Genomic DNA, 57671 nt, shown 5'->3' on the forward strand with positions numbered 1-57671 from the left:
AGAATTTATAAATTGCGCTAACAACAATACTATAATGCCGCCAAAATCTACATGGTTCGCACCTAAATTTCCATCGTTTTTAATTTTTAAAAAATATTCATAATTTTTAAAATTTATAAAAGATGCTCCCGAATTTAAATTTTCAATATATTAAAGGAATTATAATTCCGATGCTTTTATCAGGTTGATTACTATAAAATGAATGCCTATATAATAAAAGAAATAAAGAAAAATCTAAAGGGCCTGATGAGTTAATATGAAAAAAACAGTTTTGATTGTTATGATTCTAACTATCATTTCACAAATTACAGGTTTTGGAAGAGATTTAACCTTAGCCTATTTTTATGGAACTTCTAATATCAGTGATGTTTATCTGATCACTTTAACTATAACGGGTACTATGTTCGTCTTTTTAGGAACTGGAATATCAACGGGGTATATACCCTTGTTAAGTAACTTAATACAGAATGTTAATTCTACAGAAGGTCTGAAGTTTACAAATAATCTCATTAACCTGTTGCTCATATTTAGCACTATCTTAATAACATTAGGGTTAATTTTTACAGAGAGTATCGTTATAGTATTTGCCTATGGTTTTGATAAGGACGCATTATCACTAGCTGTATTGTTTACAAGGATAAGTATTATAAGTATATATTTCACAACCATGATATATATATTCAAAGGTTATTTACAAGTTAAAGATAGCTTTTTTATATCTACTATAATAGGAATCCCCTTGAATGTATTAGTAATAATCTCAATTGCTGTAAGTTTTAGTTCAAGCGTATTCTTGCTAATTATTGGATATGTTTTTGCAACTTTTGTGCAATTTTTTATTTTAATTATACATGCTTATAGGAAAGGATATCGTTATAAAACTGTTTTAGATTTTAAAGACAAAAATATTAAAAAGCTAATTGTTATTGCCATTCCAGTTATTATTGGGACTTCAGTTGATCAAATCAATACTATTGTAGACAGAACTATAGCATCGCAAATATCGATTGGAGGCATTTCAGCCTTAAATTATGCATATACCTTAACTCGTTTTGCATTAGCGGTAGTTGTTGTATCAACAACCACTGTATTATTCCCTTTTTTATCTAAAAAAGCTGCAAATAGCGATTTATTAGGGTTAAAAGCTGTTTTATCAAATGTAATTGTAGGTGTGATATTACTAATAATACCAGCAACTCTGGGATTTATGATGTTATCTGAACAAATTGTCACGATGTTATTTGGAAGAGGGGCATTCGATAAGGAAGCAATAATTATGACTGCTAACGCATTGTTTTATTATTCGATTGGATTGATAGGTTACGCATTAAGAGATATTTTTTCATCTGTTTTTTATTCTCTACAAGATAGTAAAACTCCCATGATCAATGCTGCTATAGCCATGGCAATGAATATTATATTGAATGTAATATTATCAAAATATATGGGAATAAGTGGTTTAGCATTGGCTACCAGTATTTCTGCTATATTTTGTACGGCATTGTTGACAATAAGCCTTAAACGAAAGCTTGGATACCTTGGTTTAATGAGCATAACAACTTCTATAGTGAAGGTACTTGCTTCTTCAGCAGTAATGGGAATGATTATTGTAGTGCTATTCCAATTTTTAAAGCTTTATATCAATTTAAATTTATCCTTGCTGATTACTATTGTTGTGAGTTCTATATCGTATTTTGTATTAATTTATTTTATGAATATAAAAGAGGTTAACGTGATAGTTAATGGGTTCAAGGAAAAATTAATATCATCATAGGATAACCATAATTTATTTAATATGGCTTATTCAAAAAAAGTTTGTACGGATACACATAGTAGATCTAAAGAAGTTATTAATGCTGAGTTAATTTAATGAGTAAAGGCAATAAAAACAATATATTAAATAGTAATAAGTAGCAGTTTTAATAACTGGTATGTTAAAAAAGAATTTTACATACAAAAATCCTGAAAGAAAATATTAATCGTTACAATATTAACACAGACATGCACTCTAATTTTTATTAGCTTACTGTTAACCTTATAAATTTATAATGAATGGTTTGCTATCAGATAAATAAAAAAGAGTTTGGAAATTAAACCAATAAAAAAATGTAGAAAATGATTCGTGGAGGTGAGTCCTCATGCAAAAAAAAAGTGGGTTAAGCATGATTATACCTATTTACAATGTGGAGGAATACATTGAGGAATGTTTGCAATCAGTTATTGATAGCATGGAAATTTTACCCAATGTTCAAATAATACTAGTGGACGATGGATCTCAAGATAACTCCGGATATATCGCCAAAAAGTATGCAGGCGCTTATTCAAATTTCCTTTATTTATTAAAAGAAAATGGAGGAATATCAGAAGCGCGAAATTATGGACTTGAATATGTACAGTATAATTACGTAGCTTTTTTAGATAGTGACGATACCATACAAAAACCATTTTTTAATAAAATATTTAAAGTGCTTGAAGACGAACCAGATATGATTATTTACGATTATGTAAATGTTAAGGAAGGGAGCAAGCCTGAAGCGGTTAAAGGCATGGATTTTGCTGAAGTCCTTTGGACAGTTCAGGCCAGTGCTTGGAATAAAGTTTACAAGACCAGCTTGTTCGAACATGTAAAGTTTCCAAAAGATCGGATTTTCGAGGATGTAGAAACTATTTACAAGTTGCTGTATTATACGAATACTTATGTTTATATTAACGAACCATTATACACTTATAGAAAAAATAGAAAAGGTAGTATACTGTCTACGCTTTCTTCAAATATTAATGATATATACAGTGCAATGGAAGAAATTTATAAATTTTATTCAACAAAAGGTGCTTTAACAGGTGAGAATCAAACTGGTTTATGTTATCAATATGTCAAATTACTTTGTTGGTCAAATATGTATAGGCAGCTTCAATTTTTCAAGTACAACTTTTGGGGATTTCATCTGAAGATGAAAGAAACGCGATTGTTACTTTACGATCGGTTTCCAGAATGGAAGTATAATGAACACTTGAATCGGAATGTATTATTCTTTGGTGAAAGATTAGGAGTTGACTATATTAAAAAGCTTGATTCTATTGGTAAGTCGATATCTTCGACATTTTATACAACCCTTTATCTTGTATCGAAAAACCGAAAGAGACTTAGCTAGTAATTGGTATAGTGCAATCATCTCCTTGATACTATGCAGTTTATTTCATTAAAAAACTAATAAGTAAATGCTATTATAAGTAAAGCAGTGATTCTAATATAAATTTAAAGACCTCAACGCTATGCTCTTTTAAGAGAAAACGTTCAGGTCTTTAAATTTAATTTGTATTAAATGAAGTGAAATCGCCCTTGAAATTGAGCCATTATTAAGTTGACCAGAAAGTTCTCCGAGTGTAAGAGTATCTGACGGCATTAGGTTTTAGTTGATGTTATCTAAATATAATTTAAGCAATGTTTAAGAATTCAATAGCCAAAATTTTAAGTTTTTATAGTCTTAATATATAAAAATAGCTGTATTAAAAATAAATATATTAAAAAATCTGAATTTTCTATTTAATGTTTTAAAAATATGATAAGATTAGGGAAACAATTTTTAGAGTGCTAAAAGGCTCGGAAATTCACAAATTTTAATAATAATAATATTGAAAATAGTAAGAACCGGTTTACATTATTTTGTCATTAAAAATTTACTAAAGGAGGATTAATTATAAATATAGTAAACTCTCTTTCGTTGAAAATAATACATTTATCAAATATAAAAATTTCAACAAATAGTAATAGGAATTGTCTACTGTGTTACAACAGTTGAATAAAGCGAGTCAGAAGTCGATTGCTTTAAGTACATTAGCAGGAGGAGAAATATGGAAGAAAAACTTGGTTTAAGAGAAGTTTTTAAAGTGCTTAATAAATATAAAGTTTTAATAATTTCTATCACTTTTGCGTTGGGATTAATTGCAGGAATGGTTTCTCACTACTCAATAACTCCGCTTTATGAAAGTTCAACTCAAATTTTAGTAAATCGAAACGGAGCGCTAAATAGTCAGGAATCTAATCAGAATATAGAAGCAGACTTAAGGCTAATTGATACTTATAGCGATATTATCAAAACTCCTAATATATTAAACCAAGTAATTGAAAAGCTAAATTTGAATCTTACAGTTGAAGAACTGACTGAAAAAATAACCGTTGATTCTAATGATGGATCTCAAGTTATCTATATCTCTGTAAGAGATATAGATATTGAAAGGGCTGTCTTAATTGCTAATACGACAGTAGAAGTATTTAGTGAAGAAATTAAAGAAATACTTAATGTAAATAATGTAGCAGTAATATCTCCTGCAGCCATAGGAGAAAGCCCTTCACCAGTTACACCAAATATTTTTGTGAACACAGCAGTTATGTCCGTAATCGGCCTATTAGTAGGGTCAAGTCTAGCGTTCTTATTTAACTATATGAACACCACTATTAGAAATGAAAAAGATGTAGAGAACATACTGAATATACCAGTGCTTGCCATGATTCCTTCTTTAGCAGAAAAAGAAAAAATAAATAATTCTACTTTGAGAAATTTAGAAAGAAAAGAGGTTTAACTATGGTATTGAACAATGATCCAATTAACGCTGGTAGCAAGCTTATTGTCAATTCAATGCCTCAATCATACGAAGCAGAACAATTTCGAAATTTAAAAACAAGTATAAACTTCCAAATGAAAAAACAAAAAATAAGCACAATTGTTATCACATCACCTTCATATTCTGAAGGAAAAACGACTACAGCAACGAACTTGGCCGCAGTATTTGCAGAAGAAGGAAAAAAAGTATTGCTTGTTGATGGAGACATAAGAAAACCAACTATACATCAAATTTTCAATCAGCAAAATATACATGGTCTTTCGAGTGTACTAAATCAACAAGTTTCGTTAGAGAATGCAATTATTTCTTCCTCAATTCAAGGACTTAAACTTCTTACTGGAGGGCCAACACCTTCAAATCCGGTTAAGTTGTTGTCTTCTAGCACGATGGATGAACTTATAGTTAACTCAATAGCTAATTATGACCTAGTTATTTTTGATTCTCCGCCTATATTATACGTATCTGATGCTCAATTAATAGCAGATAGAAGTCAATGTTCTATTTTAGTACTCAATTCTCAGGAAACAGAAAAAAATCTAGCAATAAAAGCAAAGGAAATATTAGATAAAACAGATGCTAGATTACTAGGTGCAGTATTAAATAATCATAATGTTTCAATAAATGGACTACGCGTGTAACTGAGGATGCGAAAAAGAGGGAATAAGAAACACTTGTAATATTTAGTAATTGATTAAAAATCATAATACATTTACCTAGTTTTTCTAAAAGTAAAAGTTCGTGAAGGAGGTGGTGAATTTAGTGAGCATTATAGATTCTAGAGAAACTGCAGAAGCAAAGTATGTCAAAGCTTTCTCCAATGAAAATATAGGTAAGAAACAAAGTGGTATTTTAGAAGATGATTTGCTTCTATTTTATATACTTTGGCCAATTATCATAACTCCTAAAGAAGTTCAATTTGTTTTCTTATTTTTGGTTACAGTGCTTTTATTGAAAAGGCATAAATTATATTTTGATACATTAAGTTTTTTTTTATTTTCCTATATTTTGCTTTATGCTTTTTCGATTTTTTTAAATCTGTTGATTCGCTCATCTGAATTTGTCCGTGTATTAGCAGCATTTAATTCCTTAGGTACTTGGGTATTAGCTGTTTTACTTTATTTGATTTACAAAAACCTTGATATTGATATGAAAAGATTATATAAAATTTCATTTATAAACTATTCAATATTAATCATTGTCTGGATAATAACCATGGTTATTCATACCATTACATCCATAAGTGAATTAAATATCATGACTCGAAGATTATACTATACTGAATACTTTGATCAGCAAGTTGTGATAAGATTTATGGGATTAATGGATTATTCAAACCTAATTATAATGTTTGGTATTTTTTTCTATCCACTATACTTTATTTATATTCGCAACTTTAAGCATAGAACCATACAAGTTGTGTTATTAATCATAGGAATTTTCCCATTGATCAGTAGTTATTCAAGAAGTGGTTACATAATCATTGGAACAGCCATAATTATAGGTATTGTTTATTTCGTTCATTACACTATGAATAGAAATGTCTTTTTCTCCTTATTTTTATTGATTTCCTCTATATTAATAGCAGTATTTTTTTTTACAGATATATATCATTTAATGTCTTTGCAAATTGAAAAATTAATGGCTGCGCGAGAAGGAAGCAATAAGAGCAGGGGATTAATAGTAGAAGAGAGTATGAATATTGCTTTTAGGGAGTCTCCTTTTATTGGGATGGGAATAAAAGAGATATCTTCAAATGGTTATCCGTTAGGCTCACATTCAACGTTTCTAGGCTTTTTTTATAAAACAGGAATTGTTGGTCTTTTATTGGGGATTAGTTTATTTATTTTAATTAATTCGAAAATTCTTTTTTTGAAAAGCAGCTTCAATAGAAAAATTATAAGCATATTTATTTTATTAATGTCTGTCAGTTTTATAGTTGAAGATATAGACGGTGCCAATTGGTTGCTCTGTCTTTACTTTATATTTGTTGCACTGCTAGTAAATGAAAATAGTTGGATAACGAGAAAACACTAGAATATTGACAAGAACTTTTCTATTACTCTCATAAGGAATGAATAGCATGAAAAATTTTATTGATCGAGATTTATATTTGGGGACACAGAACGATTTAATCAATATAATTTTAGCTAATATTAGTTCCGGGACAAAGACTGTATACTATGCCCTTAACCCGGATTGTATGCTTAAGTATTGGAAAGATGAAGAGTACAGAAAAATCATTAATAAAAATGAAAATATAGTTTATGTGGATGGAATGGGCATTGTCTTTTCCCAAAAAATACTTGGACTACCAGTTGCAAAAGAGCGTATAGCCACTACAGATTTATTTCCTGCTTTAATGGGAGAAATCGATAAAAGGCAAGAAGAAGTAAAAGTTTTTTTATTAGGCAGTAAAGGAGAAACTGCTGACAAAGTGATGAAATCTTTTAGCAACAAGTATCCCAGGGTAAGATTTGTAGGATCACATCATGGATATTTTAATAAACAAACAGACAGTAATCAGGTTATTGAAAAAATAAATAAGTTAAAACCAGATATATTGTTTGTCGGTTTTGGGAATCCAGTACAGGAAAAATGGGTAAATGCTCATCAACAAGAAATAGAAACGCTATCTATAATTACTTGCGGAGGCCTATTTGATTACTACTCAAACAATGTAAAACGGGCTCCTCTATTAATGCAGAAAACAGGATTTGAATGGCTATATCGCTTTTCTCAAGAGCCATTTCGTCTTTTCAGAAGGTATATTTTTGGGAATATCAATTATATTCTAAAGGTTTTTTCCTTGAAGTTTGTCAAATGAAAGCATCAATATACCTTTTTATTTTACTGAAAGTGTTTGGATAATTGTTCAAAAAGAAGCTTATCTCCTAATAGAGATAAGCTTCTTTTGCTATACATATAAATTTTGTTGATTTACCGTACATTCATCTCATTCGGATGAGCGCCTTTGCGTCTGTTGCGGTCCAAGTTATGGATCTGCTCCATTTCATCATCCGACAATTCGAAACCGAACACGTCAAAGTTTTCTTCGATGCGTGAAGGCGTAACCGATTTCGGGATGACGATCGAGTTGTTCTGCAGGTGCCAGCGAAGGATGACTTGGGCCGTCGTTTTGCCGTGCGCGTCCGCAATTTTCTTAATTGTTTCATCCTGCAGCGCTTCGCCGCCTTGGTCAAGCGGGCTCCAAGCTTCAACAAAGATATTGTGTTCTGCGCAGAATGACTTTAGTTCTGTTTGGGCCAAGTACGGATGGCATTCAACTTGATTCAAGACAGGCGGCACGTCGCATTCCGCGAGCAGGCGTTCCAAATGCTCGATTTCAAAGTTGCAGACGCCGATCGCTTTGACGCGGCCATCGTTATACAACTTCTCTAACGCCTTATATGTATCGATATACTCGTCAAATTGCGGTGTCGGCCAGTGGATCAAATACAAATCGACATAGTCGAGACCCAAGCGCTCTAAGCTCTCATCAAATGCGCGCAATGTGTTTTCATAGCCTTGGTCGCTGTTCCAAACTTTTGTAGTTATGAACAGTTCTTCGCGGGGAATGCCGGATTCCTGCAGCGCTTTGCCGACGCCTTTTTCGTTCTTATAAATCATCGCTGTATCAATCGAGCGGTAACCGACTTCAAGCGCTTTCGCCACTGCTTCTGTTGCTCCTTCATCTGGAACTTGCCATACACCGAATCCTAGTTGTGGCATTTTCAAACCATTGTTTAACGTTACATATTCCATTTTACATTTCTCCTTTTCTAGTTGAATAAATTTACAGATTACTTCTATAGTCTAAACGATTTTTTCTTACATTTCCTTTATTGTGACTCCAAAAAAGATTATTCCTTCTTTATTGGCTTGAATTGCTGGAAAATTTGGACTAAAATTAAAGGAGTGGAATTTAGGGAATCGAAATATTTTTCGCTATACTAAACTATTCAAGGAGAGATGACTCAATGAACCATTACGAAACCACATGGGATTTGGATTCCATTTTCAAAGGCGGCAGCAAATCTGAGGAATTGAAAACATACATAGCAGCATTCAAAGAAAACATGGAAGAGTTAGCGATAGGAGTGGAAGGGTTCAGTGTTCCGGCTTCATCCGAACAAACCGGTGAGTTGGTGGCGATTTTATCGCTTTTGGAAACAACCACAAAACAGCTGCGGGAAATCGGAGCATTTGCCAGCTGTTTGACGGCCCAGGACATGAGCGACAACGAAGCGAAGATTCTAACTGGCAAGCGAAGTGAATTAGGGGCGGAGTACGTCTCGATTTTGGCGAAGCTGGACCAGAAGTTCCTGCAGACGGACGATTCGGTCTGGTCAGGGTTATTGGAACAGCCGGGCTTGGAGCCGGTTGCATTCGTACTCGATGAACGCCGCTCGAATGCAAAAGGAAGGCTGCCGCTTGAGCAGGAAATCCTGATCAACGACTTATCGGTCAATGGCTATTCAGCATGGAATGGGATGTACAGCAGCATCGTCGCCAAAATGAATATTAAACACACGGAAAACGGCGAGATTAAGAAATTGTCGATGGGACAGGCCGCTAACCGTTTGAGCACACCTGACCGAGAAACCAGGAAAGAAGTGTTTAGCAAAATCAGCAGGGCTTGGGAAGAGGAGTCGGAGCTTTTCGGTGAAACCTTGAACAATTTAGCCGGCTTCCGCCTGCAGACGTACAAGCACCGGAACTGGGAAAGTCCTTTGAAAGAACCGCTTGAGCTCAACCGCATGAGCGAAAAAACCCTGGATGTCATGTGGGGTGCGATAGCAGAAGCGAAAGCGCCGTTCATTTCGTATTTGCAGCGCAAAGCGCAGCTGCTGGGGCTTGAAAAACTCGAGTGGCAGGATTTGAACGCACCGATCACCAAGTCGACCCAAAAGGTCAGCTATGATGAAGCCGCGGCGTTCATCCTTGAGCAGTTCGGTAAATTCAGCCCGCAAATGGCTGAGTTTTCGAAAATGGCGTTCGAAAAGCGCTGGATTGAAGCGGAAGACCGCGCAGGCAAACGCCCAGGCGGCTTTTGCACAAGTTTTCCGGACAGTGAACAAACCCGCATCTTCATGACATTTTCCGGTTCAGCGACAAATATCTCGACGCTTGCCCATGAACTTGGGCACGCTTATCATCAGCACGTCATGAATGATACAGAGGCGCTGAACCAAAGATACGCCATGAACGTGGCGGAAACCGCTTCGACATTTGCAGAAATGGTTGTATCCGATGCTGCGGTGAAAAACGCTGCAACTAAAGAGGAGAAAATTGCGTTGCTTGAAGATAAGATCAAGCGGAGCATCGCATTCTTCATGAATATCCATTCCCGTTTCCTATTTGAAACCCGTTTCTATGAAGAGCGGAAAAATGGCACCGTTTCTGTGGAGCGTTTGAACCAAATGGCGGTGGAAGCGCAGCAGGAAGCATACGGCGGTGAACTTGCGAGCTACAATCCGACATTCTGGGCTTCAACGCTGCATTTTCATATTACGGGCGTTCCGTTCTACAATTTCCCTTACACGTTCGGCTACTTGTTCAGCCAAGGCATCTACGCCAAAGCGCTCCAAGCAGAAGGCGGTTTTGAAGAACCGTATAATGCTTTGCTTAGAGACACTGGATGCATGACCGTCGAGCAACTGGCCCAAAAGCACTTGGGTGTCGACCTTGAGCAAGCCGGCTTCTGGGAAGAGGCCATTGCACTATGCGTGAAGGATGTGGAAGAATTTTTGGCATTGACGGAAGTGGCTGTAGGGTAACAGCGTATAGCACCGTTTCTTCATATAAGGGAGCCTCCTTGAACTTTCAAGGAGGCTTTTTTCTATGGAAGGATGAAGGAGGGGGAAAATCATCTGAATCCAAATACACAAACCTCTATAAAACTGAATAATATGGGTTGGATGGATTAATCTTTTAGAACTAAAGGAAGGAAGTTCTAAGTTCTCATTTTTCTAAAATATGAAAATATTTACTTTTTTAATTCGGAAATGGAATATAATAAGCCTAGTAAAACTACCAAATAGAGGAGGTCTTTTTATGAAAAAGTTTTTGATGGGATTAACATTGACCGGATTATTGGCATTTGGCGGCGGAAATGTTTTAGCGGCAGACAAGACGGATTATATCGTCACATTCAGCGGAGAGGAAGTTCCGCAAAGTTTAGTGGCGGAAATGGAAAGCTTAGGTGCAGAAATAGTGCAGCAAGTGCCGCAAATTGGCGTAGTCAATGTCAGCACATCCAATCCAAATTTCAAGGCATGGGCAGACAGCCAACCGGGCATTGCCGCGATTTCTGAAGATGTGGAAATCCGCTCGCCTCAACTTGAAGTGGAAGCTGCGCCTGAAAGTGTGCGCGCAGATGCGGCCGGTGCCGATCTGTATGAGCAATACCAGTGGGACATCAAGCGTGTGACAAACAACGGCAAGTCATGGGAACTCAATCCCGGGAATCATGATGTTGTCGTTGCTGTCATAGACGGCGGGGTCGACTATACGCATCCCGATCTTCAAAAGAACTTGCTGTACAGCAAGTCGTTTGTTCCAGGAACTGCCCAAAATTCGTTCAACGGAGACCATGGAACACACGTTGCAGGAGCGATTGCCGCAAACGGCCGCGTCATGGGCGTTGGGCCGGAACTCGGAATTGCATCTTACCGCGTTTCCAACTGGACGAGCATTCTGGCGGGAGTGACAACAGCGGCTGACGACGGAGTGGACGTGGCAAATTTAAGTTTAGGGACATACACGTTCAAGAATAACGAACAGGAACGCACGCTTCATTTGGCTGCTTCCCGCGCTGTCCGTTATGCAAAAAGCAAAGGCATGATCATTGTCGGCGCGAATGGCAACGATGCTATCGACTTAGGAAAGAAAATGGCAACAGAACCAGGCGAGGGAGCACAGTGGGAAGGTCCGTTGTTTGATACGTTCACCGACATCCCATGGGTCATTAGTGTTTCTTCTTCTACTATCCATGATGGGCTTGCTTATTACTCGAACTATGGAAATGTTGATCTTGCTGCACCAGGCGGGGATTCAGAAGCCCGCTCGTATAATACAATACGTATGAGCCGGGGCGGCTACGGGACGATGAACGGAACAAGCATGGCCGCTCCAAAAGTGGCCGCAGCTGCAGCATTGGTGAAGGCGGAAAACCCTGAATTGGAACCTGCCCAAATCATCTCCCTTCTTCAACAGACGGCAGACGGCGGAACAGGCAAAAGCCGCCAGTATTTTGGCCACGGCATTGTGAACGTTTATAACGCGCTCCAATAAAACGAAGAGCGGCTGAGCCTGAAGCTCAGCCGCTTTTCGTTTATTTTACTTGTTGGATGAGGTAGAATAGGACTTATCAAAATTTTCTTTCTATTACACACAAGGTAAAGTGGACAGAAAAAAGGGGGAAGGCAATGAAGGTGTTAGAACTTGAAAACGTCTCAAGGAGACGAGGGGAGAAAAAGTTGCTGAAGAATGTGAACTGGCAGGTGGAACAGGGGGAGCATTGGGTGCTGTATGGGTTGAACGGCGCTGGAAAAACGTCGCTTCTCGATTTGATCAATGCGTATTTTTTTCCGACCGAAGGAAAAGTGAGCGTCCTTGGGATGGAGTTCGGCAAAACCTATTTGGCTGAAAAGCTTCGGAAGCAGATCGGTTTCGTTTCTTCATCGCTCCAGCAAAAAATTCTTCCGTCCGACAATGCCTACGAAGTGGTCTTGAGCGGCGCGTTCGCGTCAATCGGCCTGTATGAAGAGACGACAGCGGAAATGGACAAAAGAGGTGTTGAAATCCTGAAGGAATTGGGCTGCCTCGAATACGCGAACCGTTCTTACGCGACCTTATCGCAAGGCGAAAAACAGCGCGTATTGATTGGTCGGGCGCTGATGGCTGAGCCTTCGCTTTTGGTTCTTGATGAACCGACTAACGGGTTGGATTTTATCGCGCGGGAAGAACTGTTGGAAGCAATTGATACAATCGCAAAAAAACCGGACGGTCCAACAATCATTTATGTCACGCATCATATAGAAGAGATTTTGCCGATTTTCGGCAAGACGCTTTTGCTGAAAGGCGGCGAAGTGTTTGCTTCAGGCGATACGAAAGATTTGATCACGAGCGACGGACTTTCAGCGTTTTTCGGGATTCCGGTTAACGTCATGTGGCATCACAGCCGGCCGCTGCTTTCCAAAGCGGTGGCAAGCCAAAGCGAAATTTCTTTGTTGGGTGCGGACGGAGGCAGTTAGGCAACAAATGTCTGCACCACAGCCGGCGAAAAAGGCAAGGCCCCGAAGTGGAACTTTGAGGCTTTGCCCGTTTTATTTTTCTGCTTATTTCTCATGAATCATGGCCACTTCCGCCAACTTGACGCCATTTGCGATGAACAGTTCGGAGATCGAGTGGCGGATCCGGCTTTCCAGTTTTTCTTTCATATCGACATCAACGACATTCACTTCCACTTGGAAATCGAGCGCTGAATTCCGGAAATCGATAAATCGGACTTCCGGCAGCTCCCCGGGTACCCCTGGCATTTTCTGTTTTTCAATTTCCGCAGCCTGCAGAAGGAGCTGTTCCACTTGTTGTGTGTCACTGCCGTAAGCGACGCTTACTACGACGCGGGCAAATAGTTTAGCGCTGGAGCGGTTCTTGACGATTTGCTCGATAAAGTATTTGTTGGGCACAACAAGCGTTCCATTCTTTAAGGTTTCAACGACGGTGGAACGAAGGGTGATTTTTGAGATCCGTCCAATTTTCTTGTCAATTTCCACCAGTTCACCGACTTCCATCGGCCGTTCGAACAAGATGATGATGCCGGATACGAAATTTGCCGCAATGTTGCGAACCCCAAAACCGATACCGATGCCGAGCACGCTGAAGACGACTCCGAGCGCAGTAAGATCCAGGCCAACTGTCGTAAAGCTGAGAGCCAAAGCGATAAACATCACGATATAGTAGATGATCCGGTTGAATGTATAGCTCATGCCGACATCGACATCAAACTGTTCATAAAAGAATGGCATCACATAGCGGTTGAACGCTTTCACCAGCCGGCTCGCAAAATTGACGATGATGGCCACTGCAACAATCAGGAATACGGATACCTTGACGCCTTCCGTTTCATAAAACGGATAAAACAGCCAGTTTTCTTTTGAAAAGTAAAACAGGAAAAAGAGAATCGCCCCGTAAAACGCGAGCCAATTCAAGATGTCCGACAGAACCGGGAAGATGCGGTCCTTGAAGCGTTTGGACGGAACTAATTTTCCCAACAGAAATACAATGAGCGATTTTGCCGCGAAAATCAGCGCCACATATACGAAAAACATGAAAAACTCCACCAAGGAAAGGTTCTTTAAAAACTCTATACCCCGAAACAACTGGCTATTCATCGTCCCTCTCCTTTGCTGCCTATATTAGTAGTATGGTTTTTCCCGGTGGGGGCTTTTTCAAACAAACAAAAGAATTTCAGTGAAAAATGGCTGTTTCGTTAGAATGTTCTTATTATTTTATTAATTTGCTACTATAATAGAAGAAGAGGAGTTTCGCTCCCTCTGAAAAAGTACATACTTCCACGGTGAAGGTAAAGGGGCAAGAAAAATGGAGAAAACGGCATTTGAAATAGAAGAGGCAACAATCCATGATATCCAGGAAGCCTTCAAAAACAGACAGCTGACTTCTGTCGAGCTGGTACAGGCCTACTTGGACCGAATTGAAAAATACGACAAGAATGGCCCGAAGATCAATTCGGTTTTGAGCATCAATCCCGATGCGCTGGAAATCGCGACGGTGCTGGATGAAAAGCGCGGGCAAGAAGGGCAGGGCCCATTATACGGAATTCCTGTGCTGCTGAAAGACAATATTGATACGGTGGATAATATGCCGACTACCGCCGGAACCATCGCGCTCAAAGACAATTTCGCGGAAGAAGATGCATTTGTTGCTGAACAGCTGCGGCAAGCCGGCGCAATCATCCTTGGCAAAGTCAATATGAGCGAATGGGCTTATTTTATGACGCAAAATGTGCCAAGCGGCTATAGCGGGCTTGGCGGACAGGTTCTGAACCCATACGGCGTTGCTACGTTCGAAGCGGGAAGCGTCGGTGGATCGAGTTCAGGTACAGGTGCAAGCATTGCGTCAAACTTGGCGGTTGTTGGCATCGGTACAGAAACGTCCGGATCGATTTTGAGTCCATCAAGCGCCAATTCTATCGTCGGCATTAAGCCGACGGTCGGATTGATCAGCCGAACAGGCATCATTCCGATTGCCGAAAGCCAAGACACGGCAGGACCGATGGCGCGCACCGTGGCGGATGCGGCGATTACGCTTGGCGCTCTGACTGGCATGGATGACCGGGATTCGGCCACTCGTTTGAACAATGAGAAGGCGCTGTCTGATTATACACCTCACTTGAAAGCGGACGGGCTTGAAGGAGCCCGGATCGGCGTCGACCGCTCTTTCTTGAGCGAAGCCGGCAAGGAAGAGCGCGCCGTCATGGAACAAGCCATTGAGGAATTGGAATCGCTTGGGGCGATTGTCGAGGAAGTGATCATTCCAAGACAGGAGTTCGATTCAGAAGTGCTGTGGTATGAGTTCAAGCGCGGGGTTAATGGCTATTTGCGCAAAGTGTCCGATGGGGTGCCGGTGAAGTCGCTGGCGGATGTTATCGAGTTCAACAAAATGGATCCTGCTATCCGCATGAAATTCGGCCAAAGCGAACTCGAAAAGGCATTAAGTTTGAGTGACGATCCATTAGACCCGACTTATCTGGAGCACCGTGAAACCGACCTCCGGATTTCGGCGTCCGAGGGAATCGATGCAGTGATGGCCCGTAACAGTCTGGATGCTTTATTGTTTGAGAACAACCGCGGTGCGGCTATGCCGGCAAAAGCCGGCTACCCGTCGATTACCGTGCCAGCGGGCTATACAAGCAAAGGCGAACCGGTGGGAGTGACGTTCAGTGCGCTCGCTTACAGCGAACCGAAATTGATCGAGCTTGCTTATTCCTATGAGCAAGCGACGAAAAAGCGCACAGCCCCGCAATTCGAATAAAATAAGGAACAAAGAAAGACAGCCGCCCTTGCAACTTGCTGAGGGCGGCTGTTTTAGGGTCGATTAAAGGGTGCTGAATGCGGGCAAAATCCACTGTGCATTCTAAAGCCTTTCAATGTACATCCTACGCAATATCCTTAATTTCAAACTGTGATTGAAAAAATCGTTTAGCCTAAATAGAAACGGGAACACTATAGATGTGAATTGGAAAACGGAGGAGGGGATATCGGATGAAGCAAAACATCGGAACCATTGACTCTATGGTCCGCATTACATGCGGATTGACACTTCTTGCATGGTCGATTTCCAAAATGTCTCGGGAAAAGCCTTCTGGCGGACAGCTTTTTGTCTCAGTGATGGGAGCGCAAAAAGTGGCGGAAGGAATTACGCGTTATTGTCCGTTGACAGATGCACTGGGGATGGATCAAAAGAAAACCCGGATTGCTGCATAGAGTTGGTTTTCAAGTCTAGCGTTAGTTTCATGAAACGCACTACAATTAGTTTACCGAACTAAAAGGAGGCATCACTCATGAAAGTGACAGAAATTATGACGACAGATGTGGAAACTTGCACGACAGACACTGCCATTCAGGCAGTAGCGGTTCAAATGCTGAATTTGGATGTAGGCTCTATTCCGGTTGTGGATACCAACGGTGGAGGCTTGGTCGGCATCATCACAGACCGTGATATTGTCATACGCGGCATAGCTGCCCAATTTTCGCTCGACACGCCAGTCGGCCAGATTCTTTCTTCCGACCTTGTGACTGGAACGCCGGATATGGATGTGGAAGACGCGGCGACGCTGATGGCGGAACACCAAATCCGCCGCCTGCCGATTTGTGAAGATAACAAATTGCTGGGCATTGTAGCGTTAGGCGACATCGCCGTGAAAGACCAATCGGACGAGCATGCTGGCGAAGCCATCGAAGATATATCGAAGCCGGCATCACCGAACGACTAAATAGTGAAACAGCCATCCTGGAAGCGAATTCGCTTCCAGGATGGCTGTTTTTTGTTCATCTTATAAAATACAAAATCACAATTCCCACATAGCAAACAATCCACAGCAGCCCGGAAAAACCCGCATTGTTCTTCAAGCTGATTTCAAATGGGCTTTTTCTGCTGATGGCGGCAAGAAGCAAATTGACGCCGGAAAACGGGGAAATGAGTATCGCCGCCATCCAGCTGGAAAGAAGGCCAAGGCTTAAATAGAGATGGTCTTCCATGAAAAGTGGAGAGCCGCTCAATGTAATCGCCAAAATTGTTGCCGTGATTACCGGATGAAGGCCGACGATGGCCGGAACTGCCATGAGCAGGGCAATCACCGGAATTAGGAGCAGGACATTTGAAATATTCAAAGCATCAAGCAACGACAAAATCCACTCTTCTGCTCCGTTGTCCAAAAGTGCTGTGCCAAAAGCGCCTGCAATGATGAATAACGACAATTCATTGCCCATTCCGGGAATGCGCGAATTGAAAAATGACCGGTAATTGTCTGCAAGTTGCTGTTTTGTGCTGAAAAACAGCGACCAAAGGAAAGACATTAAAATAGCGACGAGCGGGATGACGGTGAGAACCGAAAGGCCAGTGATGTTTTCCACGACCATGATGATTGCAGTTATCAAAGCAACAATCAGCGCCAATTCCATTACTTTCCGCTTTGCCTTCTTCAGTTCCGCTTGGTTTGGCAAAGGCATTTCTATCGGTATCTCCTCACGGTTTCTCCCTTCCAGAAGCCATCCCATCAATAAGATAAGCAAGGCCAAGGAAATGCCGGGCACAAAAAGCTGCAGCCAAGAGATATCAAAATACGCGAGAACAAGACCCACGGAAATGAAGTAAGGGGACCATAAGAAAGCCAGAACAAATCCCCGGCTCATCGACTTGAGCCGCATCATTGTATAAGGCTGGAATGCCTTCGTATCCGTGAGCTGATACAAGATGGGCAGGGAACCGACGTTCATGACGGCTCCGATGCTTGCGGCGGATATGGTGGAAAACAAGTACAATTGGTGCGTCTTTTTAATATAGGAGGAAAAAATGACTTCAACATACGTTAAATAATTTCCTTGCTTGATCGGGATGGCAAGCAGTGGAACAAAGATGAAAATGGCCAAGACGTTCGCGTTCGTCTGGAGTCCCGTGAAAAAGTGCTGCAGCCCTTCCCGGCTCATTTCCATGCTGAGCGCTCCGATGGTCAGGGCCAAAATCAGCAGTTTCGGAACACGATTCAAATACGGAAAGAACGACAACAGCGCGACCAATGCAAACAGGCTGACAAGCCCGGTAGCGATAGGAAAAGGATAAAAGATCGACAGCAAATAAGTTCCGCCCATCAACAGTGTGCTAAGCGGCCTGATTATCGGTTTCATGATAAAACTCCTTCGGATTTCTAATTATCTTTAGTTTGCCAGAAAAATCGGTATCCGTCTTCAAGAACGTATAAAAGAACCATGCTAATCGAACAGAAAAGAACAGCTCAAATGTAACGATGCGGCTCTTGGCGTATAGAAGCAATTCAAGGAAATGAAAGGCCGATCGGGACCGGCCTTCCGTTTTTTTGTTTTAAGCATACTCTTCTTTGCCAATTTATTAATACTTCATGAAACAGGCAAAATGACGGAGAAAATATATGCTTGTCTTTGCATTGTTTCGTGGACGCTAACCCTGCTAATTTATAAAGTCTAAAACAAAAAAGAGCAAAGAAGAAAAATCTTCTTTGCTCTTATTCAAAGCTTATTCTTCTATTATAAATTTACAATCCTTTTGAAGATACTTTGCTTCGAAATCCTCCAGTTTCAAAGGTTTATCAAAAAAGTGGTCCTGGAAAACGTTGTATTCGTTGTTTTTTTAGAATGGACTTCCTCGATGCGTTCCATGCATTCTGCAACTAGTTCGCACTCGATCCTCTTCGTCAGATGAATAAACGATTTTAGTCTTCCGCCAAATTAAGTTAAGCACAAACCTTAGACCAAACTTGGTTCACTTGGATAATTTGCCCTTTGTCACCAATCAATACAAGCGGATTTTTAGCCACATGAAACTGTTCTTTTGATATATTGATTTGTTATTTCACTTTTTCCAGGTTGACATATGGGTTTAGCTATGTCCATACTTTTTAATTTTTTTATAAATATAATATCGGAAAGCATGAAGAGGTTTATATTTACCAATTGTGCACTAAAAATTACACATCAAAGATAAAATGAAAACGATTTATTAAGTTAAATACTTTATTTGTAAAAAAACACTGCATTTATTCCTCTTTAAAAACATGTTATCATGTGGGAGGAAAGTTTGGGAACGATTTTAATAAATAGCGATATTATCCTTTTAATATCGCCTTAAATAAAAGGAGCTTGATGCATGAAAAAGACACTAGCCGCACTTTCGGCGATATCGATATTCTTACATTTGGATTCACCTATATATGCAGAAAATCAACAAGCGGAAACCGACCAAGTGATTGTCACGATGGAAGAAAATGCAGTGCGCCCTGTTAAGAACGGTGAAGTAATTCCGGTTGAAGGGCAAGACAGCCAACTGGTATCTGTGGAAGTCCCGGAAGGTGAAACGGTAGAAAGCTTTATGGATGAGCTGGGGAAAAGAAGCGACGTCGAGAGTGTCGAGCCGGATCACCTGATTAAGCTTGCGTATATTGCGAACGACCCATACGTGAGCCTGGAGCAATATCATCACCGAACCATCGGAAGCGCCCGGGCATGGGATAAAACATTCGGTTCTCCGGATGTCGTGGTCGCTGTTATCGATGATGGCGCCGATTTGCGTCATCCGGATTTAGCCGGGAAGTTCGTTTCCCCTTACGATATTGTAAAAGAGACCGGAACCGTTATTCCCGCAGGCATTCACGGCACACATGTAGCCGGCATTATAGGCAGTTCGATTGACAATGAAAAAATGGGGGCAGGCGTAGCCCCAAAAACGGGCATCATGCCGATCAATGTCTTTAGCGGAGAATATGCTTATACTTCTGATGTCATTGAAGGGATCGACTATGCAATGAAAAACGGTGCGGATATCATCAACTTGAGCTTAGGAGGCGAAGAGCCAAGCGAAGCACTTGAAACAGCGGTTCAGAGGGCCAATGCGATCGGGGTTGTTTTGCTTGCGGCGGCTGGAAACGACGGTGAAAACACCCCTAATTACCCAGCAGCTTATCCGGAAGTTATTTCAGTCGGCTCTACCACTTCTGCAGACGCATTATCCGATTTTTCGAATTTTGGGTCGACAATCGATATTGTTGCTCCCGGAAGTTCGATTCAGTCGACACTGCCAGGGGATTCTTTTGGCAGCATGAGCGGAACATCGATGGCAACTCCAGTAGTAGCGGGAGTCGCAGCGCTGATTATGGCTGATAATCCTGAGTTAAGCAATGAACACGTTAAAAAGCGGCTGTATGAAACGGCGAAAGATTTGGGGGCTCCCGGAAGAGACGACCTTTTTGGGCATGGCCGGGTAGATGCAAAAGACGCCTTGTTGCTTGCGCCAGCAAAACCGGAAGTGGAGAGAGTGACCACCCAGTCACTTGTCGTCAAAGGGAAAGCGGAAGCAGGGACGCTTGTTGCTATTGAAAAGGACGGAACCATTTTAGGTACCGGAACAGCAACAGCAAACGAGACATTTTCCATCGCCATTCCGCAACAAAAAGCGGGGGCTATACTCACAGTTACCGCAACAGATCAACTTGGAAAAGTGAGCGAAAAGAAAAAAGTTACAGTGGCTGACGTTACAGCACCAAATGCGCCGGTTGTCATTTCACTTTACAATACGGAAACTTCCATCACTGGCCAAGCAGAAACCGGATCTACGGTCTATGCTTACGCCGGAAGCAAGGAAATCGGAAAAGCCACAGCAGCCGACGGCAATTTTACGATGAAAATCGCCAAGCAGCCAACTGGCTTAAGTGTTAGCCTAGTTGCGGTGGATGCAGTAGGGAACGAAAGCCAAGCAGCAAAAACAGTTGTAGCTGACGGCTCTGTAAAAGTTGTGGTAGCTGCTTATGATAAGCTGAAAATAAGCTGGTCCCGAGTTTCCGGAGCCGATGGCTATGAAATTTATCGAAGCTCACCGGGTTCAAAAACTTACAGTAAAATCAGCAGCCCTGCAAGCAGTACACTAAGCTATACAGACATGGGCTTGGCAACGGGCAAAACTTATTATTATAAAGTCCGTGCTTATCAGACGATAAAGGGCAAGAAGGTGTACGGTCCATATACTAGCAACGCGATCGGAAAACCAGCTGTCTCTGGAGTAGGTTCTGTGAAATCTGTGTCAGCCGGCTATAACAAAAACAAAATCAGTTGGTCTAAGGTTGCCGGCGCAAGCGGTTACGCCGTATACCAAGCGACCTCTAAGACGGGTACTTATAGCAATATCAAAACAATTGGAAGCGGCAGTACCCTCAACTATACCAGTACAGATTTAACGGCTGGAAAAACCTATTATTACAAAGTAAGAGCCTATTATACCGTCAATAAAAAGAAATACTTTGGTCCATATTCAAACATCGTTAGCGCTAAACCGACCGTTTCTTTAGTTTCTTCTTTCAAAGCAGCTGCGTCAGGCTATAGCAAAAACAAAATTAGCTGGGCAAGAGTGAGCGGAGCCAGTGGTTATGCTGTGTACCAGGCAACTTCGAAAACAGGTAAATACAGCAACGTCAAAACCATTGGAAGCGGCAGTAGGCTTAGCTACACCAAAACAGGTTTATCGACTGGTAAAACTTACTATTATAAAGTAAGGGCATATCGCACCGTCAATGGAAAAAAATATTTTGGTCCGTATTCAAAAATTGCCAGTGCTAAATCAGCCGTTTCTCAAGTTTCATCGGTGAAATCTGCATCGTCCGACTACCGCAAAAACAAAATCAGCTGGTCTAAAGTAACTGGAGCCAGTGGTTACACGGTGTACCAGGCAACTTCTAAGACAGGGACGTACCGCAATATCAAAACGACTGGAAGCGGCAAGTCACTGAGTTACACCAAAACAGGATTGACTTCAGGGAAAATCTATTATTATAAAGTAAGAGCTTATCGTACAGTTAATGGGAAAAAATATTTCGGCCCATATTCCCGTATTGATAGCGCAAGACCAATGTGATGAACAAAACCGGCCTGCATTATTTGCATTAGGGTGGAAGGCGAAACCCTGTATGATGTGCAAAAAGGAGCTTCCAGAAATCATAAAGTGACTTCCAAAGAATCATTGTGAGGCGGTCTTACTCAAGTAGAGTAAGGCCGCTTTTAAAGTCCAAGTAATTATAGAGAGCATTTTTTATTCCTGTAGCTTTAAAAAGGCAGGGTTATAAAGAAGGAAATAAAAGAAGTTTGAATTTGTTGGCGTTTTTTTAAAATTACATGAATATTAGAGAACGGCCATGGGAATCAAAGATAAAATAAAAGTGGAAACGGTAAACAATAGATGTAAATAAAATTGTATTTCTGCCGATATACAAAGAAGCAATAAAATTAAAACTGGAAGAAGGTCTAGTGTTGAAAAAAAACATTTGGATAAAAGTGTTATTTTTGCTTGTTCTGTTGTTGTCGTTTTTTGTAGGGAATTCAGTACAAGCCGAAGAAGCTATATCGTTAAGTGAAGGTACGTATACGGTAGGAAATGAAATCTCGGCAGGATTGAATAAGTTTAAAGTTGTAGACGGTCTAGTCAGAATAGAAGTTTATAGAGATCAAAAGGGTTTAATTACAGAAACTGTAAATAGTTATAAGTCAGATCAAATTAATTTGAGTTTGAAACTTGAAGATCGAGTAGATGTTTATTTCATAGAAGATACTACTCCTGCATTGGAAGTTGAGATGCTTGCAAAAGCAGATTTGAATGCATTAACGGTAGGTTATTATGAAATTGGATCAGATATTCCGGCTGGAACTTATTTGTTGGATATTGACAAACCGTTATACGAAGATGATGACGCTTATATTTTTGTGTTGGACAGCGAAGGAAATCAAAAACAGTCCATAGAAGTGTATGAAAACAGTGAACCTATCGAATTGAAATTGGTCACCAATGAGTACATCTATATTTCCAATTTAGCTGGTACAATGAGCTTCAAAGAAAAAAACATCGTTCCGGCCAGCATTAAATTCAGCAAATCAGGGTTATCAATTACTCCTGACCAGACATACAGAGTGACAGCAACTGTTTTTCCTTCAAATGCTATGGAAAAAACAATTGTTTGGAAAAGTTCAAACACCAAAGTAGCTACAGTTGACGCATCTGGGAATATTAAAGGGATTGCTAAAGGTACAGCCAAAATTACGGCTACAGCAACTGGCAATTCAGAAGTAACAAAAACGCTGAACGTAAATGTCTCATCAAAAAAAGTAAAGTTGAATAAAACCAGTTTATCGCTACGTACAGGCAAAGCGGGCACATTATCCGCGACTGTTTCACCGGTTGACAGCAAAGATAAAATGGTTGCCTGGAAGTCCTCAAATACCAAAATTGCTACTGTCGACAGCAAAGGAAAAGTGACAGGCAAAGCAAAAGGTACTGTGACCATCACAGCTTCTGTAAAAAACGGGAAATCTGCAACGATGAAAGTGACGGTAACACCACCGATTGCTGCAAAATCAGCGAAGATGAACAAAGCTTCTGCAACAGTCAAGAAAGGCAAAACCTTTACGCTTTCAGCAACTGTAAGCCCAAGCAACACAACAAACAAAACTTTGAAGTGGAAATCGTCAAACACAAAAGTGGCGAAAGTTGACAGTAAAGGTAAAGTGACGGCAGTCGGTGTGGGAACTGCTAAAATTACGGCTACAACAACTAACGGAAAAACGACAACTGCGACCATTACGGTTCCTTACAGTAAAACATTAAGTGCCGGTACATGGAAGGGCGGTCACGATTTGCCGGCAGGTCGTTATAAAATTACTACAACTTCAGATTTCGGAAATATCTACATAACATCAAACTCTTATGACCGGGATGTAATTGAAACTCTTGCAAGCGATAAAGAATATGGTGTAACTGCTATCACAACGGATATTAAAGCAGGGGACAAAATTGAAATTGAACAACTTAATAATGTGCAATTCACTAAGGTACCAAATGTAAAGTCCAATGTACTGCATGCCGGCTATTGGACTGTTGGTAAAGATATAAATGCAGGTAAGTATAAAATTACAACTACGGATTATGTAGGTAATTTATTTATATCCAGAGGCGAAGATATGTTTGTGATTAAAACCTTGATGAATGACCCAGAAGAGGGGGCGGTTGGAAGTGTAACTACCACTCTTAAAAATGGGGATCGTATTCATATAGAAAGTTTAAACAAAGTCATCTTTACTAAAAAATAAGAAGTTTAGGGAAAGATGGACAGATTTGTTTGTCTTTTTTCCTTTATTAGATCGGCTTCAACTCATAAAAAGGTAAAACGCAAATTATTAATGAATTGCCGATTTTACAGTTCTGAAAAGGGCATGAAAAAAGGAAGTGATCATTTTGATCACTTCCTCAGGCTGTCGAGAAACTCTCGGCAGCTTTTTTCATTTCACTCTAGGAGGACGCTTTCCGCGGGCACGGCCTCAGCCGCTTCCTTCGCTTCGCTCTGTCCAGGGTCTTCGGCTCGCGCTGGTCCCGCTGGAGTCGCCGCCTTGCGCTCCGGTTCCTAAGCTAGTAGGCACTGCAGGCGTCTCGCGCCGGCTTTGCTGCTAGCTGGAACTTAAATGGAAGCACACTTTGTCCAACAAAGAAGCTAAACCGGCCTGGGCACGGAGACTCCTGTGGAACCAGCTTGGGCGGAAGACCCCGCAGACACGGCAGTGGCGAGGAGGCTGAAGCCAAGCCCACGGAAAGCGGAGTGGCCGGGCCGGTTGGTTTGACGCATTATATATACATTAATCATAGACTTTGTCTACAGTCTGAAGGAAGTGATCATTTTGATCACTTCCTTTTGCTTTTAATTCAATAATGGATCGCCTTCAAGCTGCTGATATATCCGTTCGATATCTGTTGCCGGCAGCGGCTTGTTGAAGTAGTAGCCTTGCGCCTGGTCACAATGTCTGACTTTCAGGAATTCAAGCTGCTCGCTCGTTTCGACGCCTTCCGCGATCACATTGAGTTCCAAGTTATGCGCCATCCGGATGATGGTGTCCACCAAGGCCGCATCTTTTGCGTCCACTTGAATGTTGCGGGTGAAATATTGATCGATTTTCAATGTGTCGATCGGGAACAGTTTCAAGTAACTCAAAGAAGAATAGCCCGTCCCGAAATCGTCTATCGATAGATGGATGCCCATTTTCTTCAGTTCCTGCATCATGGTAATGGCGCTTTTCGACCCTTGGATGATGCTTTCGGTCAGCTCGAGCTCCAAATACTCCGGCGCCAAACCGGATTCCTCTAACGCTTCTTTTACAGTTTGGGCCAAATTCGTCTGCGAGAATTGGCGGGCAGAAATGTTGATCGCAACACGGAACGGGGACAGGCCGGCATCTTGCCACGACTTGTTTTGCTTGCACGCCTCGCGCAAGACGAATTCACCAATCTGAATGATCGCTCCGGTGTCTTCCGCGAGGGGAATGAATTCAGCGGGGGAAATAGCTCCCAGTTTTGAATGCGTCCAGCGGACAAGCGCTTCCACACCGATGATTGTGCCGGTCTTTAAATCGATTTGCGGTTGGTAGTGAATGCTGAATTCGCCGTATTCCAATCCTTTTCGCAAACTCATGGCAAGTTTTGATTTCCGAGCGACGATTTCGTTCATATCGCTCGTGTGGAATTGGAAGCCGTTGCGTCCTTCTTCTTTCACACGGTATAAAGCTAAATCCGCACTTTTGATCAGCGACTCCTGGTTGTCTCCGTCACTCGGAAACATGCCGATACCGATAGACAAGCTGATGAATACTTCTTCTCCGTTAAAAAGAAAAGGCTCGTTGAATGCCTGCTGCAGATCCTGCGCAAATGCGGCTGCTTCAGTATGGCTGGTATGCGGCAAAATCACGACAAATTCATCGCCGCCGAGCCGCGCAACAGTGTCCCGTTCGGACAATCGCTTTTGCAGCCGAGATGTCGCTTCGATCAACAATTGATCACCGATGGAATGGCCAAACGTATCGTTGATCAATTTGAAATGATCCAAGTCGAGAAACAGCAGCGAAAAAGTCTGGTCGTCTCCTTTTGACTGGTTCAGTGTAGAACTCAGACGGTCATAAAACAAGCGACGGTTCGGAAGTTCGGTTAGCGGGTCCAAGTAGACAAGATCATTGATTTTTTCTTCTGTTTGTTTGCGTTCTGAAATATCACGGATGATGCTGCTCAAGAATAAGCCTTCTTCCGTTTCCCATGAACCCAGCGATATTTCAAATGGAAACTCTGTTCCATCTTTTCGGCAACCGGTCAGCTCAAGCGTTTTCCCGATAAGGAGCGGCTTTCGCGTTTCGTAATAGCGCGCCATGCCTTTTCGGTGCGCTTCTTTAGATTGTTCAGGGACGATCAGGTCCAAGTTCAACCCGAGCACTTCTTTTTTTGAATAACCGAATATCTTTTCGGCCCCTTGGTTCCATTGCAGGATATGTCCCGAATGATCCGAGACGATAATGGCATCATTCGCCGATTCAATGACGGATTGGAATTTCAGTTCCGCTTCGGTCGATTGCTTTTTGAGTTTCGCATCTTTGCGGAAACTGCTGAAACTCAATAGTAAAAAGGAAAAGAGAAGCAGTACCAAAATAGCGGGCATGGCCGATGATGAGTGGGAGTATGTCAGAATGGTTTCCATAAGAAGAACAACGCTTCCTTTTCTATGTTGTAATAATGGACAGGAAAGATGGGATATCACATCTTCTTTCCTAGCAAGTTCCTGTTTATTACATACGATACCATAGTAATAGGCTATTATCACTACTAATTTGTGACAGTATTCAGTATTTCTGTGGAGTCTTTGCAAAATCAGGTGAAAGAGAAGGATGGATTGTTAGGGGAAATACGTTATGCTAGTAAAAGATAAAGAAAGTAGCACTTGATAATGAATCGCTTCAGGCGGACGCTTCCGCATTTAATTTTTTATAAAACTAGATAAGAATAAAAAAATATTGCAATTGAAGGGAGTTACTTATGAAACTACAAACAACCCAGTTTGGTGAATTGGAGATGCCGGAGAGCCGTGTCATCACTTTTGAAAAAGGGATTCCAGGATTTGAGGAATATAAGGAGTATGTATTACTGCCGGCAGATGAACAAGGGAAGAGTCCTTTCTTTTTCCTGCAGTCGGTTGAAATGGAGGAAGTAAGCTTCTTTTTGGTCGATCCATTTTCTTTCTTTAAGGAGTACGACGTGAAGCTGGAAGAGAAGATGGTAGAGCGATTGGCATTGGAAGATGCGGCGGATGCCATTGTCTTGACGACGGTTTCTGTTACAGGTGAAATGAAAGACGCGACGACGAATCTCAAAGGGCCGATCCTCATTAACAATGCGAAGAAACTTGGTATGCAAATCGTTTTGGACAATAAAACCTATCAGATTAAGCAGCCATTATTCCAAGCCGCTGAAGCAAGGCAGGTGTAAGCGATGTTAGTGCTAGGCAGAAAAAAAGGTGAATCGATCGTTATCGATGACGATATCGAAATCATTATCAACGCTGTCGAAGGGGAAACGGTAAAGCTGGGAATCAAAGCGCCAAAGCATATTACCATTCATAGAAAAGAAGTTTACTTGGAGATTCAAGAAGAGAACCGGCAAGCGACTTCGAATGTCATCAACTTAAGTGATTTTTTGAATATGAAGAAGCAATAAGAGGAGAAGTCTGCACATTAGCTGCAGGCTTTTTAATTTTTTTGAAAAAAGTTTTAAAAAATGCTAAACATTTTCTTAACCCCTCCGATATAAACAGTGTAAGGAAGTTCAAACGGATTTGAACCCTGACAAAAACAAAAAACACATTACACGGAGGTAATACAAAATGATTATCAATCACAACATCGCAGCACTTAACACTCACCGCCAAATGGGCAACGCTCAAAGCGCACAAATGAACAGCATGGAAAAATTGTCTTCAGGTCTTCGCATCAACAGCGCGAAAGACGATGCAGCAGGTCTTGCAATCTCTGAAAAAATGCGTGGACAAATCCGCGGATTAGAGCAAGCTACAACGAACGCTCAAGACGGTATTTCTTTAATGCAAACTGCTGAAGGCGCTTTAAACGAAACTCATGACATTCTTCAACGTATGCGCGAATTGGCTGTACAATCATCAAACGATACTAATACTGATACAGATCGCAAAGAGCTTCAAAAAGAAGTTACACAGTTGGCAGAAGAAATTACAAGAATTGCAGAAAACACTGAGTTTAATACTAAAAACCTCCTAGGTGGAGAGTTTAGCGGTAAGTTTCATATTGGTGCTAATGCCGACCAAAATATTGAACTTAAGATTAGTGATATGAGCTCAGATGCCTTGAAAGTTGGAACTCAGTATACTGTAGGAGAAGCTGGTGCTATTACAGGACTAGAATTTAAAGGGAAAGTTGAAGCTGCAACTTATACAGCAGCTACTACAGGTACTGATCCAAACGTCGAAAATGTACTTCAGGATTCAAATGGTGTTACTGTTGGTACATGGCAAGCTGCAGATACTGACGAAGGAACTGAAGCTGGTTATTTTAATGCTGACGGTGATTTAGTGTATGCTGCAGAAGTAGCCGAAACTAATGGCGAAACAGTGAAAATAGAAGCATCAGAAGCTGGTTACTATGATGGCACTGAATTGAAGATTGCTGCAGATGCTGTATTGACTGAAGGAACAAAAGTTACAGTAGGTATTGATATTTCTTCGCAACAAGATGCAGATTCAGCAATTACAACTATTAACACTGCTATTGAAAGTGTATCAGCTGAACGTTCTAAATTAGGCGCAGTACAAAACCGTCTAGATCACACAATCAATAACCTTGGAACATCAGCCGAAAACTTAACTGCTGCGGAATCTCGTATCCGCGACGTTGATTATGCCGAAGCCGCGTAAGTGAGCAGAGGTACAGTCGTCCTAACTGGTAACGGTTAGAGATTACAATCGGGTGAATTGCTGGAAACCCCTTATAGCTTTTATTGCCACAACGTAGTTGGAAATGACAGGCGTGACGGCTTGAAAAAATAAAAGATTGGGCAATCAGCAGCCAAGCTCCTGTCTCGAAAGAGTGGAGAAGGTTCAACGACTAGGATAGACCATCTAAGGCGAAAGCTATGGTGATGAAATCCATAGGTGACACAGTGTCCATCAGCACTGGCAGATCCGAAGTGCCCGGCCCCTACTAAATATAGAGGGTGAAGATATAGTCTAGTCATTTATGAAAGTAAATGTTCGCACGATGGCGAAAGAAATGATGGAACAAACAAGAAACTCGATTCTTGCTCAAGCATCACAAGCAATGTTGGCTCAAGCTAACCAGGCGCCTCAGCAAGTACTACAATTATTGCGTTAATCTTAAAAACAAAGGAGTCCAATTTATTTGGACTCCTTTTTTTATGAGAATGGAGGGTTTTCCATGGATATCGCAGCTTTATCAATCGCTTTAAGCCAAGCCAGCGTTCGGCAAGAAGCGAGTGTTTCCATTATGAAAAAGACGATGGACCAAGCTGAATCGACTGGCGAAGGTTTAGTAAAATTAATGCAATCTTCTAATGTGAAGGCTATGGAACAATCGGTTCATTCTCATATTGGCGGAACAATCGATTCAAAGGTGTAAATTACCTGAGATCATGAAATTCTGTGGTCTCTCTTTTTATTTAGAAAGTGAGGACATAAACATGAACCAAGAACAAAAGGAATATAAAGAACTTCTCGAACAGCAACTTCAGAACACAAAAGAGCAAATTCAAATTTTAGACGAAATGGATTTTAAACTGCGCGAAATGAAGGAAATTGCAGAATGTGCCGCTAGAGACAAGTTAAGCCCAAAAGAACGTTTCAACTCCAATAAACAGATGGAAAAATTGAAAAAAGACTTCGAGTCTTTAAAAGCTTTACGGCATGCTAATTATCATTAATAGACAATACTCGTCTTTATAACTTAAAGCACAGTGCAGTCAATTGGCTAAGGTTTAATCCGGTTTGAACTTTCAATTGGCCTAAAGTCTTTTGCGATTCTGCATTTATTTTTATTTGATAAGGTTTAGTAGGTTGTAATGTTTTCTGCAAAGAGAAATACAGTTTAAAGAATTCTATGGGTTCTTCTGCTAGAGGTACTAATTTTGGCAACTTTTTGTATTGCTCGTTGATTTCAACGGTTGGTTTGGTAAGTGAAATGTCAGAAGGAAGATATATGGTCGATCGTGTAGCGATCTTTTTCGGTTCGCTAAGAACTAATGTTTTTCTTGCCATTGACTTGTGGATATGGGGTTCGATTAGTTTAAGGAAATAAATAATTTGAAACTGATCGTATAAAAGGAGACGATTTTGAGTGTCTATAGAAAATCGTAAATCATACTTTTGTTGAAGAAAATCGATAAGAAAATGATTTTCTTTCAATGAAAAGCTATCAGTAGATAATATGATTTTTTTTGGTATGCCGTCTTTCTGCTTGAAATGTCCATCATCTTGATACCACCACGCCAATGACTTCTCGTTGAAATGCTCCTCAATATAGGTTATAGGCAATTCTTTTATGGATTGTGGATACCATAGTTCGTAAAGCTGGCATAGTTCTGGGGATGTCCGTGATTGAACCATATAGCATTCTGTGTAACCAGAGATTATACGGCTATCAGTTATTTTTTTGTATCTAGGAGGGTTTAAAAGAAAGAAAGACTTAAGTTGTTCGAAGCAATGCTCACACCATTCTTTATCTTTTGCCGTATGGCTAAATTGGAATCTCGGTTTTCTTCCTTCTTCCTTCTTGTTTCGTTAAACAACCATCTCCCAGTAATTTTCCGCATATTAAATCATGCATTTGAAAGCCCCCTCTTATTTGTACAGCCGTTTTAATTCCATACCCGTTTTTTTATTTGCTCTATTCATTCGGAGGCTAGTGGAATTAGATATTTTATTTCAATGTAAGTTTTTCCACTTTTTTATATTCTCTACCACAATTATCCTATTCTTTTTTTCTTCATTATCTTGTACTATAGATATAAATTCAGTTATTTATACAAAGGGTGGGGTAAATTTATCAATGACTAGTCCGATTTCTTCTAGCTGGTTAAATCAAATGGCAATGGCGTCTATGGCCCAAGCAATGCCTTCTGTAAGTCAACTGGGCACTTCCATGAACCAAGTGGGAGGGGGCATGAATGCCAACTCCATGTTCATGATGCTGTTGCAGGCAGCGATGCAAGGAGCCCAGACAGCAAACGCAAGCATTCCTCAAACCCAGCAGCCAATCATTAACAACCAATTTTTCATTCAAATGCCAAACTCATACAATCCCGCAATTCCATCTGGCGCTGCCCCGACAAGTGAAGTAAAGGGAGCAAACGGAAAGCCGATTGATACAAGCCAGGCTCCGGGCACAACAAACACCGGAAGTGCAAACGGTCTCGAATTTAAACCCGCTCAGTTTATGAAGATGGATAGCACGTTGGGTGGAAAGTTAAGTGGAACGGCTGTTCATTTTATCAATGCAGGAAAGAAGTATAACATCGATCCAAACTTACTAACGGCGATTGCCAAACACGAGACCGGCAACGGAACATCGAGAGCGGTCAACGAGAAAAACAACGTTGCCGGTATGATGGGCAAGAACGGCTTGAGAAGCTACGGTTCTGTTGAGGAAAGCATTTTCGACATGGCCCGAAACTTGCGCCAAAATTATTTAGACCAAGGAAAAGACACAATTGCTGAAATCGGGGCGAAGTATGCTCCTGTGGGTGCCGCAAACGATCCGACTGGACTCAATAACCACTGGACCAAAGGCGTCACCCGCAACTTTAACAACATAGGATGAAACGAACCGATTCGTAATTGAATCGGTTTTATTTTTTGAGAAATGCCGTTAAAAATTTTGCGCTTTCTGCCGATAACTAAAGTAGAGCTAACGGTTGAATTGTCTACCGAGTAAACATTTCATCTCAACCGATTAAAAAGAGAAACCTAAGGGAGTGTTACTGATGGAAGTGAGACAAACACCCGTTATTGCTTATCCGCAGAAAGTTGAGGCTGTGAAGGCAATCAAGCCTTTGCAAGAACTGCCCGACAAACAACCGTTCGAAACTTCGGACCAAATTCCAAAAGAGCAGCTTGTAGATAAAGTAGAAAGCATGAATAAATTTCTGGAGCAATCGACTTCTGAACTGAAGTATCAGCTTCATGAAAAGTTGAATACCTATTATGTTCAGCTGGTTGATCCAAAAACAGACGAAGTATTAAGAGAAATTCCGAACAAAAAATTTTTGGATATGTACGCTTCCATGCTGGAGCTGACAGGATTGGTTATTGATGACAAGATTTAAGTTTTGAAGAATGGAGTGAGCAACATTGCGTATCGGCGGTTTAGCATCAGGAATAGATACAGATTCGTTGGTTAAAGAAATAATGGCAGCACAAAAGTTGCCGATGGATAAATTAACTCAAGAAAAAACATGGACAGAATGGCAGCAGGAAGCTTACCGGAAATCCAATTTGTCTTTCTCGAGCCTTCGGACAAGCGCAAGTGAGTTGCGCCTGCAGGGAACTTTCAACTCATATAGTGCAACTTCATCGGACACAAGCAGCCTTTCAGTTGAGACAACATCAGCTTCCGTGAACGGCACATACAAAGTGAAAGTGATCAGTGTTGCAAGCGAGGCGAAAATGCATTCTGCACAAACTATTACTACAACTAACACCTCAGGAACTCAAGTTCCAGCAAAATCCACAGATCTTATCGGAGTTGCAGGAAAGATAAAGGTAAGCGGTACAACCGACTTGATCGAAATTGAAGCCAATATGACACTGGCGGATGTGGCGAAAGAAATTCAAAATGCGACAGCGGGAAAAGTGCCGGAACTGCGTGTAAGTTTCGATAATACAACTTCAAGATTTTTTATTTCCACAAAAGCCATGGGGGAAAACCAGAACTTTACATTGGAGTTCAAGGACAGTGCCGGAACAGGCGAAAATTCCGCGTTGGCTCAAAAAATCATAAATAACGGCACAGAGAACACTTTTTCTACCGGCGCTACCGCAGCTACTGGTTTCATCACCAAAGCCGGAAACGGGGCAGTCGAGTTTAACGGCATAGCTGTCAACAACTTGACGTCCAATAAAACGACCATAAACGGTTTGACGCTAAATCTGGTGAAACCGAAAATTGATACTGATGCAAGCGATACAGTTGATAACTCTATCATTACGGTTACTGTCCAGTCGGATACGACAAAGACTTTTGAAACCATCAAGAATTTTGTAACGAAATACAATGAAGCCATCACAGAAATTGAAAAACAGCTGGTCGAAAAGCGTTACCCTGATTTTCAGCCGTTGTCCGCTGAACAAAAGAAAGACATGAGCGAGAGCGAAGTTGAACTGTGGGAAGAAAAAGCAAGAAGCGGCCTATTGCGGAATGATCCGATTTTGAAAAGTGCTATGCAAGATCTTCGCCGCGCTTTCATGAATCCTGTAGAAGGTATTCCGAAAGAAAACCTTAACTTGCTTTCGGAAATCGGAATCAGTACAGGCAGTTATTCAGAAGGCGGGAAATTATTCATTGATGAAGATTTGCTGAAAGAAAAGTTGAACAGCAATCCGGATGAAGTGATGAATTTGTTTACCAATAAAGTTGGGGACAGAAGCGTTGGAGTGGGAGCGCTTGTCTATGAGGAATTGAACGATGTAATAAAAAAATTGAGTGAGCGCGCGGGAAGCCCGGCGAGCACCATCGACAACAGCACCATCTCCAAAAAAATCAAACAAATGAATCAGGAAATCACCCGTTGGCAAGACAAGCTTGTCCGAATTGAAGACCGGTACTGGAAACAATTCACGGCCATGGAAAAAGCGATGAGCCAGATGAATTCACAAAGTGCATGGATGCAGCAGAATATGTTTGGTGGCATGTAATGGTCCTCTATAAAAACGAGTTAACAAAAGTATTGCAGCTGACGGAAGAAGTCTACAAACAGGCGAAAACGATTCACTCGAATATGAAAGACAATGAGGACGGCAAATTGGATGAGCTGCAATCGCTTCTTGAAAAAAGAGGGCAAGCGATTTTGCGGTTGGATGCTTTTATTCAAAAGCAAGGCCATCAATGGATTCCTGAGGACCGGTACATCATCGAACAATTAAAAGAGCTTGAAATAAAGCTTCAGCCGCTCATCACCGGTTTATACAATTCATTCTCAAACCAGATGAAGCGGATTAACCAAACAAAGCAAGCGTCGAAAAAGTATATCGGTGCCTATCAAATGGTGTCGACTGACGGTTCATTCATAGACAAACGAAATTAACTTACAGGAGGATCACAATGTCAACAATCAATCCTTATCAGGCATACCAGCAAAATTCAGTGTTAACCGCTTCGCCTCAGGAATTGACGCTTATGCTCTACAACGGCTGCGTCAAGTTCATCAAATTGGCAAAACGCGCGATGCTGGAGAAGAACATTGAAGAAAAGAACACCAATATCATCAAAGCGCAAAACATTGTCAACGAACTCCGGGCAACATTGAATCTGGATATAGACATTTCAAAAAACATGGATCAATTATATGAATACATGTATACGCGATTGATTGAAGCCAATACAAAAAATGATGTTGAAATATTAACTGAAGTGGAAGGTTATGTCCGCGAAATGCGCGAAACTTGGAAACAGATAATGGAAAGCGTGAAAGGGCACTAACAACACACGATTAAAGATTGAAATGAGGGTTTTGATGTGGATAAAACATCAGGAATAGGCGTAATACTCGGATTTGCCGTATTGATCGGCGGGATGATTTTAAAAGGATCAAGCCCGATCGCTTTATATAATCCGGCGGCACTTGTCATTATTATGGGCGGAACGGTTGCTTGTATACTAGTGGCGTTTCCAATGGATGAAGTGAAAAAAGTGCCGACGCTTTTTAAAGTCGTCTTCAGCGATTTGAAAATGGTGCCGGTCAAAGACATGATTCCTATGTTTACGGAATGGGCCATGATAGCGCGTAAAGAAGGGCTTTTGTCGCTGGAAGAACGGTCGGAAGAAGTGGAAGACCCATTCTTGAAGCGTGGATTGAAGATGGTCGTGGACGGGCAATCGCAAGAACAAATCCGTGAACTGATGGAAGAAGAAATTTCGGCAATGGAAGAACGGCATGAACTCGGAGCGAAAATCTTCACGCAAGCAGGAACATATTCGCCGACTTTGGGAGTTTTGGGAGCGGTTATCGGGCTTGTTGCTGCACTTGGCCATCTGGATGACGTCGCATTGCTCGGGAAGTCCATTTCCGCTGCATTTATCGCGACGCTGTTCGGGATTTTTATGGGGTATGTGCTGTGGCATCCTTTCGCCAACAAGTTGAAGCGCAAATCGGAACAAGAAGTAAGAATGAAAATGATCATGCTTGAAGGGCTCTTATCCGTTCAAAGTGGACTGCCTGCCCGCGTAGTGGAAGAGAAATTATTGACATACTTGCCGTCGAAAGACCGTGAACTGAAAGAGCCGGACAGAGTGGGTGCTCAAATTGAAGCGTAAAAAAAAGCATGAAGATCATGTGGATGAAGCATGGCTATTGCCTTATGCCGATGTTTTGACGCTTTTGCTCGCGTTGTTTATTGTCTTGTTCGCGGCCAGTGAAGTGGATTCAAAGAAATTCGAACAACTCTCCCAGTCGTTCAACAGTGAGCTGCAAGGCGGAACAGGCGTACTCGAAAACGAGGCGGCTGTCGAAACCTTCGAAGATACTTCACCAATGGCGAAAATCGGTGAAAAAGAGCCGGATAAAGGCAGCCAGGAAGAAGTTTCCCGGCTTCAAGACCAGAAAGACCTTGGAACTCTACAGGAAAAAATTGAAGCCTATATCAAAGAAAAAGGGATGGACCCGAAGCTGCAAACCGAGATGACGGCAAAGGGGCTAGTACTGAAAATCAAAGAAGGCGTATTGTATGAGTCGGGAAGCGCGGACATCACAAAAGAATCGAGGACGGTTGTAGAGGAAATTTCACGTTTACTTGTTACAGATCCGCCGAGGGACATTTTTATTGAAGGGCACACAGACAATGTTCCGACTAAATCAGAGGAATTTCCGACAAACTGGGAATTGAGCTCAAGCCGAGCCATCAACTTCATGAAAATTATCTTGGAAAACAAAGACTTGGATCCAAAAAGATTCAGCGCTACTGGCTATGGCGAATATCAGCCGATCAAATCGAACAAGACCGCTGAAGGGCGAGCTGAAAACCGCCGTGTGGAAGTTCTGATTTCAAATTATCAACAACAAGAAGAAAACTAACTGTTTAGAGGTGTCCCATGGGGAAAGTAAACTTGATTCTCATCATTATTATTGTAGCTTTGCTGGCAGGCGGTGGCTTCATATATTTTATGAAGCCTGGAGAAGCGGCGGATAAAAAGCCGTCCGCGGAAGAATTGGCTGAACGCAGTATTGATACAGATGTCATTACGACGAATCTCGCCACTCCTGATCATTTTGGCATTGTGCAATTCAACATCCAGCTGGACAGCAAAAAGGCAAAAGAAGAAACAGAAAAACGGACGCCAGAAATTCGCGCTGCTATTATATCCACGGTAGCTGGAATGACAAAAGAAAAAATGGTCGGAAAAGACGGCATTGCGCAGCTTGAAGAAGAATTGTACAAGAAGCTCAACAAAATCATATCGACCGGAAAAGTGGAACGCGTCTTAGTGACAGAATTTAAAGTACAATAAATTGCGTTTTAGGCTAAACTTTTTGCGGCTTTTGCCGATATAAATAATAGAAAGCATCAGGTGGTCGAATATGGATTCAAACCGCTTAAAGAATTGCGCCATTTGCGGCAAATTGTTTTTGAAAGTGCATACCGATCACTGCTTGGAGTGTTATAAAAAAATCGAAGAAGAATTTGAACTCGTCAATGGTTTTTTGAAAATCGAAGACAATCGATTGACTACGCTAGAGGAAGTGAAAAAAGCCACAGGTGTTTCCGCTAAGCGGTTGACGGAATTCATCCGGGACGGCCGGATTTTTGCGGGTGATTATCCGAACCTCGGTTATCCATGCAATCGGTGTGGTAAACTGATAAAAAGGCAAATTTTATGCAACTCCTGTTTTGATGAATTCGCAACAGATGTTAACCGGGTGTTGAAAAGCGAACAATTGGCCGAGAGTATGGGGAAAAAAACAGAGTCCCATAAACAGCGCGGCTACTGGCATATAAAGAACAGCAAATAAACCGACAGGGTGGTGAAGGCATGAATATTGATAAAACTACAGGTTCATCCTTTATTCAATCTTATCAAAAACAAGTGCAAGCCGCTCCAGCGGCAAAGGCTAAACCGGCGCAAAAGGAAGATCAATTGGAGATTTCAAGCCAAGCTAAAGAAATGTATGTGAAAAACACTGAAGTTGATGCAGCTAGACAAGAGAAAATAAATCTATTAAAAGCCCAGATCGAATCCGGTGAATATGTAGACAATGCGGATAAAGTGGCCGATAAAATGTTTCAGTTCTGGTTCGGCAAGTAGAGCAGGGTGTTAAAGAGGAGGGTGTCGGATGCTCCAATCAGTCGTCGCGACGCTAGATGAGCTTATCATGATACAGAAACAACTGATCGATTTTGCGGACCAAAAAAGAACTATACTGATTGAACGCAATATTAATGAGTTGAATTTATTAGTCAAACAAGAAGCGAAGCTGATCAAGCAGCTCGGCCGAGTAGATCAACAACGTGAACGGCTCGTATACGCTGTGCTGGAAAATCATCCTGGCATATCCTTCAGCCAATTCGTTGATCAATTGCCGGATGAAGAAATGAGACATGAATTGCAATCATGTATTACGGCGCTGCAAGCAGTGTTAGTCGAACTGCAAGCGAAAAACCGCGTCAATGAACGGCTGTTGCAAGACGCGATGAATTTTGTCCAGCACATGATTGATCAAGTCACCACAGTGAAAAATCAAAATTTCAATTATCGATCCCCATTGGCGCAGCAAAAAACACAAACTAGCAGCCGCGGCTTTTTTGATACAAAAGCTTGATCAAAGGCAGAAGGAAGGAAAAAACATGGTTTCAACATTTCATGGATTAGAACTCGGGAAACGCGGATTAGCGGTAACTCAAACAAGCATCACGACAACTGGCCAAAACATTGCAAATGCAAATACAAAAGGCTATTCACGCCAACAAGTGAACGCAAGCGCTTCCCCGTCGCTCGATGTATGGACATCCGGCGGGAAAAGCGGACAGTTAGGTACCGGCGTTTCCTTGGATTCGATAACCCGTGTGAGAGACAGTTTTTTAGACCGCCAGTTCCAAGATCAATCTTCAGCACTTGGGGAATCGCAAGTAAAGCAACAAACGCTTGATCGGCTCGAAACAATTATTAACGAACCGAGTGAAACCGGGCTTAGCTCATCTATGGATCAGTTATGGGCAGCTTGGCAAGATGTCGCCAATGAGCCGAAAAGTTCCGCCGCGCAAACAGTTTTAAAAGAACGGGCGACAGAATTCGTCAACACGGCGCAAGCAATGGACCGCGACATGACTTATGCAATAGATGATTTAAATCGCCAACAGGCCGATACGGTCAATCAAGTAAACGAAATTTCAAAACAGATTGCAGAATTGAATGGCAGCATCAAAAAAGCCGGTAACCATGCGAACGATTTGATGGATAAGCGCGATGCGCTGGTAGAAGAACTTTCGACGCTTGCTACCATCAAAGTGACGGCAAATACAGACGGCACGAATTCAATCAGCCTGCGGAATGCCGATGGTACTGCTGGAACTTCGCTTGTCAAAAGCGATGTGAAAAGTGGGGCAATCATAGACGGCACTGAAGTAAGCGGCGGAAAACTGGCTGGGATTATCCAGTCGAAAGAAACGGTAGCGCATTATCAAACGGAACTGGCGAGCACGATTGAACAGTTCGTGACGGCGAATGGCCTGGCCGAGGCAAGTGCACCTGGCGCCAATCTTTTCACAAAAGACAAGGCTGCATTTAAAGTTTCGGAACTGAACGTTAATCCAACAATTAGCAAAGATAATCCGGCGCAAAACGCGAATGGCGATATTCAAAAAGTCAAGACGTTTTTCCAGTCGCTAGTCAGTGAATTGGGAGCGCAAAGCCAGTCGGCTATCAGAACGGTTGAAAATAACGGAGCGGCGCTTTTGGCAACAGATAATCGCCGAATGTCCGTAACTGGTGTATCAATCGATGAGGAAATGGCCAACTTGATCATGTACCAACATTCATACAGCGCTGCAGCGCGTTTCGTTTCTACAACAGACCAAATGCTTGACGTCATCATAAATCAGATGGGACGATAAGCCGGCTTAAATGGAGGAAAAAAAATGAGAGTCACGCAACAAATGATGCACCAAAATTCGGTTCGGCAGATGAATCAAAACTTGAGCCGATTCGAGAAATTGAACAATCAAGTTGCATCTGGAAAAACACTATCGCGCCCATCCGATAATCCGAACGGCATCAGCAAAGCAATGAATCTAAAAAGCACAATTGCGGCAAACGAGCAATTCGAGCGCAATGTAGATGAAGCAAAGCTGTGGTTGGATGAAAGCGACCAAACAATCAACCAAGTGGTGAATGTGATGCAGCGCGCCAGGGAGCTGGCAGTAAAAGGCGCAAATGATACCTTATCCCAAAGCGATCGGGAAGCGATTGCCATCGAAGTGGAGCAATTGAACGAACAAGTTCGCCAGTTCGCAAATACCAAAGTAAACGATAATTACTTGTTTAACGGGACAAAAACGGACCAGGCACCGTTTCCAAACCCTGATTCTTATTTGACAAATTCATTTGACAACAGTGAGAAACTTATAACAATCGGCGAGAACGTTACGGTGAAAGTCAACATAACAGCAGATCAAATGTTTGGCAATATTGAAGATGAAGGAAATCTTTTTAAAACGCTGTCGGATTTGGCGAATGGATTGCGGACGGGTGAAAATACCGTATCTCTTGAAACGATTGATAAAAGCATCGACCGTTTGCTAGGGGCTGCGGCTGAAGTGGGAGCCCGGACCAACCGGGTCGAATCGATTGAAAATCGCATCCAAGACAGCATGCTGGACCTTAAAGCGCGTTTGTCAAAAATCGAAGATATCGATTACGCAGAAGCGATTATCAAGTTGAAAAGCGAAGAAAGTGTTTATCAAGCAAGTTTGGCTTCTTCAGCAAAAATCATTCAGCCAAGTTTAATGGATTTTTTAAGATAAAATGAGAAAGCAGTCTGCTCCGGCAGACTGCTTTTTTATAGTTTTGGTTAAATTCATAGCTGAAAATTTACGTAAATTTAATTTTTCTTCTATTATATGTATCGGTAATTTTTTCTAGAGCAATAATATTTAGTTGGAAAAATAATCAATTAGCCAAAGGTCATATGAAATGCTTTATTTTGAATGGGAAAAATAAACAGAAAGGCTTAGTAACTTTTTAAAGGAAGGTTCGAAGATGCGAAAAAGGGAGATCCGGAATTATCATATAGGAAGCAATGGATTCATTGAAAAGGTGGATTAGTTTATCGAGGTCTAGGAACCATTCATATAAGCGCGGGAATATTTCGTGACAGAAATGGAAACGTACATAAAGAAAATTCTGGAAGTCCACTCCCTTCTTGAAGGTTAAAAAAGAGCAGATGCATTGTGCATCTGCTCTTTTTCGTTAACCTTTTATCGTGTTGACCAAGCCCATCATATCGTCAGCGAATGAAATCGCTTTGCCTTGGGATTCGAGCAATCTTTGGGTTGAAATCAATTCGGACATTTCATCAGTCAAATCGACGTTTGACATTTCAAGAGCTCCTTGGCTGATTCGAATGTCGTTGTTGCCAAGCTGCAAGTTGCCGTTTGCTATTTGTTCGGCCTCTGTTCCGGGTAACTGATAGCGGTTACCGCCAACTTTCTCCAGCAAGTTTGGACGGTTGATGTCGGCAATACCCACCTCGATCTGGGTTGGCTGAAGTGCCGGATTTTTGTAAGTCACTTCGAGCGTGCCGGTTTCATTCATTCGGATGGATTCATAATCGCCGACAAACGATATTGGCTGATTGCTGCTATCAAGAACCGAATCGCCGTTCGCTGTTACAAGATTTACCTGGTTTGAATTCGGCACAGGCTGCAACTGGAAAGAGCCATCGCGGGTGTAGAAGGTCTGCCCTTCGGATGACACCCGGAAAAATCCAGTATCGCCTTGGATCATAAAGTCGAGCGGGCGATCTGTCTGTTTGACTGTTCCTTGCTCCGTTTGCAAACTTGTTTGGGCAAAAATTGCGCCGCTTCCGATACGAAGGCCATATGGCGTTTGGCGGCCAACTTCATTCTGCGGATTTGCTTGTTTTTCGATTGATTGGACAAGCGCGTCTGAAAAATTGGCTTCTTGGCGTTTATATCCAGCCGTGTTTACATTGGCTACATTGTTGGCAATCATATCGACTTTTTTCTGCAGTTCACGCATCGTGGTGGCTGCTGTATTCATTTGGATATTCATCTATTCAGCTTCTCCTTTAAATCCGGCCAATTTCGTTGACCGCTTTTTCCATACTGCGGTCATAGGCTTGAATAACTTTTTGGTTCGATTCGAATCCTCGGTATGTGCTCATCATTTCAGTCATCGTGGTGGTCAAGTCCACGTTGGACTGTTCAAGAAAACCTTGTTGGACAAACGTAGCCGAATCGTTCAGAAGCGGGACATCCTCAACCGATTGCGGAGCATCTTCTGCGGCACCATCCCAGCGCAGCAATCCTTGGCCTTCTTTTACCAGTTGCCCGGAATTTTCTGTATAACCAATCCACAAGCTGCCTGCAGAAGCACCGTTTTCTAAGGTGATTTGACCATCGTTTTGCACAGTGAATTCTTTTGAAATAACATTTATAGGTGTTAAGTCCTGTCCTAAAACGGTATGGCCATCGCTTGTCCTAAGAAGTCCCGCTTGATCAACAGTGAATTGTCCGTTCTGGGTATATCGTACTTCGCCGTTTTCGGTGCGTACAGCATACATGATTGTTCCTTTCTGTTCCGACTCTGGATTCAGCGGCAATAGCTCTGACATAAGAGAAATGTCCGTGCTGTTGCCCGTTTCTTTTAATGCGCCTTGTGTAAAAGACGGGATCCCTTCTTGTGCATAGACCCCTGTATTGAGTGTGCCAATTCTTTGAGAACCGCTTTGCAACGCTGTTCCTTTGCCCATTGCACTCAAAAGCTGGGCTGGGAAAGCACGTAAAACTGTTTGATCTTGCTTGAATCCTGGAGTATTGGCGTTTGAAAGGTTGTTGGTCAAGACTTGTTGCTTTCGATTATGGGCCATCATGCCGGAGGTGGCAGTATATAAACCACGAAACATAGACAGGTACTTCCTCTCACTTGTTATTATGATGATTATCTCGTAAGCATATCATCAATCTAGGATAAACAAAATAAAAAATTGGAAAATATAGTTGAAAAAAATTTTTAAAGAAAAATATACAAATTCATAAAAAGGTGATACTATGACTTAGACCAATATTTCAAAATAGTTCTAATTGACGAGTTTGAAAATCTGAACAGTTCAATACCACGATAATGGCAAACTTCTTCGAAAGATAAGGACGCAAAGCCACGGGCCTACGTATATCACTATATAAGGTAGCCGGGTTGCCGAAAGATGGATTGTTTACTGTAAATCCACCTTTTTTAAGGGTGGATTTTTATATGCAAAATATACTGAAGCAAAGGAGCAATGAGAAATTGAATATTTTATCGCCAACTTTCAAGTCGCTGGAGCAAGCTATGGCAGCGTCCGCGCTAAAACAAAAAGTGCATTCCTCCAACATCGCAAATGTTGATACACCGAACTACAAAAGCAAACAAGTGGATTTCCAAGCAACTTTGAACGGTGTTTTGAACAACCAGCCAATGGCCAGCTATAAAACAGACCCAAAACATATTTCATTTGGAAACAGCTCTTCACAACTCAATCCTTCAATAAAAACCAGCAATTCCACAACTTACAACTTGAACGGCAGCAACGTTGACATGGACGTTGAAATGGCTGAACTTGCAGAAAACCAACTATGGTATAACGCGTTGACCGAGCGCGTAAACGGCAACTTAAATAGTCTTCGGACAGTAATCAATGGCGGGAGGTAAGAGGGATGAGCTTATTTAGTGGACTGAATATTAGTGCATCGGGGCTTACAGCAAATCGCCTGCGGATGGATGTTGTTTCTTCCAATATTGCGAACGCAAATACAAACCGTGCACAACTTGTGGATGGCGAATGGCTGCCGTATCGCCGGAAGACGGTGGAATTGTCTCAAATGGGTGTATCTCCATTCGAGCAGAAATTGCAATCGACGATAAACAAAGGGTCGGCGCAAGTATCGGGAGTCATGGCTTCCCATATTAAGGAAGATCATGCACCGTTTACACAAACGTACGATCCAGCACATCCTGATGCCAATGCGGAAGGATATGTCCTAAGTTCAAATGTCGATCCGGTCAAAGAAATGGTCGATTTGATGTCGGCCACCCGATCATACGAAGCGAATGTCACTGCGCTCAACGCTTCAAAAGGCATGTTCATGAAAGCGTTGGAGATTGGCAAGTAATCAATTAAAGCATTAGGGAGTGTACTATGAATAAAATTAGTCAAATTCAAACACCAATGTTCCAAAATCCGTCAGTTTCAAAAACTGAAAACATGGCAGAGGGCTTCGCCGATATTTTCAAACAGGCTTTGCAAGACGTGAATGCGGCACAAAAAGAATCGGATAACAAAACCAAGCAATTGGTGACGGGCGAAGTGAACGATGTCAGTGAAGTGATGATTGCTGCGCAAAAAGCGAGCCTTTCATTGGAATTGACTGTGCAAGTGCGAAATAAAGTTGTAGAAGCCTATCAAGAAGTTATGAGAATGCAATTATGATTCTTTTGGCAAAGATGAGGGATGAACGATAAATGAAAGAGAAGATGGCAAGTTTTAAAATTAAACTAACAAGTTCATGGAGCAATTTTTCACCTGTCGTCAAATGGACGATTGTGGGATCTTTTCTTGCTACATTCCTGATTATTTTAGCTTTTGTCTTTTTCAGCAACAAAACCGAATACGGTACGCTTTACTCTGGTTTGGAAGCATCTGAAGCTGGTGAAATCAAAGCGGCAATTGAAGAACAAGGCATTCCGGTACAAGTTTCGTCTGATAGTACAACCGTCAGCGTGCCAAGAGAAGAAATTTCTAATTTAAAAGTCAACTTGGCTGCTGAAGGAATTCCGGAAAGCGGAAACGTCGATTACGGTATTTTCAGTGAAAACATGGGACTGGGCATGACAGACCGGCATTTTGATGTGGTTGAGCGTGACGCCATGCAAAATGAACTTGCTTCACTTATCAAGCAAATCGATGGCGTCAACGAAGCAAGTGTCATGATTACACTGCCGAAAGAAAATGTCTGGATTACTGATGAAGAACAAGTGGCGACAGCATCAGTCGTCATCCAAGGAGACCCTTCTTTTCAATTGGACCCAAAACAAGTGAATGGCCTTTACCACTTGATCAGCAAAAGTGTACCTGATTTACCGGCAGAAGAAATTGTGATTATGGACCAAAACGGACAAGTGTTTGAAGCACAGGAAGAAAACCAAATGGACACTAGCTTGTCCATTTATCAGCAACAACGCGAAATCAAACAGGACATTGAAAAAGATATCCAGCGCGAATTGCAGCAAATGCTCGGATTGACGCTCGGACAGGATAAAGTCGTTGTGTCCGTCATGACAAGTATCGACTTTACAAAAGAAAAACGGGAAGAAAAACTGGTCGAACCGGTTAACGAAGAAACAAATGAAGGCATTGACATCAGCGTTGAACGCATTGTTGAAACCTATGCGAGCGAAGGCGCTACAGTCGAAGACACAACAGGGACGGGCGAAAGCGAGATTGCCAATTACCCGGCGGCAGGATTAGGCGGGACAACGGAATCCGAAAAGACGGAGGAGCGGATCAATCGGGAAGTGAACCGGATCAACCGGCAGATTGAGATGAGCCCTTATGTTATTGATGACATCACGATCAACGTGGGGGTAGAACCGCCGAATCCACAAAATCCGGCAAGTTTGACCCAGCAAAACATTGATGACATCAGCAATCTTTTAAAGAATACTGTCAGTACTTCTCTGAGCATGAGCGGACAAGAAGTGACTGAAGAAGAATTGGACAATCGGATTTCGGTCTTTGCAACGGAATTTCAAGGGAAACCGGAAATTATCGTTGAGAAAGAACCGGTACACGTTTCATGGTTTGACACTCTGATCGGCAATCCATTGATGTTGGCCATTGCCGGAGCAGTTGTGTTGCTGTTTGGCGGAATAGTGATTTTGATAATGCGCAGAAGAAAGCAAAAAGAAGAGGAATACGATTTTGATATATTCGATCAACCAGTCGTTAAAGTCGAACAATTGGAAGAAGACGAGTTTGACTTGTCGGAATTTGATGCGACGGAGAGTCCGAAGCGGAAAACAATTGAAAAATTGGCTAAAGGACGGCCGGATGATTTTGCTAAACTGTTGCGTACATGGATGGCTGAAGAGTAGGAGAGTGGCATATGGTTAAAAGTATGAAAGAGTTGACTGGCGTTCAAAAAGTGGCTGTCTTGCTTGTTGGCTTAGGCCCGGAAATATCCGTGGATATCTTCAAGCAGCTGACAGAAACGGAAATCGATCAGTTGACAATGGAGATTGCGAATGTGAGGCATTTGAAAAGCAGCGAAACTGAAGAAGTAATGGACGAGTTTTATGAATTGATTCTTGCCCAAGACTTTGTCAGCGAAGGCGGTCTTGACTATGCCAGAGATATACTGGAAAAAGCGTTGGGAAAAGAAAAGGCGAATGAGACTATCGGCCGGTTATCGAGCCGTTTGCAAGTAAAACCGTTCCATTTTGCTAGAAAAGCCGATCCGACACAAATTTTGAATATTTTGCAGCATGAGCATTCCCAAACAATCGCGCTCGTCCTTTCTTATTTGGATCCAAAGCAATCATCACAAATTCTGTCCCAGCTGCCACCTGAAAAACAGACTGAAGTGGCACGGAGAATTGCGTTGATGGAGAGTACTTCTCCGGAAATCATCCACCAAGTCGAACAAATCATTGAGCGGAAATTATCGGCCACTGGTGCCCAAGACTATACATCTACAGGCGGAGTCGAAGCTATTGTCCGTGTATTGAATAAAGTGGACCGCGGGACTGAAAAAGCAATTCTTTCCGAATTGGAAACAGACTCGCCAGATCTTGTTGAGGAAATTAAGAAACGGATGTTTGTCTTTGAAGATATTATCAATTTGGATACGCGATCGATTCAGCGGATTATCCGGGATGTCAACGATGTCGATTTGACTTATGCGTTAAAAGTAGCGAGCGAAGAAGTGAAGAATGGCATTTATGCCAACATGTCTTCTCGCCGTGCTGAAGTTATCCAGGAAGAAATCGAATTCATGGGTCCTGTCAAACTGAAAGACGTTGAAAAAGCGCAAACAACTATTGTTGCATTGATCCGCAGTCTGGATGAAGATGGCGAAATTATTGTGTCCCGTGGTGAAGGGGATGAAGTGATTGTCTAATGTTATTCGCTTCCAATCCTTCCCTGCGACTGAAACGAAAATCATCGGAACGAAAAAAATAGAAACTAGACAGCTGGATTTTAACGGTCTGGAAATGCCTCTAGGAGAAAAAAAGCAATACCTGACACAAGAAATCAGCCTTTTAGAAACGCAACTGGGCAAATTGCAAAACCAATTGAAATTGGAACAAGAAGAAGCCCAAAAAAAAATCGAGCAATGGTGGTCGGATAAGCAGGAAGAAGCCGAATTGGAAGCGCAAAAATTGGCTGACGAAGCGGAGGTGCAAGGTTATCAAGCGGGTTATGAACAAGGAATTCAAAGAGCGGAAGCGGATTACCTTGGAAAACAGGAGAATATGCAAAGTCTTCTTGAACTCGCTTATCTTGAAAAAGAGAAAATCATTCAAGAAGCCGAACCTTTTTTGCTTGAACTGAGTATAAAAGCCGCGGAAAAGGTGATAAAAACCGAGTTGAAGCAACACGATGAGCAACTGATAAACATTGTGAAACAAGCGTTGCTGCAAATCGAGGAGTCGGAAGATGTGCTTTTGCAAGTTTCTTCAGAAGACTACCCAGTTATTCTACCCTTTCTTGAAGAGCTTAAAACCTATATTCGCACAGATTCTCAATTAAAAATAATTCCGGTTGCGACACTTTCAAACGGGGACTGCATGATCCATACAGCGAGCGGGTCATACGATGCCACGATTGACGGGCAACTAGAGGAAATAAAAAAGCGTTTACTGATCTATTTCGAGGAGAAGACAAACGATGACCTTTCAGAAAGATGAGTATTTGGCGTTATTGGATGAAATCGAACCAGTGAAAAAGCATGGGAAAGTGATTCAAGTGATCGGTTTGACGATTGAATCGCGTGGTCCATACGCCAAAATGGGCGAACTTTGCTTGTTGTATCCGAATCGGCACGAACGGCCCATTGAAGCGGAAGTGGTCGGCTTTAAGGAAAACAAAATTCTCTTAATGCCGCTCCGTGATATTTCACAGGTTGGACCAGGCTGTTTGGTTGTCGCGACCGGATATCCTCTTCAAATAAAAGTCGGGCCCTCTATCCTAGGGAAAGTGCTTGATGGCATGGGAAAACCGCTTGACGAAAGCTCATTGCCAAAAGGCCTGGTGAATTATTCAACCAATAATATGCCGCCGAATCCCCTGCGCCGACCACGGATTGAAAAGCCGCTTGAAGTCGGTGTCCGTGCCATCGATGGTTTATTGACAGTCGGCCAAGGGCAGCGCATTGGCGTGTTTGCGGGAAGCGGTGTCGGAAAAAGTACATTGATGGGCATGATTGCCCGTAATACCGAAGCGGACATCAACGTTATCGCATTGGTCGGAGAACGGGGCCGGGAAGTACGGGATTTTATCGAACGTGATTTGGGGCCGGAGGGTTTGAAGAAATCTGTGGTTGTTGCCGCAACTTCCGACCAGACCCCGCTTCAGCGTATCAAAGGTGCTCTGACGGCAACTGCGATTGCTGAATATTTCAGGGATCAAGGGAAAAACGTCATGCTGATGATGGACTCAGTGACCCGTTTTGCAATGGCCCAACGGGAAGTGGGACTTGCTGTCGGTGAACCACCAACGAGCAAAGGCTACACGCCGAGCGTGTTTGCTTTGTTGCCAAAGCTGCTTGAGCGGTCGGGCACTTCAAGCAAAGGTTCTATCACTGCTTTCTATACGGTGCTCGTTGACGGTGATGATATGAACGAGCCGATTGCGGATGCTGTAAGGGGAATATTGGATGGCCATATTGTACTGGACCGGAAAATTGCGCAAAGGGGTCAATTTCCAGCTATCAATGTCCTGGCAAGTGTAAGCCGAGTCATGCACGAAGTAGTATCAAAAGAGCACCAACAAGCAGCTGCCGAACTAAAGAGGCTGCTTGCGGCGTACACCACTTCGGAGGATTTGATCAATATTGGCGCATACAAAAGTGGGGCCAACAAAGAAATTGATGATGCTATCCGCTCATATCCGCTAATACGAGAGTATTTACAACAGGACATCTATGAAAAAGCGAAGCTTGAAGCAAGCGTTGGCCGGTTAACAACCCAATTTGGAGGAATGAAAAAGTGACAAAATTCAACTTTCGCTTTCAAAAGATATTAGACATAAAGGGAAATGAAAAGGGTTTTGCCCAAATCCAGATGGCGGATGCCATGAAAAAAGAAGAAGTTGGGCATCAAAAAAAAGAAGCGATTTATAGTAAGTTGCTGGATGCCGAGCTTTTGAAAAAGGAAAGACAGCAAGAAGGCGTAAACATTTTAGAACTAAGAATGTTAATGGATTATATTCAGCAACTGCAGGAACAATTATTATCATCGAACCGGGAACTTGAACGCCTGCAAACAAATGTTAAAAAAACACAAAACAATCTACAAGCGAAAGCCCAGGAAGAACAGACGTGGGACAGCCTCAAGCAGCAAAAGCTGGTTTTATTCAAAGAACAAGCAAAAGCAGAAGAACAGATCTTTTTTGATGAGATTGCGGGCACGAGGTTTTTCCGGAATTCACAAGCTAGTTTAGCGGAAAGAGGATAATCCATGAATGCATTGCCGCTTTCTTTACAAACGCTACCCAAGCACGTTGCCCCGGGCACTGAAAATAAAAAAGCAGATGCAGCGGCAAAAGGCACAACAATAGATTTCGCGCAATTGATAGGTTCTGTATCTCCAGCTGCGCCAACAGAACCACAGGCTACTGCCACCCAGCAACAAGAAGAAATACAGGAGAAGATGGAAAATCTCTTGAGCACTTTACAAGAACTGCCTCAAGACAACTTGACCCCTGAACAGCAGGAAATGATGCAAGCGATAATGCAACTGTTGGCGCATCAGCTGCAGCCGGAAAATGCACGGGGAACGGAAGTGGTGGCGGAGAATGTTTTAGTGAACAATTCATTCCAGCCTACTCCTATTGTTGAAGAACCCTTACAAAAAGAAATGGTGCCAACAGCGCCTGCTCCCGAAAAGCTGTCAAGCAGTCCACAAGAACAAGCGAAGTTAGCAACTTTGATTGAAGAAGCAGTTGAAGTGCTGCAAAAACTGGTTGAAGCAACACCTGAGAAAAATCCAATATCGGGGGGGATAGTCGACTCTGAAAAGTTGGTGCAAGTTTTTGGGCAATTAGCTAGCATGGCAAAAGAGTTTGGAATAGAGCAGCAGAAAAACGAAACAAAAACGGCGGCTGTGCAAGTACAGCAACTAGAACAAGTTTTAAAGCAAGCGACAGGATTGAAGCAAGAACCGATTGATTTGGTTCGGCCAAAAGAAATTCAACAACCTGTGGCAAATCAGGTTTCCAGGAATATTGCCGAAGTTCAATCTTCAGCCGAAGAAATGGTGCCGAAACTTCAAGAAGCTCCAGCTTCAACAGCTCCTGTCGAACAAAGCCAGCTGCCCGCAGCAACGGGGACGGAAGCGGTAAAAGGCAACCCGGCTCCGCAACGGCCAGAAGCGAATGTTCCGCAAGCGACGGTCCGTATGTCCAATTTGGTTGAAGAATTGGGAGAGGTGTTGCGAGGTTCGTTTCGCTTGAACGGTGATGGCGACAGCAAACAGATTAGGATCAGCATTTTTCCTGAGCACCTTGGTCATATGGATGTTAAATTGACTTCTATCGACGGGAAGATTATAGCCCAGCTTTTCACTAGCAGTCTAGCAGCGAAAGAAGCGCTTGACCAGCAAGCTAGCTTGTTACGGAGCTCTATGATGCAACAGGGAATAATGGTCGAGAAGATTGAAATCACCCAACAAAGTTCCCAGCAATCATTCGGACAGCAAAACGCCCATCCCGACCAGCGCTCTTCACAACAGCAAAAACAAGGAGCATCAGCGCGGAGCCGCAACGGATACCAACGCATTGAAGAAGATGCAGCGGAAATTGTACGGCGCCAGTCAAATGATGGCTCAATAATGAAAGTGGATTACACCATTTAAGAAAGAAGGGCGATTCCATGAATATAACTGGCTCAAATTCAGTCAGTACACAAGCGGCGGCAGTACCGAAGCAAGAATCTGCAAATGCTTTAGGCAAGGATGCGTTTTTAAAAATTTTGGTCACACAGATGAAAAACCAGAATCCAATGGAACCATTGAAAGACACGGAATTTATCGGGCAAATGGCACAATTCAGTAGCCTAGAGCAATTGACAAATATAAATACAGCGATGACCCAGTTTATCGGTACGCAAAGCAATAGTTCATTGACAGATTATGCCGATTTGATTGGCAATACAATTTACTGGGAACAACAAGTGAACGGCAAGCTCGAATCCGGGGAAGGCACCGTGAGAGCATTGTCGCTTAAGAACGGTGAGATGCAAGTGGAACTGGAAAATGATGTGAAAGTTCCGCTCGATGCGATCAACCGAATTGAAAAACCATAAAAAACTAATATTCGACAAGAAACAGTCCAACCCGTTTCGGGCCAAGGACAGTTCTTGAAAGGGGAAAAATTAAATGCTTCGTTCAATGTATTCAGGAGTATCAGGCATGAAAGGTTTTCAAACAAAATTGGATGTTATCGGCAATAACATCTCCAATGTCAATACTGTAGGATTCAAAAAAAGTACGATCAATTTTCAAGATTTATTAAGCCAAAACATGTCAAGCAATGGTGTTAACCCAATGCAAGTCGGACTGGGCACACAAACTTCTTCTATCAGCACAGTCCATACTGCCGGTTCATCGATGACGACAGGTGTAGGCACAGACCTTTCAATTCAAGGCGACGGATTTTTCGTTGTAGAAGATGCGCAAGGAGATCAATTCTTAACCCGCGCCGGAAACTTTTTGGTCGATGCGGATGGTGATTTGGTTACAACGCAAGGCCACAGTGTATTAGACGGTGCCGGCAACGCTATCAATATCCCGATGGATACGTATTCTTCGTTTGCTATCGATCCTCAAGGAAGAGTAATTGGAAAGCGTGCAGATAACGGAACAGAAGTTACTATTCAGACTATCGGAATTTCAAATCCGGAAAACCCAGCAGGCTTGCGAAAAGTAGGCGGTTCGTTGTATGAAATGACTGCTTCTGCTAGCCCAGATGGTATAAATACTGGGACCGCAGCCACGCGAAACACACAAATCGCTTCTGGTATGCTTGAAATGTCGAATGTTGACTTAACAGAGGAATTTACAGAACTGATTATCGCGCAGCGCGGATTCCAAGCGAACTCCCGGACAATCACGACTTCGGACGAAATCTTGCAAGAAGTTGTTAACTTGAAACGATAATAAAGGGGGTAGTTGAGAGAGAAGAATTCTTCTCTCTCTCCGCTTTTTCATGATCCAATTGACGATGTTGAATCGAACAAAAATTTCATTGAATGCTATTTATATCGAAAGATTGGATGCCACTCCAGATACGATCGTTACAATGGCATCCGGTAAAAAAGTGTATGTATTGGAAACGGTTGAAGAAGTTTCTGAAAAAGTGACGGGCTACTACCGGAAGATAAATCTATTATCCGGCTTGCGCAAACCGAGTGAGGAAGAATAAAAGGAGAGAATGCTGTGGCGGATGTTTTTTCTGAGGAAAATATCAATACTCTTCTTGCGACATTAGCGAAAGAAGAACCAGAACGGGATGGGGACGGAACTGGAAGAAAAGTCCATACGTATGATTTTAAAAAAGCGCTTCGCTTTTCGCAAGACCAAATCCGTACGTTGACCCGAATACATGAAAACTTTGCGCGTTTGCTTACTTCTTACCTTTCAACACAACTTCGGACTTTCGTCCAAATTTCCGTTGATTCGGTAGAAGAATACGCATATGAAGCTGTAATACAAAATATAGAGAAAAGGTCCATACTAGGCGTTTTTAAAGCGCCACCGTTGCATGGCAATATGATTATGGAATTTTCTCCAACTGTCTCTTATGTCGTGTTAGACAGATTGCTTGGCGGCCAGGGTAATATCACTCAAAAAACCAATGAGCTTACTGAAATAGAAATTAATGTGATTCAACGTGTTTTCATTAATGCTTTAAACAACTTTGAAGAAGCGTGGTCATCTGTTGTTAAATTGACTTCCGAGTTAAGAGAACTGGAAGTCAATCCTCAATTTTTAACAATGTCACCTCCAAACGAAACCGTTATCTTAATTTCTTTGAATGCCAAAATTGGTGATGTTGAGGGAACCATAAATATTTGTTTAACTCACGTCGGGTTAGAACAAGTTTTACCGAAATTGTCTGCGCGGCATTGGTTGGCAAACCAGAAGAAAATTATCGAAAATCATGAAGTGGAAGCGCTCGAGAAAAAACTTCAGGGGACCAAACTGGATGTTACAGCGATTTTAGGTAAATCCGTCATTGAAATCGGAGACTTTTTAAGTTTAAAAAGCGGGGACATTATTCGATTGAACGAATCGTATACGGATCCAGTAACGATCATGGTTGATGATAAGCAGAAGTTTTTCGCGCAACCCGGGGTTTCAAAAGGGAAAATAGCGGTCCAAATCACCGATGTTCATGTAGAAGGAGAAGAATTTGATGACAACTGAAAAGTTATCGCCAGACGAAATCAGCGGATTATTAGGCAGGCAAAATCCGATAAAAGAGAAGAAAGCCGATAATTCTTTGACAACTTTTGAACAAGAAGCCATAACTGAGTTGTTTGCAGTAGCGTTAGGAAGTTCATCTGCCGACCTTTCTTTGTTGTTGTCAGAGCAAGTAAATATCATGCCGCCAAACCTTGCTGTTATGCCGAAAGAGATTTTGATGAAAAACGCCAAAGCGCCTTTTCACGTTGTCTTGGGTGAATATGCAGGCGGCGTCAAAGGAATTCAATTTTTATCAATTGATAAAAAAAGTGTAGAGACGATTACACAACTGGTAGATTCGAAAAGCGAAGCGGGAGACGTGGAGAAGCAGTTCGAAGTGGTCCAGCAAGTAGTCCAGCAAATGTTCACTTCAGCTTCCCGGTCAATGTCCACGGTTTTAGATGTAGAAGTGGCCTATTCGCTTTCCGGTATGGACATCATTGACAACAATGAAGATTTTCAAATTGGAAATTTCACAAAGGAAGAATCTTTTGTAGAAGCGGATTTCCAAATGCAAATCGGTACTGAACTAAGTGCCAGCTTTTGTTTATACATACCTGTCAAGCTGGCGCAGCATATAGTGAGCATTTTAACCGATACGATGATTGAAGAAAATCCGGAGGAGATACAAAGTATGGAATTCCAATCGAACAATCAAACAAGCAATTCAAAAAATACGCAAGATCCGAATACGGCGCCGAATATCCAAAGTGTCCAGTTTTCAAGTTTCGATGAAACCATCACAGCACAAGCAGAGCCGAATAACTTGAATATGCTGCTGGATATCCCATTGCAAGTGACTGTGGAACTAGGACGGACAAAAAGAATGGTGAAAGAGATACTGGGAGTTTCCCAAGGATCTATCATTGAACTCGATAAGTTGGCCGGGGAACCTGTTGATATTTTAATCAACAATAAGCTTATCGCTGTTGGAGAAGTGGTCGTTATTGACGAAAACTTCGGCGTCCGTGTAACCGATATTTTAAGTACAGCAGACCGCATTTCAAAACTGCGTTAATGCGTCTAGTAAGGAGTTTACCGAGTGTGAGCCAAAAAATTTCAAAATACGCTATGATGATGCTTTTGTTCTTTTCGTTTTTCGCATTGTCAGGTCCATCGCTTACCGAAGCGGAAGACACAAATGTGGCCGACTGGGTGGAAAACGACAAAAAAACGGATGTGAATGAAACAGAACAACCAGAAGCGGCGGTGGTGACAGAAGATAAAAGCTTGACGACTATCATCGGCAAGTTGATTTTGTACACACTGCTCATCCTGGCAATGATCTATGGGCTCATCAAGTTTTTGGCATTGCGCCAGAAAAAACTGCTGCCAAATCAGGCAGTAAAATTGATGGGCGGTACGCCGCTGGGCAACAACAAATCTCTGCAGCTTATCAAAGTCGGCAATCAGATTTACATGATCGGTGTCGGCGACCAAGTGACCTTGATCAAAGAGTTCACAGATGCCGATGAAATCAGCAGTATCGAAAAAGATTTGGATGGGCAAGCAACGCTCTTGTCGAATCCTGTGGTCAGCTTTGTCAAAGGCAAAGTGAACAACCGCACGGAAACGGGGAAAGCAACAGGATTTGAACAATTGTTCAGCCAAAGCTTGACCAAGCAAAAGCTGAAACAAGAACAACTCGAAAAAGAGTTGGACCAAGAAGAAAAAAAAGAAGGTAGTTCATCATGATGCCGGAACTTTTGCTTACCATTAATATTCCGGGCGTCGACTTTGGTGGAAGCGCGCCAGGGGACGTTTCAACAACCTTGCAGCTTTTTGCCTTATTGACAATCTTATCGCTCGCTCCGGCAATCTTGATAATGGTGACGAGCTTTACACGCATCGTCATTGTCTTGTCATTTGTCCGGACGGGCCTCGGCACGCAATCCATGCCGCCGAATCAAGTGCTGGTCGGCCTTGCTTTATTCTTAACTTTTTTCATCATGTCACCGGTTATGAATGAAATCAATGAAACGGCGCTCCAGCCTTATATGAATGGGGAAACTTCCCAGCAGGAAGCATTGGATTCAGCTTCTCTCCCAATCAAGCAATTTATGGCGGAGCATACACGGGAGAAGGACTTGGCGCTGTTTTTCAAATATGCCGGATTGGAAAAACCGGATAGCATTGAAGCAATCCCGTTCACTTCACTCGTTCCGGCATTTGCCATAAGTGAATTGAAAACTGCCTTCCAAATCGGTTTTGTTATTTTCATCCCATTTTTAGTGATTGATATGGTTGTGGCAAGCACGCTCATGGCAATGGGGATGATGATGCTTCCCCCGGTCATGATTTCGCTGCCATTTAAAATCTTGTTATTTGTCCTTGTGGACGGATGGTATTTAATAATTGAATCGCTGCTTGTCAGCTTTTAACTGAAGGGAAGAGCAAGATGACTCCAGATACGGTTTTGAAACTGGCTGAACAATCTATCTATACAATCCTGATTCTTTCCGCACCTATGCTTCTAATCGCCTTAGGAGTAGGGTTGCTGGTCAGTATTTTCCAAGCCATGACACAAATTCAGGAACAAACTTTGGCGTTTGTACCGAAAATCTTAGCTGTATTTTTATCCATCATCATCTTTGGCCCATGGATGTTGACTATTCTTTTGGATTACACGAGAAATTTGTTCCAACAGCTTCCGCAGCTAATTGGATAGTGGCCGGATGATGGATACGATTCTTGGAACTTTGCCATATGTATTGCTGATTTTTGTCCGGTTTACCAGTTTTTTTATCATGGCACCGATTTTTTCGATAAAGGGCGTGCCAAGCCAGTTTAAGATCGGCCTTGGCGTTTTTATCGCATTTATCGCCTTTACTACTATATCGGCAGAAGAGCCGATTAGTTTAGACACTTTTTATATTTTGCTGATTCTCAAAGAACTGGCAATCGGATTATCACTTGGATTTACCGCCGCCTTGGTGTTGTACACCATTCAAATTGCGGGGGCATTCATCGATTTCCAAATGGGCTTCTCCATTGCGAGTGTCATGGATCCGCAGACGGGCAGCCAGGTGCCAATTATCGGCCATTTCAAATACATGCTAGCAACGCTGTTTTTGTTGACGGTCAATGGCCATCATTTGATGCTGGACGGTATCATGCATAGCATCCAAGTGTTTCCGGTGGAAACCATCGCTTTTGCAGTTGGCATAGAGGATGTCGCCCAGTTTATCATGCAGCTGTTTATTGAAATGTTTTTAATCGCTTTGCAAATTGCCCTGCCGATTGTCGGAGCTTTGTTTTTGGTCGATATTGCACTTGGCATCTTGGCTAAAACCGTGCCTCAACTCAACATTTTTGCTGTAGGGCTTCCGTTGAAAATTTTTGTCGGATTTATCCTGTTATTGGTTTCCATGCCGATTTTCTTTTTCTTGGTACAAGTCTTGTTTGAAAGACTTATTGAAAGCATGGCCGAACTGATCAGCTTATTAGGAGGGGCATAGGTGAAAAAAAGATATCCGCTCCACTTGGATTTGCAGTTTTTCTCGGGTGAAAAAACCGAAAAAGCAACGCCGCAAAAACGCCAGGAGTCGAAAAGGAAGGGACAAGTCGCAAAAAGTGCAGAAATTCCTGCCGCCTTGATTTTGCTGGGAGGCATCATGCTGCTTAGCATTTCAGGCGGATGGATGCTCGACCATATCTTAGCCGTATACCGCATCAATTATACCCAATACATTTCCTGGGAATTGACGCCTGGCAGTGTCCGTACGCTGTTCGAGCAAATGACATTCAGTGCCGTGAAAATCGTGGCACCAATGATGATAGCCGCTGTTGTATTAGGGGCTCTTGGAAATTATGTCCAAGTAGGCGTAATGTTTACCACAGAGCCTTTGATGGCGAAACTGGAACGGCTAAATCCTATTCAAGGCGCAAAGAAAATATTCGCTGTCCGTGCGCTAGTGGAACTGCTAAAATCTTTGCTGAAAATCGTCATTATCGGTACAGCGGCTTTTCTGGTTTTGTGGTCTCAAAAAGATGAATTGTTTCTTTTGTCTCAAAAAAGCCTTGGCTATTCCTTATCATTCCTAGGGGGACTGACTGCTCAGCTTGTTCTGGTTGCAGCGAGTATCTTAATGGTTTTAGCGGTTTTGGATTATTTATATCAAAAGTTTGAATTTGAAAAAGGAATCCGGATGTCTAAACAAGACATTCGCGATGAAATAAAGAAAGCGGAAGGCGATCCGCTGATCAAGTCGAAAATTAGAGAGCAGCAGCGGCAGATGAGCATGAACCGCATGATTCAGGACTTGCCCAACGCGGACGTCCTGATCACCAACCCAACGCACTACGCAGTCGCCATCAAATACGATGCGGAAACCATGGAAGCTCCCACGGTCATTGCGATGGGAAAAGATCATCTGGCGTTGAAAATCAAGGAAAAAGCAAAGGAACATGGCATTGTAATTATGGAAAACAAACCGCTCGCCCGCGCACTTTATGCTCAAGTAGAGGTAGGGGATACAGTTCCCGAAGACTTGTTTTTGGCGGTGGCCGAGGTTTTAGCATATATTTATCGATTAAAAGGCAAGATCAAATAGAGCCGTCGCAGGAGGAAATTAATGAAAGCCAAAGATTTTGTTATCTTAGTATCCGTCATCATGATTGTCGTAATGATGGTCATTCCGCTTCCGCCATTATTGCTGGATGTATTGATTATGATCAACCTCAGTATTTCCTTGACGATTATTCTCGTTGCGATGAATACGA

60 protein-coding genes, 1 pseudogene and 1 riboswitch (2 of these 62 only partly in view) are annotated in these 57671 nt (G+C 42.1%); of the genes and pseudogenes, 54 read left to right on the forward strand and 7 right to left on the reverse strand.

From position 1 onward, the window contains the following. The 7 genes from FQV30_RS04550 to FQV30_RS04580 form a co-directional block, all read left to right on the forward strand. Positions 1–103, forward strand: partial view of a DUF1015 family protein gene (locus FQV30_RS04550; RefSeq protein WP_146498935.1) — the 3' end only. The gene continues 950 nt to the left of window position 1, outside the view; only the last 103 of its 1053 coding nucleotides appear in the window; its start codon lies beyond the left edge, outside the window; the stop codon is at positions 101–103. Positions 104–256: 153 nt separating this feature from the next. Beyond that, positions 257–1774, forward strand: coding sequence for a murein biosynthesis integral membrane protein MurJ (murJ, locus tag FQV30_RS04555; protein WP_146498936.1), 1518 nt, complete (start codon positions 257–259; stop codon positions 1772–1774). A gap of 364 nt (positions 1775–2138) precedes the next feature. Further along, complete coding sequence (locus tag FQV30_RS04560) at positions 2139–3152, forward strand: glycosyltransferase family 2 protein (protein WP_146498937.1); 1014 nt, start codon at positions 2139–2141, stop codon at positions 3150–3152. A 700-nt stretch (positions 3153–3852) separates the two neighbouring features. Next, positions 3853–4581 (forward strand): YveK family protein, encoded by a 729-nt coding sequence (locus FQV30_RS04565; protein ID WP_146498938.1) that lies wholly within the window; start codon positions 3853–3855, stop codon positions 4579–4581. A gap of 2 nt (positions 4582–4583) precedes the next feature. Next, entirely contained in the window at positions 4584–5261 is a 678-nt protein-coding gene (locus FQV30_RS04570; protein WP_146498939.1) for a CpsD/CapB family tyrosine-protein kinase, read from the forward strand. Positions 5262–5382: 121 nt separating this feature from the next. Next, the gene (locus FQV30_RS04575; protein ID WP_146498940.1) at positions 5383–6657 is read left to right on the forward strand and encodes an O-antigen ligase family protein; all 1275 of its coding nucleotides are present in this window, start codon (positions 5383–5385) and stop codon (positions 6655–6657) included. Positions 6658–6703: 46 nt separating this feature from the next. Next, positions 6704–7447 (forward strand): WecB/TagA/CpsF family glycosyltransferase, encoded by a 744-nt coding sequence (locus FQV30_RS04580; protein WP_186725522.1) that lies wholly within the window; start codon positions 6704–6706, stop codon positions 7445–7447. 113 nt (positions 7448–7560) lie between these two features. Here the strand turns inward: FQV30_RS04580 and FQV30_RS04585 are convergent, their stop codons facing one another. Beyond that, the gene (locus tag FQV30_RS04585; protein WP_146498942.1) at positions 7561–8385 is read right to left on the reverse strand and encodes an aldo/keto reductase; all 825 of its coding nucleotides are present in this window, start codon (positions 8383–8385) and stop codon (positions 7561–7563) included. Between the two features lie 215 nt (positions 8386–8600). Between FQV30_RS04585 and FQV30_RS04590 the strand changes: the two genes are divergently transcribed. The 3 genes from FQV30_RS04590 to FQV30_RS04600 all read left to right on the forward strand — a co-directional run bounded on the left by FQV30_RS04590 (position 8601) and on the right by FQV30_RS04600 (position 12878). Further along, a complete protein-coding gene (locus FQV30_RS04590) occupies positions 8601–10400 on the forward strand; it encodes a M3 family oligoendopeptidase (RefSeq protein ID WP_146498943.1) in 1800 nt (599 codons plus the stop codon). Positions 10401–10677: 277 nt separating this feature from the next. Next, complete coding sequence (locus FQV30_RS04595; protein ID WP_186725523.1) at positions 10678–11916, forward strand: S8 family serine peptidase; 1239 nt, start codon at positions 10678–10680, stop codon at positions 11914–11916. A gap of 134 nt (positions 11917–12050) precedes the next feature. Beyond that, the gene (locus FQV30_RS04600) at positions 12051–12878 is read left to right on the forward strand and encodes an ABC transporter ATP-binding protein (RefSeq protein ID WP_146498945.1); all 828 of its coding nucleotides are present in this window, start codon (positions 12051–12053) and stop codon (positions 12876–12878) included. An 84-nt stretch (positions 12879–12962) separates the two neighbouring features. On the opposite strand, the gene FQV30_RS04605 is transcribed toward FQV30_RS04600, so the two are convergent. Further along, complete coding sequence (locus FQV30_RS04605; RefSeq protein WP_255473308.1) at positions 12963–13955, reverse strand: mechanosensitive ion channel family protein; 993 nt, start codon at positions 13953–13955, stop codon at positions 12963–12965. Between the two features lie 271 nt (positions 13956–14226). Here FQV30_RS04605 and FQV30_RS04610 point away from each other — a divergent pair, with 271 nt between their 5' ends. The 3 genes from FQV30_RS04610 to FQV30_RS04620 all read left to right on the forward strand — a co-directional run bounded on the left by FQV30_RS04610 (position 14227) and on the right by FQV30_RS04620 (position 16639). After that, positions 14227–15678 (forward strand): amidase family protein, encoded by a 1452-nt coding sequence (locus FQV30_RS04610; RefSeq protein WP_146498946.1) that lies wholly within the window; start codon positions 14227–14229, stop codon positions 15676–15678. Positions 15679–15908: 230 nt separating this feature from the next. Next, the gene (locus tag FQV30_RS04615) at positions 15909–16130 is read left to right on the forward strand and encodes a YgaP family membrane protein (RefSeq protein ID WP_146498947.1); all 222 of its coding nucleotides are present in this window, start codon (positions 15909–15911) and stop codon (positions 16128–16130) included. A 77-nt stretch (positions 16131–16207) separates the two neighbouring features. After that, positions 16208–16639 carry a CBS domain-containing protein gene (locus FQV30_RS04620; protein WP_146498948.1) on the forward strand — a complete coding sequence of 144 codons (432 nt, stop codon included), beginning with the start codon at positions 16208–16210 and terminating at the stop codon, positions 16637–16639. 55 nt (positions 16640–16694) lie between these two features. Here FQV30_RS04620 and FQV30_RS04625 read toward each other — a convergent pair whose 3' ends face one another. Then, positions 16695–18050, reverse strand: a complete 1356-nt coding sequence (locus tag FQV30_RS04625; protein WP_146498949.1) for a hypothetical protein — start codon at positions 18048–18050, stop codon at positions 16695–16697. 994 nt (positions 18051–19044) lie between these two features. On the opposite strand from FQV30_RS04625, the gene FQV30_RS04630 reads away from it, so the two are divergent. Together FQV30_RS04630 and FQV30_RS04635 are read left to right on the forward strand one after the other, a co-directional pair. Beyond that, a complete protein-coding gene (locus tag FQV30_RS04630) occupies positions 19045–21798 on the forward strand; it encodes a S8 family serine peptidase (protein ID WP_146498950.1) in 2754 nt (917 codons plus the stop codon). 392 nt (positions 21799–22190) lie between these two features. Beyond that, the gene (locus tag FQV30_RS04635; protein ID WP_146498951.1) at positions 22191–24020 is read left to right on the forward strand and encodes an Ig-like domain-containing protein; all 1830 of its coding nucleotides are present in this window, start codon (positions 22191–22193) and stop codon (positions 24018–24020) included. 602 nt (positions 24021–24622) lie between these two features. On the opposite strand, the gene FQV30_RS04640 is transcribed toward FQV30_RS04635, so the two are convergent. After that, positions 24623–26440, reverse strand: coding sequence for a putative bifunctional diguanylate cyclase/phosphodiesterase (locus tag FQV30_RS04640; RefSeq protein WP_146498952.1), 1818 nt, complete (start codon positions 26438–26440; stop codon positions 24623–24625). 335 nt (positions 26441–26775) lie between these two features. On the opposite strand from FQV30_RS04640, the gene fliW reads away from it, so the two are divergent. From fliW to FQV30_RS04670, 6 genes are all read left to right on the forward strand, one after another. Next, entirely contained in the window at positions 26776–27225 is a 450-nt protein-coding gene (gene fliW / locus FQV30_RS04645) for a flagellar assembly protein FliW (protein WP_146498953.1), read from the forward strand. 3 nt (positions 27226–27228) lie between these two features. Next, positions 27229–27453, forward strand: coding sequence for a carbon storage regulator CsrA (gene csrA / locus FQV30_RS04650; RefSeq protein WP_146498954.1), 225 nt, complete (start codon positions 27229–27231; stop codon positions 27451–27453). Positions 27454–27619: 166 nt separating this feature from the next. Beyond that, complete coding sequence (locus FQV30_RS04655) at positions 27620–28681, forward strand: flagellin N-terminal helical domain-containing protein (RefSeq protein WP_146498955.1); 1062 nt, start codon at positions 27620–27622, stop codon at positions 28679–28681. Between the two features lie 355 nt (positions 28682–29036). Further along, positions 29037–29138: a flagellin gene (locus FQV30_RS04660; RefSeq protein WP_304608786.1), complete on the forward strand. Its 102-nt coding sequence runs from the start codon at positions 29037–29039 to the stop codon at positions 29136–29138. 63 nt (positions 29139–29201) lie between these two features. After that, on the forward strand, positions 29202–29402 hold the full coding sequence (locus FQV30_RS04665) for a YjfB family protein (RefSeq protein WP_146498956.1): 201 nt from the start codon (positions 29202–29204) through the stop codon (positions 29400–29402). Positions 29403–29463: 61 nt separating this feature from the next. Beyond that, positions 29464–29703: a hypothetical protein gene (locus tag FQV30_RS04670; protein ID WP_146498957.1), complete on the forward strand. Its 240-nt coding sequence runs from the start codon at positions 29464–29466 to the stop codon at positions 29701–29703. 16 nt (positions 29704–29719) lie between these two features. Here the strand turns inward: FQV30_RS04670 and FQV30_RS04675 are convergent. Next, positions 29720–30541, reverse strand: a pseudogene (locus FQV30_RS04675) (endonuclease); the annotation flags it as partial. A gap of 286 nt (positions 30542–30827) precedes the next feature. Between FQV30_RS04675 and FQV30_RS04680 the strand changes: the two are divergent. The 13 genes from FQV30_RS04680 to flgL all read left to right on the forward strand — a co-directional run bounded on the left by FQV30_RS04680 (position 30828) and on the right by flgL (position 40009). Then, entirely contained in the window at positions 30828–31598 is a 771-nt protein-coding gene (locus FQV30_RS04680) for a glucosaminidase domain-containing protein (RefSeq protein ID WP_146498959.1), read from the forward strand. A 163-nt stretch (positions 31599–31761) separates the two neighbouring features. Then, positions 31762–32103, forward strand: a complete 342-nt coding sequence (locus FQV30_RS04685) for a flagellar protein FlaG (protein WP_146498960.1) — start codon at positions 31762–31764, stop codon at positions 32101–32103. A 25-nt stretch (positions 32104–32128) separates the two neighbouring features. Continuing rightward, on the forward strand, positions 32129–33691 hold the full coding sequence (fliD, locus tag FQV30_RS04690) for a flagellar filament capping protein FliD (RefSeq protein ID WP_146498961.1): 1563 nt from the start codon (positions 32129–32131) through the stop codon (positions 33689–33691). Continuing rightward, the gene (gene fliT / locus FQV30_RS04695) at positions 33691–34080 is read left to right on the forward strand and encodes a flagellar protein FliT (protein WP_146499571.1); all 390 of its coding nucleotides are present in this window, start codon (positions 33691–33693) and stop codon (positions 34078–34080) included. The genes fliD and fliT overlap by 1 nt, the downstream gene beginning before the upstream one ends. Positions 34081–34097: 17 nt before the next feature. Then, positions 34098–34475, forward strand: coding sequence for a flagellar export chaperone FliS (gene fliS, locus FQV30_RS04700; protein WP_146498962.1), 378 nt, complete (start codon positions 34098–34100; stop codon positions 34473–34475). 36 nt (positions 34476–34511) lie between these two features. Then, a complete protein-coding gene (gene motA, locus FQV30_RS04705; RefSeq protein WP_146498963.1) occupies positions 34512–35309 on the forward strand; it encodes a flagellar motor stator protein MotA in 798 nt (265 codons plus the stop codon). Continuing rightward, on the forward strand, positions 35299–36066 hold the full coding sequence (gene motB, locus FQV30_RS04710; protein ID WP_146499572.1) for a flagellar motor protein MotB: 768 nt from the start codon (positions 35299–35301) through the stop codon (positions 36064–36066). Before motA ends, motB begins: the two co-directional genes overlap by 11 nt. 17 nt (positions 36067–36083) lie before the next feature. Next, complete coding sequence (locus FQV30_RS04715) at positions 36084–36500, forward strand: flagellar basal body-associated FliL family protein (RefSeq protein WP_146498964.1); 417 nt, start codon at positions 36084–36086, stop codon at positions 36498–36500. Between the two features lie 70 nt (positions 36501–36570). Beyond that, positions 36571–37002 (forward strand): flagellar protein, encoded by a 432-nt coding sequence (locus tag FQV30_RS04720; protein ID WP_146498965.1) that lies wholly within the window; start codon positions 36571–36573, stop codon positions 37000–37002. Positions 37003–37022: 20 nt separating this feature from the next. Continuing rightward, the gene (flgM, locus tag FQV30_RS04725) at positions 37023–37295 is read left to right on the forward strand and encodes a flagellar biosynthesis anti-sigma factor FlgM (protein ID WP_146498966.1); all 273 of its coding nucleotides are present in this window, start codon (positions 37023–37025) and stop codon (positions 37293–37295) included. A gap of 28 nt (positions 37296–37323) precedes the next feature. Then, entirely contained in the window at positions 37324–37809 is a 486-nt protein-coding gene (locus FQV30_RS04730; RefSeq protein ID WP_146498967.1) for a flagellar protein FlgN, read from the forward strand. 25 nt (positions 37810–37834) lie between these two features. Next, on the forward strand, positions 37835–39100 hold the full coding sequence (gene flgK / locus FQV30_RS04735; RefSeq protein ID WP_146498968.1) for a flagellar hook-associated protein FlgK: 1266 nt from the start codon (positions 37835–37837) through the stop codon (positions 39098–39100). A 24-nt stretch (positions 39101–39124) separates the two neighbouring features. Then, the gene (gene flgL, locus FQV30_RS04740; protein ID WP_146498969.1) at positions 39125–40009 is read left to right on the forward strand and encodes a flagellar hook-associated protein FlgL; all 885 of its coding nucleotides are present in this window, start codon (positions 39125–39127) and stop codon (positions 40007–40009) included. Between the two features lie 445 nt (positions 40010–40454). Here flgL and FQV30_RS04745 read toward each other — a convergent pair whose 3' ends face one another. Both FQV30_RS04745 and FQV30_RS04750 read right to left on the reverse strand, forming a co-directional pair. Further along, entirely contained in the window at positions 40455–41279 is an 825-nt protein-coding gene (locus tag FQV30_RS04745; protein ID WP_146498970.1) for a flagellar hook-basal body protein, read from the reverse strand. Positions 41280–41295: 16 nt separating this feature from the next. Further along, complete coding sequence (locus tag FQV30_RS04750; RefSeq protein WP_146498971.1) at positions 41296–42132, reverse strand: flagellar hook-basal body protein; 837 nt, start codon at positions 42130–42132, stop codon at positions 41296–41298. A gap of 210 nt (positions 42133–42342) precedes the next feature. Beyond that, a riboswitch (cyclic di-GMP riboswitch) is annotated at positions 42343–42430 on the forward strand. Positions 42431–42479: 49 nt separating this feature from the next. On the opposite strand from FQV30_RS04750, the gene flgB reads away from it, so the two are divergent. From flgB to flhA, 20 genes are all read left to right on the forward strand, one after another. Further along, positions 42480–42917, forward strand: a complete 438-nt coding sequence (gene flgB / locus FQV30_RS04755; RefSeq protein ID WP_255473309.1) for a flagellar basal body rod protein FlgB — start codon at positions 42480–42482, stop codon at positions 42915–42917. A 5-nt stretch (positions 42918–42922) separates the two neighbouring features. Then, positions 42923–43378, forward strand: a complete 456-nt coding sequence (gene flgC / locus FQV30_RS04760; protein WP_146498972.1) for a flagellar basal body rod protein FlgC — start codon at positions 42923–42925, stop codon at positions 43376–43378. Between the two features lie 26 nt (positions 43379–43404). Further along, entirely contained in the window at positions 43405–43695 is a 291-nt protein-coding gene (gene fliE, locus FQV30_RS04765) for a flagellar hook-basal body complex protein FliE (RefSeq protein ID WP_146498973.1), read from the forward strand. Between the two features lie 32 nt (positions 43696–43727). Beyond that, positions 43728–45359: a flagellar basal-body MS-ring/collar protein FliF gene (gene fliF, locus FQV30_RS04770; RefSeq protein ID WP_146498974.1), complete on the forward strand. Its 1632-nt coding sequence runs from the start codon at positions 43728–43730 to the stop codon at positions 45357–45359. An 11-nt stretch (positions 45360–45370) separates the two neighbouring features. Continuing rightward, positions 45371–46384 (forward strand): flagellar motor switch protein FliG, encoded by a 1014-nt coding sequence (gene fliG, locus FQV30_RS04775; protein WP_146498975.1) that lies wholly within the window; start codon positions 45371–45373, stop codon positions 46382–46384. Beyond that, positions 46377–47174: a FliH/SctL family protein gene (locus tag FQV30_RS04780; protein WP_146498976.1), complete on the forward strand. Its 798-nt coding sequence runs from the start codon at positions 46377–46379 to the stop codon at positions 47172–47174. The genes fliG and FQV30_RS04780 overlap by 8 nt, the downstream gene beginning before the upstream one ends. Next, complete coding sequence (gene fliI / locus FQV30_RS04785) at positions 47155–48477, forward strand: flagellar protein export ATPase FliI (RefSeq protein ID WP_146498977.1); 1323 nt, start codon at positions 47155–47157, stop codon at positions 48475–48477. Before FQV30_RS04780 ends, fliI begins: the two co-directional genes overlap by 20 nt. After that, positions 48474–48941, forward strand: a complete 468-nt coding sequence (gene fliJ, locus FQV30_RS04790; RefSeq protein ID WP_146498978.1) for a flagellar export protein FliJ — start codon at positions 48474–48476, stop codon at positions 48939–48941. The genes fliI and fliJ overlap by 4 nt, the downstream gene beginning before the upstream one ends. Positions 48942–48944: 3 nt before the next feature. Then, the gene (locus tag FQV30_RS04795; RefSeq protein WP_146498979.1) at positions 48945–50339 is read left to right on the forward strand and encodes a flagellar hook-length control protein FliK; all 1395 of its coding nucleotides are present in this window, start codon (positions 48945–48947) and stop codon (positions 50337–50339) included. A gap of 17 nt (positions 50340–50356) precedes the next feature. Then, complete coding sequence (flgD, locus tag FQV30_RS04800) at positions 50357–50788, forward strand: flagellar hook assembly protein FlgD (RefSeq protein WP_146498980.1); 432 nt, start codon at positions 50357–50359, stop codon at positions 50786–50788. 73 nt (positions 50789–50861) lie between these two features. Then, positions 50862–51641: a flagellar basal-body rod protein FlgF gene (flgF, locus tag FQV30_RS04805; protein WP_146498981.1), complete on the forward strand. Its 780-nt coding sequence runs from the start codon at positions 50862–50864 to the stop codon at positions 51639–51641. 49 nt (positions 51642–51690) lie between these two features. Beyond that, positions 51691–51906: a flagellar FlbD family protein gene (locus tag FQV30_RS04810; protein ID WP_146498982.1), complete on the forward strand. Its 216-nt coding sequence runs from the start codon at positions 51691–51693 to the stop codon at positions 51904–51906. Positions 51907–51920: 14 nt separating this feature from the next. Continuing rightward, positions 51921–52910: a flagellar motor switch protein FliM gene (gene fliM / locus FQV30_RS04815; protein ID WP_146498983.1), complete on the forward strand. Its 990-nt coding sequence runs from the start codon at positions 51921–51923 to the stop codon at positions 52908–52910. Further along, entirely contained in the window at positions 52900–53967 is a 1068-nt protein-coding gene (gene fliY, locus FQV30_RS04820) for a flagellar motor switch phosphatase FliY (protein ID WP_146498984.1), read from the forward strand. Before fliM ends, fliY begins: the two co-directional genes overlap by 11 nt. A gap of 26 nt (positions 53968–53993) precedes the next feature. Next, on the forward strand, positions 53994–54644 hold the full coding sequence (locus FQV30_RS04825) for a flagellar biosynthetic protein FliO (protein WP_255473310.1): 651 nt from the start codon (positions 53994–53996) through the stop codon (positions 54642–54644). Further along, entirely contained in the window at positions 54641–55330 is a 690-nt protein-coding gene (gene fliP, locus FQV30_RS04830) for a flagellar type III secretion system pore protein FliP (RefSeq protein ID WP_146498985.1), read from the forward strand. Before FQV30_RS04825 ends, fliP begins: the two co-directional genes overlap by 4 nt. Before the next feature lie 17 nt (positions 55331–55347). Next, a complete protein-coding gene (gene fliQ / locus FQV30_RS04835; RefSeq protein WP_146498986.1) occupies positions 55348–55617 on the forward strand; it encodes a flagellar biosynthesis protein FliQ in 270 nt (89 codons plus the stop codon). A 10-nt stretch (positions 55618–55627) separates the two neighbouring features. Next, entirely contained in the window at positions 55628–56407 is a 780-nt protein-coding gene (gene fliR / locus FQV30_RS04840) for a flagellar biosynthetic protein FliR (RefSeq protein WP_146499575.1), read from the forward strand. Further along, positions 56408–57502, forward strand: coding sequence for a flagellar biosynthesis protein FlhB (gene flhB / locus FQV30_RS04845; RefSeq protein WP_146498987.1), 1095 nt, complete (start codon positions 56408–56410; stop codon positions 57500–57502). Between the two features lie 21 nt (positions 57503–57523). Next, positions 57524–57671 carry the 5' portion of a flagellar biosynthesis protein FlhA gene (flhA, locus tag FQV30_RS04850; protein WP_146498988.1) on the forward strand. 1907 nt of this gene lie beyond the right edge of the window, so only the first 148 of its 2055 coding nucleotides appear in the window; its start codon is at positions 57524–57526; its stop codon lies beyond the right edge, outside the window.

It is taken from the genome of Planomicrobium sp. CPCC 101110, assembly GCF_007859395.1.
Classification (GTDB): Bacteria; Bacillota; Bacilli; order Bacillales_A; family Planococcaceae; genus Planococcus.

Bases quoted from the DNA above. Each gene is read 5' to 3' on its own strand.
- FQV30_RS04720 (WP_146498965.1), top strand. From the start codon at position 36,571: ATGGATTCAAACCGCTTAAAGAATTGCGCCATTTGCGGCAAATTGTTT.
- flgF (WP_146498981.1), top strand. From the start codon at position 50,862: ATGCTTCGTTCAATGTATTCAGGAGTATCAGGCATGAAAGGTTTTCAA.
- flgL (WP_146498969.1), top strand. From the start codon at position 39,125: ATGAGAGTCACGCAACAAATGATGCACCAAAATTCGGTTCGGCAGATG.
- FQV30_RS04605 (WP_255473308.1), bottom strand. From the start codon at position 13,955: ATGTTTTTCGTATATGTGGCGCTGATTTTCGCGGCAAAATCGCTCATT.
- fliQ (WP_146498986.1), top strand. From the start codon at position 55,348: ATGACTCCAGATACGGTTTTGAAACTGGCTGAACAATCTATCTATACA.
- FQV30_RS04795 (WP_146498979.1), top strand. From the start codon at position 48,945: ATGAATGCATTGCCGCTTTCTTTACAAACGCTACCCAAGCACGTTGCC.
- FQV30_RS04595 (WP_186725523.1), top strand. From the start codon at position 10,678: ATGAAAAAGTTTTTGATGGGATTAACATTGACCGGATTATTGGCATTT.
- fliY (WP_146498984.1), top strand. From the start codon at position 52,900: ATGACAACTGAAAAGTTATCGCCAGACGAAATCAGCGGATTATTAGGC.
- FQV30_RS04745 (WP_146498970.1), bottom strand. From the start codon at position 41,279: ATGAATATCCAAATGAATACAGCAGCCACCACGATGCGTGAACTGCAG.
- fliW (WP_146498953.1), top strand. From the start codon at position 26,776: ATGAAACTACAAACAACCCAGTTTGGTGAATTGGAGATGCCGGAGAGC.
- FQV30_RS04630 (WP_146498950.1), top strand. From the start codon at position 19,045: ATGAAAAAGACACTAGCCGCACTTTCGGCGATATCGATATTCTTACAT.
- fliT (WP_146499571.1), top strand. From the start codon at position 33,691: ATGGTCCTCTATAAAAACGAGTTAACAAAAGTATTGCAGCTGACGGAA.
- FQV30_RS04585 (WP_146498942.1), bottom strand. From the start codon at position 8,385: ATGGAATATGTAACGTTAAACAATGGTTTGAAAATGCCACAACTAGGA.
- FQV30_RS04570 (WP_146498939.1), top strand. From the start codon at position 4,584: ATGGTATTGAACAATGATCCAATTAACGCTGGTAGCAAGCTTATTGTC.
- FQV30_RS04625 (WP_146498949.1), bottom strand. From the start codon at position 18,050: ATGAAACCGATAATCAGGCCGCTTAGCACACTGTTGATGGGCGGAACT.
- FQV30_RS04560 (WP_146498937.1), top strand. From the start codon at position 2,139: ATGCAAAAAAAAAGTGGGTTAAGCATGATTATACCTATTTACAATGTG.
- FQV30_RS04670 (WP_146498957.1), top strand. From the start codon at position 29,464: ATGAACCAAGAACAAAAGGAATATAAAGAACTTCTCGAACAGCAACTT.
- flgM (WP_146498966.1), top strand. From the start codon at position 37,023: ATGAATATTGATAAAACTACAGGTTCATCCTTTATTCAATCTTATCAA.
- FQV30_RS04730 (WP_146498967.1), top strand. From the start codon at position 37,324: ATGCTCCAATCAGTCGTCGCGACGCTAGATGAGCTTATCATGATACAG.
- flgK (WP_146498968.1), top strand. From the start codon at position 37,835: ATGGTTTCAACATTTCATGGATTAGAACTCGGGAAACGCGGATTAGCG.
- murJ (WP_146498936.1), top strand. From the start codon at position 257: ATGAAAAAAACAGTTTTGATTGTTATGATTCTAACTATCATTTCACAA.
- FQV30_RS04680 (WP_146498959.1), top strand. From the start codon at position 30,828: ATGACTAGTCCGATTTCTTCTAGCTGGTTAAATCAAATGGCAATGGCG.
- csrA (WP_146498954.1), top strand. From the start codon at position 27,229: ATGTTAGTGCTAGGCAGAAAAAAAGGTGAATCGATCGTTATCGATGAC.
- FQV30_RS04685 (WP_146498960.1), top strand. From the start codon at position 31,762: ATGGAAGTGAGACAAACACCCGTTATTGCTTATCCGCAGAAAGTTGAG.
- FQV30_RS04615 (WP_146498947.1), top strand. From the start codon at position 15,909: ATGAAGCAAAACATCGGAACCATTGACTCTATGGTCCGCATTACATGC.
- FQV30_RS04715 (WP_146498964.1), top strand. From the start codon at position 36,084: ATGGGGAAAGTAAACTTGATTCTCATCATTATTATTGTAGCTTTGCTG.
- fliP (WP_146498985.1), top strand. From the start codon at position 54,641: ATGATGCCGGAACTTTTGCTTACCATTAATATTCCGGGCGTCGACTTT.
- flgD (WP_146498980.1), top strand. From the start codon at position 50,357: ATGAATATAACTGGCTCAAATTCAGTCAGTACACAAGCGGCGGCAGTA.
- fliI (WP_146498977.1), top strand. From the start codon at position 47,155: ATGACCTTTCAGAAAGATGAGTATTTGGCGTTATTGGATGAAATCGAA.
- FQV30_RS04620 (WP_146498948.1), top strand. From the start codon at position 16,208: ATGAAAGTGACAGAAATTATGACGACAGATGTGGAAACTTGCACGACA.
- FQV30_RS04590 (WP_146498943.1), top strand. From the start codon at position 8,601: ATGAACCATTACGAAACCACATGGGATTTGGATTCCATTTTCAAAGGC.
- fliR (WP_146499575.1), top strand. From the start codon at position 55,628: ATGGATACGATTCTTGGAACTTTGCCATATGTATTGCTGATTTTTGTC.
- FQV30_RS04580 (WP_186725522.1), top strand. From the start codon at position 6,704: ATGAAAAATTTTATTGATCGAGATTTATATTTGGGGACACAGAACGAT.
- fliE (WP_146498973.1), top strand. From the start codon at position 43,405: ATGAATAAAATTAGTCAAATTCAAACACCAATGTTCCAAAATCCGTCA.
- FQV30_RS04660 (WP_304608786.1), top strand. From the start codon at position 29,037: ATGATGGAACAAACAAGAAACTCGATTCTTGCTCAAGCATCACAAGCA.
- FQV30_RS04610 (WP_146498946.1), top strand. From the start codon at position 14,227: ATGGAGAAAACGGCATTTGAAATAGAAGAGGCAACAATCCATGATATC.
- FQV30_RS04600 (WP_146498945.1), top strand. From the start codon at position 12,051: ATGAAGGTGTTAGAACTTGAAAACGTCTCAAGGAGACGAGGGGAGAAA.
- FQV30_RS04810 (WP_146498982.1), top strand. From the start codon at position 51,691: ATGATCCAATTGACGATGTTGAATCGAACAAAAATTTCATTGAATGCT.
- FQV30_RS04655 (WP_146498955.1), top strand. From the start codon at position 27,620: ATGATTATCAATCACAACATCGCAGCACTTAACACTCACCGCCAAATG.
- flgC (WP_146498972.1), top strand. From the start codon at position 42,923: ATGAGCTTATTTAGTGGACTGAATATTAGTGCATCGGGGCTTACAGCA.
- FQV30_RS04565 (WP_146498938.1), top strand. From the start codon at position 3,853: ATGGAAGAAAAACTTGGTTTAAGAGAAGTTTTTAAAGTGCTTAATAAA.
- FQV30_RS04640 (WP_146498952.1), bottom strand. From the start codon at position 26,440: ATGGAAACCATTCTGACATACTCCCACTCATCATCGGCCATGCCCGCT.
- fliS (WP_146498962.1), top strand. From the start codon at position 34,098: ATGTCAACAATCAATCCTTATCAGGCATACCAGCAAAATTCAGTGTTA.
- fliF (WP_146498974.1), top strand. From the start codon at position 43,728: ATGAAAGAGAAGATGGCAAGTTTTAAAATTAAACTAACAAGTTCATGG.
- flgB (WP_255473309.1), top strand. From the start codon at position 42,480: ATGCAAAATATACTGAAGCAAAGGAGCAATGAGAAATTGAATATTTTA.
- FQV30_RS04750 (WP_146498971.1), bottom strand. From the start codon at position 42,132: ATGTTTCGTGGTTTATATACTGCCACCTCCGGCATGATGGCCCATAAT.
- FQV30_RS04665 (WP_146498956.1), top strand. From the start codon at position 29,202: ATGGATATCGCAGCTTTATCAATCGCTTTAAGCCAAGCCAGCGTTCGG.
- fliG (WP_146498975.1), top strand. From the start codon at position 45,371: ATGGTTAAAAGTATGAAAGAGTTGACTGGCGTTCAAAAAGTGGCTGTC.